The sequence below is a fragment of the Pseudomonas sp. TE12234 genome, from assembly GCF_054061835.1.
In genome coordinates, this window is the sequence record NZ_JBSSEP010000023.1 from 57,672 (window position 1) to 109,202 (window position 51,531).

Consider the following 51,531-nt stretch of genomic DNA (forward strand, 5'->3'; position numbering starts at 1 on the left):
AAAACGCGGGCGGCGTGCATTGCCTGAAATACGGCCTGACCGTGCACAACGTGCTGAAGGTCGACATCCTCACCGTCGACGGCGAATACCTGAGCCTGGGCTCGAACGCGCTGGACTCGCCCGGTCTTGATCTGCTGGCGCTGTTCACCGGTTCCGAAGGCATGCTCGGGGTGATCACCGAAGTCACGGTCAAACTGCTGCCCAAACCCCAAACCGCGAAAGTGCTGCTGGCCGCGTTCGATTCCGTTGAGAAAGCCGGCCGCGCCGTCGGCGACATCATTGCCGCCGGCATCATCCCCGGTGGCCTGGAGATGATGGACAACCTGGCCATCCGCGCCGCCGAGGACTTCATCCACGCCGGCTACCCGGTCGATGCCCAGGCCATCCTGCTGTGCGAACTCGACGGCGTTGAGGCCGACGTCCACGACGACTGCAATCGTGTGCGTGAAGTGCTGGAACAAGCCGGTGCCACCGAAGTACGCCAGGCCAGGGACGAGGCCGAGCGCGTGCGTTTCTGGGCCGGGCGCAAGAATGCCTTCCCGGCGGTGGGTCGCCTGTCGCCGGATTATTACTGCATGGACGGGACGATTCCCCGCCGCGAACTGCCTGGCGTGTTGCACGCCATCGCCGCGCTATCGACGGAGTACGGCCTGCGGGTGGCCAATGTGTTCCATGCCGGCGACGGCAACATGCACCCGCTGATCCTGTTCGATGCCAATCAACCGGGCGAACTCGATCGCGCCGAGGCGCTGGGTGGCAAGATTCTGGAGCTGTGCGTGAAGGTCGGCGGCAGCATCACCGGGGAACACGGTGTCGGTCGCGAGAAAATCAATCAGATGTGCGTGCAGTTCAACAGCGATGAACTGACCCTGTTTCATGCGATCAAAACAGCATTCGACCCCAGCGGCCTGCTCAACCCCGGCAAGAATATTCCGACCCTGCACCGCTGCGCCGAATTCGGTGCCATGCACGTGCATGGCGGACAGCTGCCCTTCCCCGACCTGGAGCGCTTCTGATGCAAGGCACGGGCGATTTCGATGACAGCGGCCTGCTGCTGGAGCAGGTCAATCAGGCGCTGCAAAACACCACGCCCCTGCGCATCCAGGGTTCCAACAGCAAAGCCTTTCTGGGACGGGTGACCGCGGGTGAAATACTCGACACCCGCTCGCACCGGGGCATCGTCAGTTACGACCCGACCGAACTGGTGATCACCGCTCGCGGCGGCACGCCATTGGCCGAACTGTCGCAAGTACTGGATGCCGCGCAGCAGATGCTGCCGTGTGAACCGCCCGCCTTTGGCGATGGCGCCACCGTGGGCGGCATGATTGCTTGTGGCCTGTCGGGGCCACGTCGGCCCTGGTCCGGTTCGGTGAGGGATTTCGTGCTCGGCACCCGGGTGATCACCGGCCACGGCAAGCATTTGCGCTTTGGCGGCGAAGTCATGAAAAACGTCGCCGGTTACGACCTGTCGCGCCTGATGGCCGGCAGCTACGGCACCCTGGGCGTGATCACCGAAGTCTCGCTCAAAGTCCTGCCCAAACCCCGAAAAGCCTTGAGCATCAGCCTGGAAATGGACAGCGACCGCGCCCTGATGCGCCTCGGGGAATGGGGCCAGCAACCGTTGCCGATCAGTGCCGCGTGCCATGACGGCCAGCGCTTGCACTTGCGGCTCGAGGGTGGCGAAGGGTCGGTGGCGGCGGCCCACGACCGCTTGGGCGGGGAGTTGCTGGACGCCTCGTATTGGGCCGACCTCAATGAACAGCGCTTGAGTTTCTTCGATGAAGACCAGCCCCTGTGGCGCCTGTCGCTGCCGAACAACACGCCGAAACTGTCGTTGCCCGGCCGCCAGTTGATCGATTGGGGCGGCGCCCAGCGCTGGCTCAAGTCCGACGCCGACGCGGCGTTCATTCGCCAGGTCGTCGCTGAGGTCGGCGGCCATGTCACCTGCTACAGCCACGGGCTCACCGACAGCCCCTTCCAGCCGCTGCCCGGCGCCTTGATGCGCTTGCATCAGAACCTCAAGCAGCAACTTGATCCCCGGGGCATCTTCAACCCCGGTCGCCTGTACGCGGAGCTTTGAGCCATGCAGACCACGTTGAGCGACAGCGCCCGTCAACTGCCCCGAGCCGAAGAAGCCGACGGCATCCTGCGCACCTGCGTGCACTGCGGCTTCTGCAATGCCACCTGCCCGACCTATCAACTGCTCGGTGATGAACTGGATGGCCCACGCGGGCGCATCTACCTGATCAAACAGGTGCTGGAGGGCAATGAGGTCACGCAAAAGACCCAGCAACACCTGGACCGTTGCCTGTCGTGCCGTAATTGCGAAACCACCTGCCCATCCGGGGTCGACTACCACAACCTGCTGGACATTGGCCGCGCCGTGGTCGACGCGGCGGTGCCGCGTCCGGTCGGCCAGCGCTTGTTGCGCGAGGGTTTGCGCACGCTGGTGCCCCATGCGCACCTGTTCAAGGGCGTGGTCAGCGGCGGCCAGGTGTTTCGCGCGCTGCTGCCCGGCACTCTGCAAAGCAAACTGCCGCGCAGCACTGCGCCGAGCAAACCGCGCCCCATCACCCGTCATACACGGCAGGTGCTGATGCTCGAAGGCTGCGTCCAACCGAGTCTCTCGCCCAACACCAACGTGGCCGCCGCGAGGGTCCTGGATCGCTTGGGAATCAGCGTCACGCCGAGTCGCGAGGCCGGTTGCTGCGGCGCCGTGGACTATCACCTGGACGCGCAGGCCGCGGGCCTGGATCGCGCACGGCACAATATCGACGCCTGGTGGCCGAGCATCGAAAAAGGCGCCGAGGCCATCGTGCAAACCGCCAGCGGCTGCGGTGCGTTTATCAAGGACTACGGCCATCTGCTGCGCAGCGACCCGGTCTATGCCGAGAAGGCCAGAACCGTCAGCGCGCTGGCCAGGGACCTGATCGAAGTGTTGCGTGACGAACCCCTTGAGCAACTGGGGATACACAGCGCCCAGCGCCTGGCCTTCCATTGCCCGTGCACGTTGCAACACGCGCAAAAGCTCGGTGGCGCGGTGGAAGCGCTGCTGATACGCCTGGGTTTCAATTTGACGACCGTGCCCGACGGCCACTTGTGCTGCGGCTCGGCGGGGACGTACTCGCTGACCCAACCGGAACTGGCGCGGCAACTGCGCGATAACAAGATGAATGCATTGGAAAGCGGTTATCCCGAGGTGATCGTCACTGCCAACATCGGCTGTCAGTCGCACCTTGATGGCGCCGGTCGCACCCCTGTCCGGCACTGGATCGAACTGGTCGAAGCCGCCCTGCCTTAACGAGCCCTGGAGAACCCCATGAAAAGCAAAGCCGTGCTGAGTCAGGCCGAAGTCGGCCAAATCCTCGCTGCCGCCCGGCAGGAGGCGCAGAACAACCAATGGCCGGTGACCATTGCGGTAGTCGATGACGGCGGCCATCCGCTGGCCCTCGAACGCCTCGACGGCGCCTCGCCCATCAGCGCCTACATCGCCACCGAAAAAGCCCGCACCTCGGCCTTGGGCCGGCGCGAATCCAAGGGCTATGAAGACATGGTCAACGGCGGGCGCCATGCCTTCCTCTCGGCGCCCTTGCTGACGTCCCTGGAGGGCGGCGTGCCGATCATGGTCGACGGCCAGGTGATTGGCGCCGTCGGGGTGTCCGGGGTCAAGGCCGAGCAGGATGCGCAGGTGGCGAAAGTCGGGGCACAGTGTCTGAAATGAACGCGCCACTTTCGCCGCACGCATTGTGGGCGCGGGCTTGCCCGCGATAGCGGCATGCCTGCCACGTCGATGCCGGATGTGCCGCCATCATCGCGGGCAAGCCCGCTCCCACAGGGTTCGCGTCTCCTGCAAAGGCCATGTTTGCCGCCTCATTAAGTCCGTACCCACCAGCACGCCCCAGCGGGAGCGAGCTCCCTCGCCACAGGTTACTGATTGCTCGCTCTATCTCTTAAATGAACAGCATTACGGCAAGGTCGGGAGTGTGGTGGTGGCGCATGAGAATCGCGGGCTCAATCCCTAACCGCTATCTGGTCCAGGCGTTGTCGCAGCGATAGGGATCAGGGGTAAGTCAGGGTCACCACGTAATTGCCCGAGGTCAGCGCCCGGCCATTGCCGTCCACCAAGGCGTACTGCTGACGGAGCACGCCACCCTCTTCCCTGTTTTCGCCGATCAGCTTGACCTGGGCGGTCGAACCGTCGATTGAGCGCACAGATTGCAGTGGCTGCACCTTGCGTACACTACCGTCCTGGCCTGCGGCCCCGAAAGAACAACCGTGCAAGGCGAACCCTTCGGCCGACGTCGAAATCGGGCAAGGCGGCTCCACAATGGCTCCGCGGAAGGCGATAACCCCTGTCGAGGCGAAACAGGTTCCACTCAGGCTGACCAGCAGCCCCATGGCGATGCAACTACGCAATTGGCTCATCTGCATGCTCCCTTCGAAAAAGCTCATGTCCTTGAGGCTGTATCGACCGGATAGCCGGTTTCTGAAGAGCGTGTCGAGAGAGGTCGTACCGACCATCGGTCACCCCGAAGACCCGCTTCGGGGTGACGCTGCTGCCGAGTCGGTTACTTCGGTTGCGCCACGGTGCGCAAATAAGGCTTCAGGGTTTTGAAACCGTCCGGGTATTTCTTCTTCGCATCCTCGTCGGATACCGATGTGGGGATGATCACGTCTTCACCCGGACGCCAGTTCACCGGGGTGGCCACGGTGTGCTTGGCATTGAGTTGCAGCGCGTCGAGCAGCCGCAGCACTTCGTCGAAATTGCGCCCGGCGCTCATCGGGTAGACCAGCATGGCCTTGACCTTCTTGTCCGGGCCGACAATGAACACCGAACGCACCGTGGCGTTGTCCACCGCCGTGCGCGAACCGCCACTGGCGTTCGGGTGGATCATGTCGTAGAGCTTGGCCACCACCAGGTTTTCGTCACCGATCAACGGATAGTTGACGGCAGTGCCCTGGGTTTCCTCGATGTCACCGACCCACTTGTTGTGGTCGCTCACCGGGTCGATGCTCAGTCCGAGGACCTTGGTGTTGCGCTTGTCGAACTCCGGCTTGAGCTTGGCCAGGTAGCCCAGCTCGGTGGTGCAAACAGGGGTGAAATCCTTCGGATGGGAAAACAGGATGGCCCAGCCATTGCCAATCCATTGGTGGAAGTTGATCGTGCCTTCGGTGGTTTCGGCGGTGAAATCCGGTGCTTCGTCGCCAATGCGGATGGACATTTTCGAACTCCTTGCAGTGTTGGATGGAGAAGCCGTCAGAGGGTCGACTGCGGTTCCAACGGCATGGGGAAGACGGTTGACGCGAACAGTATAGGAGAGGTTCGAGGGCGCGCCGCCCGCTACTCCACCAGGGCTATCAACTGATGACGCTGCGCATCGGTGAGCGTCGGACCGAAACCGGCCCCGGCGTTTTCGGCCATGTAGCGCGGGTTGCCGGTGCCGGGGATGACGCAGGTCACCGCCGAATGGGACAACAGGAACTTCAGCGCCAGTTGCGGCCAGCTCTTGACCCCGACTTGCGCGGCCCAACCAGGCAAGGGTCTGTCTTTGAGCCGGTTGAGCAGGTTCCCGCCACCGAACGGCCGATTGCAGATCACCGCCACCCCGCGTTCGCGACACAGCGGCAGGATGCGTTTCTCGACGCCGCGATCGTCCAGCGCATAGTTGATCTGCAGGAAATCCAGTGGCTCGGCTTTCAGCACGGCCTCCACTTCGTCATACGCCGACGGGGTGTAATGGGTGATGCCGATATAACGAATGCGCCCTTGTTCCTTCCAGTGCCGCAAGGTCGGCAGGTGGATTTGCCAGTCCAGCAGGTTGTGGATCTGCATCAGGTCGATGCGGTCGGTCTGCAACAACGCAAAGGACTGCTCCATCTGCGCGATGCCCTCTTCGCGGCCACGGGTCCACACCTTGGTCGCCAGGAACGCCGGCGAACGGGGTTCGTGAATTGACAGCAACTCGCCCGTGGTCTGTTCAGCGCGACCGTACATCGGCGAGGTGTCGATCAGCGTCCCGCCCTTCTCGAACAGTGCACGCAGCACCGCGGGCAGTTGCTTGTAGGCGGCATCGGCCGGGGCAACGTCAAAGCCGCGATAAGTGCCCAGCCCGACGATGGGCAGTGCTTCGGCGCTCGAAGGAATGGCGCGGGTCTGCATGGTCTTGCCTCCTGTTCCCGTCGACGGCGCTGAGGGTGCGGCGGCCGGACCGAACGTGAAGACCGCCGAGGCTCCGGCAGCCAGCGTGAGTATTTTCCTGCGGGTGAACCCCTCGGGTTGGTGCATTGAGCATGACCTCGGCAGACGGCCGGCGTGCCCCGCTGGTGATTGACTACACTCTGGCAGCGATCCAGCGTAGCCGTGTTCCCCCCCGAGCCATCAATGCCGTCCACTAACGTTAGTCGAATGTCACACAACCTGATGCTGCTTGTTGTCGTCCTGGCCGTGTTGTACCTGATGCTCTGCGCGGCGCTGTATGTGTTTCAACGCGCGCTGATCTACTACCCGCAACCCCGCGCTGTCGGGACCGCCGCCTCACTGCTCACCCTGCCCGTCGACGACGCGCAGTTGCAGGTCTCCGTCCGGCCTCACGACGGCCCCAACGCGCTGATCTATTTTGGCGGCAACGCCGAGGACGTCTCGCGCAGCCTGCCGGAGTTCAGCCAGGCGTTCCCCAATTACGCCCTGTATTTGCTGCATTACCGAGGCTACGGCGGCAGCACCGGCTCGCCCTCGGAAGAGGCCATTGCCCGCGACGCCCTGGCCTTGTTCGACAACGTGCATGCCAGCCATGGGCATGTCGCGGTGGTCGGGCGCAGCCTCGGTTCGGGGGTGGCCGTGCGCCTGGCCAGCCAACGCCCGGCAGCGCGGCTGGTGCTGATCACGCCCTACAACAGCCTTGAGGGCCTCGCCGCCCGCCAGTTCCGCTGGTTTCCGGTGAAGTGGCTGTTGAAGGACAAATTCGAGTCCTGGCGCTATGCCGAACGCATCAAGGTGCCAACGCGACTGATCGCGGCCGAGCACGACGAAGTGGTGCCAGGCCCGAGCACCCGGCGGCTCTACAGCCATTTCGCCCAGGGTGTGGCGTCAATGCAGGTGATTGCCGGCACAGGGCACAATTCGATCAGCGACAGCCCGGAGTACCTCAAGGCGTTGGGAGAGGGTTTGTAGCGACTGAAGGTTTAACGACCGTTGATCCGAGGTTTCACCTTGGTCCAATAAAAACATATTTTTATGTCTATATTGATATTGTCGAACGATCCCACCACACGAGGGTGCCGTCATGAATATCAAAATCCTGGCTCTGATCCTGTTGGCTTTCTGCGCGCCACCGGTCTGGAGCCAAACGCCTGCGACCTCGGCAGCCGCTGCCGAAAGCCCCGCGCTGACCACGCGCCTGGCCCTGCGCGACCTGTGGGTCGAGCATGTTTTCTGGATCAGGAACTACGCGCTCGCCAATCAGGCCGCCGACCACGCACAAGCCAAAATCGCGGCTGACCAGGTCGTCGATAACGCGAGCAAAATCGCCAACAGCATCGCCCCGCTCTATGGCCAGCCAGCCGCCGATCAGCTGCTCAAGTTGCTTGCCGGTCATTGGGGCGCGGTGAAACACTACAGCGACGCCACGGTGGGCAAGGACGCCAAGGGCAAGCAAGCCGCCGTGGCCGAGTTGACCGGCAATGCCAAGGCCATCGCGGCGTTCCTGGCGTCCGCCAACCCCAATCTGCCCGAAGCCACGCTGGTGAATATGCTGTCTGCCCATGGCGGGCACCACATCGCCCAGATCGATGAGTTCGCCGCGCACGATTACGCCGGCGAAGCGCGGACCTGGCAGATGATGCACAGCCATATCCTGGCGTTGGCCGACGCGTTGACCGCCGCACTGGTCAAGCAATTCCCCGACAAGTTCTGATGCCGAACGAGGACGCACCATGCTGGAAGGACTGGGCCGAACACAGCAGGACCTGCTCAATGCGCTGCTGCACCATGGGGACGGCATGAGCATTGACGAGCTGGCTGAGCATCTGGCGGTCACCCGCACAGCGATTCGCCAACACCTGGCGGCGCTGGAGCGTGACGGCCTGGTGCGGCGCGGAGCAACCCGCCCGACGGGACGACGGCCCGAGCAGCTGTATCGGCTCACTGACTATGCCAAAGAGCAATTCCCCCGCCAGTACCAGATGCTGGCCAGCGTGCTGATCGATGAAGTGGCCGACCTCATCGGCCCCGAGGCTCTGGCTGCGTTGATGCGCAGCCTGGGCCGCAAACTGGCCCGGGACCGTGAGCAGCACGTGGTTGATGAATTAACGATCGTGCAGCACATGAACCAGGCGGGTTATGAAGCCGAGGTGTTTTTTCGCTCATCCGGCGAACAGGAAATCGTCGCGCATAACTGCGTATTCCATCGGTTGGCCGCTGCACACCCGGTCGTTTGCGAGCTGGACCTGGCCTTGATCGGAGCGCTGGGCGGAGGCGAAGTTGAGCACAGCGAATGCATGGTCCGAGGCGGTCATGTCTGCCGCTTCAAGCTCAGACCAACCGGAACCGCGCAAAACCCCGACACCCAGGCTGTCTGATCCCCGTGCAGGCAAAAAAACTTCACTCGCTACGACCGTCGGATGCTCCTCCCCCAGCGCAAAAATGCTCTCCAGCCCTGTGAACCAAGGGCGCAGGTCAATGCTGCCCGCGCGAAACCACGCCTCTGCGGGCGCCAGCGCTTTGCCGCTGCAAGGCCGCTGTCGTGGAATGCCAGCCTGGGCGCGGCGGCGCACGGCCACAGCAAGGCCATTGCGCCCACCTGATGAACCCGATGTTCACCCAGGTCGGCGCGGCCTATGCGACGGACGCGCGCAGTGACGAGGGGGTTTACTGGACGATGGTGTTTGGAGCGCCGTAAAGAGGCATGGGAGCCGGCTTGCTCAAGGCTGCCGACTGCTGACCCGCTGCTCGCTGCCCTCGAACATCGCTTCGAAGCGCGGCTTGTTGGCGGCGTAGTAGTCGGCGACGACCTTGTCGGGAGAACTCTGCCGCGACTGCATCATCAGCGCTTCCAGGTCGGCCCGGGGAATCGAGTAGTGAGCGAAGAAGTACGCCACTTCCGGATACTCCTGGCTGAAACCCTTGCGGGCCATGGCGTGGATCTGCTCGGCGCCACCGAAGATCTGCTTGGGGTCATCCAGGTAACGCAGCGACCATTTGGAGAACATCCAGTGCGGGCTCCAGGCATTGACCAATGACCATTTGTCCCGCTTGAGGTTGCGATCGAGCTCGTTGAGCATGCCGGTTTCCGAGGACGCCACCAGTTTGTAGCCGTCGAGCTTGTATTCGTCGATGGCTTTGACCGTGAGCTTGTATTGGCCATTGCCCACCTCTGAGGTGAGGATCTTGCCGTCGAACTTCGCCCTGACTTCGGGCTTGTTCAGGTCCTCGACGCTGGCCACCTCGCTGACCGGTATCGAGGTGGGCACGGCCATGCCGATCCGCCCTTCATAGAGCACGCCGAGGTCTTCGAGTCTGTCCTTGTACTTGTCGTAGAAGGCCTTGTGGGTGCTCGGCAGCCAGACCATCGGGATCAGGTCGATATTGCCGTTGGCCAACGCCTGGAACTGGATGCCGATGTCGGCCATGACCAGTTTCACCGGCTGCTTGAGATGGTCCTCCAGGGCCGTGGTGGCCAGCTTGACGGTGATCTCGGTGTCCGACCAGTTGACCCAGCCAATACGCACCGGCGCAGGTTCCGCGGCTTGCGCCAGCGCAGCGCCGGTGGCGAGCGCAACACTGATCAATCCGGCACAGATTGTTTTTCGATACGGCGAATGAGCGTTCATCAAGCGTCTTCCTGTTTTGGTTGTTATTGGCAGGTTTGTCTTAATTTGAACGGCCTTACGGTCGTGAAAAATGCAGCCTTGCGCGGCAGGTCGGTTTGACCGATCCCTTCTCCTTGTGCGCCGATCTTATCCACGACTTTTATCCCGCGCAAGCAAAATGTACACCTGTGTCATGAAGGATTGACACACATGTACAGTTATCCTAATTTCAAGTCGCCGAGCCTGATGAAGCCCACTTTGGAGCGCACCACCATGTCCAGCGATCCCTTGCTGCAGCCGTACACGATCAAGCACCTGACCCTCAGAAACCGCATCATCACCACCTCCCACGAACCGGCCTATCCGGTGGACGGCATGCCCAAGGACCTGTATCGCGCCTATCACGTCGAACGTGCCAAGGCCGGTGTTGCCCTGACCATGACCGCCGGCTCCGCGGCGGTCTCGCGCGACAGTCCGCCGGTGTTCAACAACGTACTGGCCTACAAGGACGAAGTGGTCGGATGGCTCAAGGACCTGACCGACGAATGCCATGAACACGGCGCGGCGGTGATGATCCAGTTGACGCACCTGGGCCGGCGCACCCGCTGGGACAAGGCCGACTGGCTGCCCGTGGTGTCGCCTTCCCACCACCGCGAGGCCGCGCACCGGTCCTTCCCGAAAAAAATGGAAGACTGGGACATCGAGCGGATCATCAAGGACTACGTGGACGCGGCCGAACGCATGAAGGCGGCCGGCATGGATGGCCTGGAACTGCAGGCCTACGGGCATTTGATGGACCAGTTCTGGTCACCGCTGACCAACGAACTCGACGGTCCCTACGGCGGTTCGCTGGAAAACCGCATGCGTTTTACCTTCGACATCCTGCGGGGCATTCGCCAGCGGGTGGGCGAAGACTTCCTGCTCGGCGTGCGTTACACCGGTGACGAGCAACTGCCAGGGGGCTTCAATGCCAGCGAAGGCATGCAGGTTTCGCACATGCTCAAGGACAGCGGGCTGGTGGACTTCCTCAATGTGGTGCGCGGCCACATCGATACCGACGCCGGTTTGACCGATGTCATCCCGATCCAGGGCATGCGCAATTCACCGCACCTGGATTTCGCCGGCGAAATTCGCTCGGCCACCGGGTTCCCGACCTTCCACGCCGCGAAGATTCCGGACGTGGCCACTGCGCGCTACGCGATTGCCTCGGGCAAGGTCGACATGGTGGGCATGACCCGGGCGCACATGACCGACCCGCACATCGTGCGCAAGATCATCGAAAAGCGTGAGGAAGACATTCGCCCTTGCGTGGGCGCCAACTACTGCCTGGACCGCATCTATCAGGGCGGCGCGGCCTATTGCATCCACAACCCGGCGACCGGCCGGGAAACCACCATGCCTCACGAGATTCCCAAGGCTGCCGTCAAGCGCAAAGTCCTGGTGATCGGCAGCGGCCCTGCGGGCCTGGAAGCGGCGCGGGTCGCGGGTGAACGCGGGCACGACGTGACGGTGCTGGAGGCCGCCGATCAACCCGGTGGGCAAATCCGCCTGACGGCCCTCAATGAGCGACGCCGCGAAATGATCGGCATCATCGACTGGCGCATGGCCCAGTGCGAGCGCCTGGGGGTCAAGTTCCACTTCAACACCTGGGCCGAAGCCGACACGGTATTGGCCCACGAGCCGGATGTGGTGATTGTCGCCACCGGCGGCCTGCCCCACACCGAGGTGCTGACCCAGGGCAACGAGTTGGTGGTGTCGACCTGGGACATCATTTCCGGTGACATCAAGCCCGGCCGCCATGTGTTGATCTTCGACGATGCCGGTGACCATGCCGCGTTGCAGGCGGCCGAAGTCATCGCCAAAAGCGGCGCGACCGTGGAGATCGTGACGCCTGACCGTTCGTTCGCACCGGAAGTCATGGCCATGAACCTGGTGCCCTACATGCGCAGCCTGCAGGATCTGGACGTCACCTTCACCGTGACTTACCGCGTCGAGACGGTCGAGAAACGCGATGGTCGCCTGCTCGCGACCTTCGGCAGCGATTATGGCCAGGTGCACAAGCAGCGGATCGTCGATCAGGTGGTGGTGAACCACGGCACCCTGCCCCTGGACGATCTGTACTTCGAGCTTCGCCCGCATTCGAGCAACGGTGGCGCGGTGGAACAGCACAACCTCATCGCCGGCAAGGCGCAAAACATCGTCACCAATCCCCAGGGGCAATTCCAGCTGTTCCGGATTGGTGACGCCGTGGCCGCGCGCAACACCCATGCGGCGATCTACGATGCGTTGCGGCTGGTGAAAGATCTCTGATCCTGCGATTCACTTGTGGCGAGGGAGCTTGCTCCCGCTGGGTTGCGCAGCGACCCCAGGAATGGGCCTGCTGCGCAGTCCAGCGGGACGGTGCGACGACTCGACAAGCTCCCTCGCCACAGAACCATTATCGGAGTTCGCTACATCCCCCGCCGCGCAACCTCCGCGCCGGCCTGCAAGGCCCGACCGACGATGGCATCAATGCCCTGTTCGCTCATCGACTGCAAGGCCGCCGCCGTCACGCCACGGTAAGCCATCAGTGCTTCGATCATTTGCAGCGGATCACGATTGGCAAGCATCTGCCCGCCTCCGACCACCACGCCTCGGGCGGCACGCTGGGCGATGTGGTGGGGAATACCCGCCGCCTCCGCCTGACTCGCCAGCGCCTGGTGCAGCAAGGCGGGGAACGCCGGCCCGGTGCCGGACAACGCGCTGAGGTAATCAATGCAGTCTTCGTTCGGCACTTCATCCGCCACGCCCACGCATTCGAACAACTGCTGCAGCCACTGACGATCCATGTCGCCAAGCGCGCCGGTGCTGTACCAAGGGGTGTACGACTGCCTGATCTCCACGGCCGCATTCGGCATGGCCCGCACCACCGTTTGCGCACCGGTGGCGGCGCTGATGACGGCGGCCGGGATCCCGGCCATGAGGGAAATCACCTGTTTGCCGCTGGCGTCGATCCGCAGTTCACGAAACTGCTCCGGACGAATCGACAACACCAGCACATCGCTGAGCGCCACCAACTGTTGGTTATCGGCCAGCACCCGCACGTCCGGTCGCAGCGTGCTGCGGCCCGAGCGGTTGGAAATGAGCAGTGCGGCAGGCTCGATGAAACCGCTGTCGAGCAGCGCCTCGGCGATCGCGCGGCCCAGCCAGCCGGTACCGCCAATGATGCCCAGGGTTCTATTGTTCATCGGCTGCCGGCTCCTCGATGGTTTCAACCAGCGGACCGAACACGCCGGGTTCTTTTTCCGCGTAACCGAATTTGCCGAAGAAACGATCCAGTTCACGCCGCTTCGGTGCCTTGCCGGTAAACACGGTGACGTACTGCGGGATGCGGCGAAAACGCACCACGATGTCCTCGCTGGTTTTCATCGAGATGTAGCCGATCTGCGTCAGGTAGATCGTCCTGGCCCTCGCGTCGGCGGCCTCGGCTTCGTAGCCGAACCGGCGAAACATCGCGGTCAGGGCATTGATGCGCGCCTCATCGGCCAGGGCAATTTCGGCGGTGACCTCCGCCGATTGCAGCGCCCAGCTGCGTACGGCGAATTCGAATTGCGAGTCGAACAGCTCGGGGTTCAACCAGCACTCGAAGACGTTGAGGATCGCTTCGCAAATACTCTCGGCATAACTCTCGCACTGCCCGACCAGGCCGCCACTGTTCTTGTCCCGCCAGCGGGCCAGCAGTGCCGCCAGCAACTGCTCGCGATCTTCGTAGAACCAATAGAAGCTGGTGCGCGACAAATTCAGGCGCTTGGCCAGCGGCATCACCCGCACCGCATCGACACCGGATTCCTTCAACGCATCGTAGGCGGCGTCCAGCCAGCCATCGACCGAACCCCGCCATCCTGCATCCTGAGCCTTGGTTTTCCCCTTTCCTGTCTGCGACATCTTGGCTGGCGCCTTTACCTGAGAATTGCGCTCAACTGTACACCTCGGAATCCATGGCGTACACGACCTGTACACAGCCGTACATTTTCAGGACAGCGGGATGCTGAGTGCAGATAGAGGCACTCGGGCTTGATGATCTTTTCCCAGGATCACCAAGCCCGACTCGTAGACGAAAATGTCAGGAAGGCCGGCGCACCACCCTCACCTTCCCGCTCATGCCACCGCCGCAAAAGAACCGCTCGCCACCATCGGACTCAAGCCCCGACACGCCGATACCGGCCGGCATCTTCAGGCTTTCGAGGACTTCGCCCGAATGCGGATCGACGCGGCGCAGTTCGCTCTCTTCGGCTTCCCAGGTGCCATGCCACAGGTCGCCTTCAACCCAGGTCACGCCGGTGACAAACCGGTTGGACTCGATGGTGCGCAGAATCGCGCCGTTCTCGGGGTCGATCTGATGGATTTTCCGCGCCTGATACTGCCCCACCCACAGGGTGCCTTCGGCCCAGGTCAGGCCCGAGTCGTTGCCGCCACCAGGGGCCGGGATGGTGCCGAGTATCCGGCCGGTATGCGGGTCGATTTTCTGGATGCGGTCCTCGGCAATCTGGAACAGGTGCTCACCGTCGTAGGCGGTGCCGGCATGGGCGGCAACGTCGATCGAGCGCAGGGTCTTGCCGGTGTCAGGGTCGAGGGCATTGATTTTCTCTCCGCTGGCAAACCATACCTGCCGGCCGTCCCAGGTCAGGCCGTGCACTTTATCGACATCGGCAAAGGGACCATATTCACGGAGGATTTCGGCGGCTGACTGTTTCATGAGGGTGTTCCTCGCTAGGGGTTGTGGCGTTCATCCTAGCCACCGGGCGGCGGACCGGGGAGTAACAAGGTCGTCGCGAAACCGGGCACCGGCGCAGTCACCCAGCGCCGTGCCCGGCCGTGACCAAACGACTGCACCTTGCCCGCCGTCGCCAGTGTGTCGAGTGCCCGTTGCACGCTGCGCTGGCTGTTGCCCAACGCCAGTGCCAGGGCCGAGCTCGACCAGGCCTCACCGTCGGCGAGCAAGGCGAACACCGCGGCATGTCGCGCTTCGACCGGTGGCATCAGCAACACCACATCGGTTGAAACCTGGGGGAACAGGGCAAATCCGCGTTTGCTGGCGGTCACGCTGGCGAGGGGTTTCAGTGCCGCGCGCAGGCGGCCGATTTCCACGCGCAAACGGGCCCGGTGGGATTCATCGCTGAGCTTCAGGCGAAAGGCCTTGGCGATCAGTGTTTCCCGCGACACGTCCGCCGGCCAGGCTTCGGCGAGGGTTCGCAGCAGGGTGAAGAGGATCGGGCGCGTGGCCAGGGAAACCGACATGCCCGCGCTGCGCACGACAGAGCGGCAGCCGTCGATCACCAACGATGTCGAGGCCAGCAGCGCTTGCACTTCGTCGAGCAACAGGGGTCGTGGTTCGCCTTGGGAGATTAAGCACGCGGCAGGACTGTTGAGTAAAAGTGCCGCGCTGTCGACTTCAGCGCACAGCGCGGGAATGCCGGACTGGCGGGCGGCGAGTTCGGCCCTGACGAGCGCCGCCCGTGCCGCTTGGGAACGCAGACAGCGCATCGCAATTCCCGCCACCACCAGTTCATGGGTGGCCCGCAATGCGGGAGGCAGGATTGCCGGATCGAGGTCCGCGAGCAATGCCTGCGCCTCATCGAGCTGTCCGATCAGCAGCAAGCGGCGGATCTGCAGATAGCGCGCATGGGCCGCGTTGACGGAATCGCCGTGGGCCACCAGCGTGACCCGCGCGGCGTCGAGCGCCTTCACCGGCCAGCCAAGCTCCCGCGAGGCCAGCGCGATCTCGGCCTCAGCGACCACGCAGCGCGCCCGCGCCACCGCCTCTTTCGGCCCGAAGGCCCGCGCCGCCCTGCGCACCAGTGCCCTGGCCCGCGCCAGATCGCCCAGTTGCGCCATGGCGATACCACGCAGCGCCAGCGCCGGTGCATCCTCGCGCAATGCCACGCGGTCCAGCGCACCAAGCGGGTCACCCGCCGCCAGCGCCTGCGCCGCGGCGGTGATCAGCGAATCCATTGCAATCCTGCCACGCGTGTCACTCCTGCCTTCAGAAGACCCGGGGTGAGTCTATCTCACGGCACAGTCCTGTTGGAGCCAGCCTGCTGGCGATGGACTCCAGTACGCCGCGTTTTTCCAGACCACACGCGTTATCGTTACTGACTCGCCCTGTCTATGCTCAATCAAACCGCCGTGTTGCCAGGACAATCGACATGAACGAATACCAGCCCATGAGTTGCGACCTCTATGACTATCTCGAAATCGCCTGTATGCGCGGTTATCGACTGGACATCGAGTTGAAGGACGGCGCACGCCTGGTGGCCAAGGCACTGACCACGCGCACCTCGAGCGAGAAGGAAGAGTTCATCCTGCTGCAGACGGATGACGCTCAACAGGAAATTCGCCTGGATCAATTGCTGGCCATCACCCCCCTGGATGCGAATGCGCAGTTTGGCCGGGTGGTGTTTTCCGATGCTGTCTGCACGTTCTAGGGCCGGGTTGCCGCAAGCGACGGGCCGAGGTGGGAGCGCCCCGCTCCCACCGTGGATCGGCTACTTGTCCGACTTGATGCTGGTCCAGACCCGGGTGCGCACCCGCTCCAGCTTCTGCGGCAACGGCTGCACGACATAGAGGGTCTTCAGGGCGTCGGGGGTCGGTGTCAGGTCGGGGTTGCCGGTGATGTCCTTGTTGATCAGGGCAAGCGAATCCTTGTTGGCGTTCGGATACCCCAGGAAGTCACTGATGGGGGCGATGACTTTCGGGTCCAGCAAGTTGTTGAGAAACGCGTGGGCTTCTTCGACGTTCTTCGCGCTTTTGGGAATGGCGAAGGTATCGAACCAGATTGGCGCCCCCTCCTTCGGCAGGCGCCAATCGACCACCACGCCGTTGCCCGCTTCTTTGGCGCGATTGCCGAACTGGTAGAAGCTGCCGGAGTAACCGATGGCCACGCAAATGTCGCCGTTGGCGATGTCGGTCATGTATTTGGCGGAGTTGAAGTAGGTGACGTAAGGCCGAATCTTCAGCATCAGTGCCTTGGCTTTTTCGTAGTCGTCCGGGTTCTGGCTGTTCGGGTCCAGCCCCAGGTAATGCAGGGCCAGGGGCAGGATTTCCGACGGCGAGTCGAGCATGGCCACGCCGCAGGACTTGAGCTTTTCCATGTTCTCGGGCTTGAACACCAGATCCCAGCTGTCCACCGGTGCGTTCTCACCCAACGCAGCCTTGACCTTGGCCGGGTTGAAGCCGATCAACACGGTGCCGTACATGTAGGGCACGCCGTACTGGTTGCCGGGGTCGTTCTTGTCCAGCAACTTGAGCAGTGCCGGGTCCTGGTGCTTCCAGTTGGGCAGTCTGGACTTGTCCAGCTTCTGGAACACGCCAGCCTTGATCTGGGTTTCGATGAACTGGTTGGATGGCACCACCAGGTCGTACCCGGAGTTGCCGGTCAGCAGCTTGGCTTCCAGGGACTCGTTGGTGTCGAAGGTGTCCCAGGTGACTTTGATGCCGCTTTGCGCGGCGAAGTCCTTGGGCACGGACGGCAGGATGTAGTCCGCCCAGTTGTACACCCTCAACTCGCGCTGTTCGGCGTGCACGGCGCTGGCCAGCAACGTCAGCCCACATACCGTGGCGCCCAAAATGCGTTTCATAGTGTCCATGGATCAGTTCCCCAATGTCAGCTCTGGTTTTTATGTTCTGAGACGGCAGCGGCCCGCAAACAGCCAAGGGCAAGGAAGATCAAAGATTCTGGTTATGGATTCGAGGGGCGCCGGGTCGGCAGCCTGGTTCCGATTTTTGCTGACAGACTGCACGCTTCATAGCGTGGCATTGGCCAAAAGGGGATCGTAATGGCCATTATCGGTGGCCGCGGGAGGGGACGAAGGATGGGCAACGGAGGGTTTTGTAGCGGACAAAAAAAACGCCAGACCGATTCGGACTGGCGTTTTTTCATGATCATTCTCAAGCTGCCGACTGAGTTGCAACTGAATGAACATAAGGAATATGGCAGGGGCGGCTGGATTCGAACCAACGCATGGCAGGATCAAAACCTGCTGCCTTACCGCTTGGCGACGCCCCTGTATCTGCGACTTAAAGCCCTGTGAGGCCCTGTGCGAGAGTGGGCGGAAATTTATCAACTTTCGTTGCACCTGTGAAGCCCAAACAGAAAATATTTGTTTGAAAACAGCCAGTTATTATTAAACAAGGATAAACGCAACACCTTCCGCGGCGTTTTTTGCCGTTCCGCACCGAATGACCCGACGCGTACGTTGCGCTCGCCCGCGGGCAAGCGCAGATTGATACGGCTGTGCTGAATGCCCCCTGGGTCGTCATCAAAGCGTCGATTCCCCCTGCAGATGACTGAACCCGGGCGCACCTGTTCATTTATCAATAGGACCCGATCATGATCCTCAAGCGCGTAGGCTCGCAGCCCTCGATAAAAGCCCCTGAAGCCTGCTTCACCGGCAACGTGCGCATGGACCCGCTCAACGCCCCACCGCCACCCGCCCGGGCTTCCATCGTCAGCGTCACCTTTGAACCCGGCGCCCGCAGCGCCTGGCATACCCATCCGCTGGGGCAAACGCTGATTGTCACCGCAGGCTGCGGCTGGACCCAGTGTGAAGGCGAACCGATCGTGGAAATCCGTGCCGGCGATGTCATCTGGTGCCCGCCTGACCACAAACACTGGCACGGTGCCAGCGCCACCACATCAATGACCCACATCGGCGTCCAGGAAGCGCTGGACGGTGTGAGTGTGGTCTGGATGGAAAAAGTCACGGACGAGGAATACAACGTCGGTCCGCCCGTGGCGTGATGTATCACAGTGTATCCGGATGACATCGCGATACATCCGCATGCATCTGGCCTGCGCACCGGACACAGGCCAGATACATCGCCACGCTCAAATGCAGGCACGGTTTGAAGGGGATCATCCAGAACTCCTGACCAACGGCTTGCAAGGGAGACATCCACATGACGATGGCACTGCAGAACCACGAAACCGGGAAAACCCGTCGGCACCTGCTCGGCGCGTCGCTTCTCGCCCTCAGCCTGTTCGGCGCGCTCGGCACGGCCCACGCGCAATCGACCGCCGCCGCTCAGCCAGCCGCGACCGAGGCCAGCGCTAGCTACGCGGCGCCCTCGCCGTTCGGCCCACTCAAGCATGTCAACGCCGGGCTGTTGAACGTCGCGTACGCCGAAACGGGGCCGGCCGACGGACCGGTGGTGATTCTCCTGCACGGCTGGCCGTACGACATCCACAGCTACGACGCGGTCGCCCCTTTGCTGGCCGCCAAGGGCTACCGTGTGCTGATGCCCTATGCGCGGGGTTATGGCGATACGCATTTCCTGTCCGATAAAACCCTGCGCAATGGTCAACCGGCTGCGCTGGCCAGCGACGTTATCGACTTCATGGATGCGTTGAAGATCAAGCAAGCCGTGCTCGGTGGCTACGATTGGGGTGCGCGCTCGGCTGACATTGTCTCGGCGCTGTGGCCGGAACGGGTCAAGGCGTTGGTGTCAGTCAGTGGCTATCTGATCGGTAACCAGGCGGCCGGCAAGAACCCGCTACCGCCCAAGGCTGAATTGCAGTGGTGGTACCAGTTTTACTTCGCCACCGACCGCGGTCGTGCCGGTTACGAGAAAAACACCCACGATTTCGCCAAGTTGATCTGGCAAACGGCGTCGCCGAAATGGGCATTCGATGACGCCACGTTCGACCGCAGCGCCAAGGCGCTGGAAAACCCCGACCATGTCGACATCACCGTGTTCAACTACCGCTGGCGCCTGGGCCTGGTTCAGGGTGAATCCCGCTACGAAGCCCTGGAGCAGAAGCTGGCCACCGCGCCGTCCATTGGCGTGCCGACCATCACCCTGGAAGGCGATGCCAATGGCGCGCCCCACCCCGCCCCCGAGGATTACGCCAAGCGCTTTACCGGCAAGTACGAGTTCCGTCTGATCAACGGCGGCATCGGCCACAACCTGCCCCAGGAAGATCCGCAGGCGTTCGCCAAGGCAGTGATTGATGCCGATCATCTTTGAGAACGAGCCGGTATAGGGGAGGTTGTGTAACGTGCAGGAGCCAGCTTGCTGGCGCTGGACTCAGGTGCGCCGCGTTTATCCGGGCGGCGTTCCGACAAGCCAGCGCCTGCAACCCCATCAGCGTGTGCGCAGGCGAATCAGACTGGCGGCATCCACAGAAACGGCCACCACGTCATAACCGGCCAAGGTCGGGTGCAGGGTGTCGATCGGTTGTTCATGGGTGGCCGTGATGATCAGCAAATCCGCCCCTGCCGCTTCGGCGGCGAGAATCCCCACCGTGGCATCTTCGAACACCAGGCACTCGGTGATCTCGACCCCCAACCGCCGGGCCGCCAAGCGATAACCCGCCGGATCAGGTTTGCCGGCGCTGACGTCCTCGGCCGTGACCATCACCTGTGGCTCGGGGATCCCGGCTGCGGCCATTCGGCGCAAGGCCAGCGCCCTCGGCGCGGACGTGACAATGGCCCATTGCTGCGCCGGCAAAGACTGGAGAAACACCGCCGCGCCGACCACCTCTTCCACCCCGTCGACATCCTCGAGTTCCGCCTGGGTGATCCACGCCGCTTCGGCTTCGGCATCGACGCCGGGTAATGCCAGGCGCTTGATCGTGTCGATGGCGCGGGCACCGTGGATGGTGGGCAGGAAGGTCTCGACATCGACACCGTGACGCTCGGCCCAGGTCGCCCAGACGCGCTCGGCGGCCGCAATGGAAGTCAGTACGGTGCCGTCCATATCGAACAGAAAGGCGCGGTACGGGTTATGGAAAACAGAGGATTGAGCGGACAAGGCGGTCCTTCCTGTCTAAAGGATCTGGCGGGTGTGACGGCCAATGTACAGGATCAATGCAACGGAGGATTACCCTGCAATGCGTTTTGTACGCAGTCCAGCAACTGTCCCAGCGCCCAGGGTTTCTTGATGAACGAAACCGCATGCCGCACGCCCGAGCTTTCGGGGGTTTCATAGCCGGACATGATCATGATCGGTTTGCCCGGCCAGCGATCGCCGAACAGGTTGGCCAGGTCCGCGCCATTGAGCTTGCCTGGCATGGTGATGTCGGTCAGCAGCATCCGCACATTCTGCGCATGCTGTTCCAGGTACCGGGATGCAGCGTCCGCACTGGTCTGCGGCTGCACCACAAAGCCTTCGTCCTGCAGGACTTCACAGAGAAATTCCAGAATCAGCGGGTCATCCTCAACCACCAGGATCACCCCGCCAGGAAGGTATTCGCCCGCTGTCGGTACTCGACTCATGACCGTGCCGCTCCCTGATTGTCTCAATGAATGTGCGGGCTCAATTCCGCTGCCTACAGGTAGGAGCAGCGGAACCGACGGAAATTCATTTTTGATACAGGTAAAGGCTAAAGTCAGGCGTCCTGCAGGATCAGATCAGCGCCCTTCTCCGCCACCATCAGCACGGCGGCATGGGTGTTGCCGGAGGTCACGTTGGGGAAAATCGACGCATCGACGATCCGCAGGCCATCGAGGCCATGCACTTTCAGGCGCTTGTCCACCACCGACGTCTGAGTGTCCGCCCCCATGGCGCAGGAACCGCACAGGTGATAAATCGAGCCGCTGTTGTCGCGGAAGTACTGCAGCATCTGCTCGTCGGTTTCGACCACCGGGCCTGGCAACACTTCTTCGACCGTGATGCCCTTGAGGGCTGGTGCCTGCATGATCTTGCGCATCAGCCGACTGCCCTGGATCACCTCGTCGATGTCCTTTTGCGTGCTCAGGTAGTTGGGGTCGATCAACGCCGCATCCCGAGGGTTTTTCGAGGCAATCTCGATGTGCCCGCGACTGGTTGGCCGGCACGGATTGAAGCACAACAGGAAGCCGGAATACGGCTCGGGCTTGAGGCTGGCCTTGTTGTTTTTCGGGATCTGGTACGACAGCGGGTTGAAGTACAACTGCAGGTTGGGATTGGCCTGCTGCTCATCGCCACGGAAGAAACCGCCGGCCTGATTGACGCTCATCGCCAGGGCGCCCTTGCGGGTGAACAGGTATTGCAGGCCGAGCTTGAACTGGCCGAACAGCGAACTGAGCTCATCGTTGAGCGTCGGGATATTGGCCTTGTAGTAATAGCTGGCGCACAGGTGGTCTTGCAGGTTCTGCCCGACCGCCGGCAAATGCTTGACCAAGGGGATGTTGTGCCTGGCCAGCAGCGCCTGATCGGCCACACCGGACAATTGCAGAATCTTCGGTGTGTCCACGGCGCCGGCGCAGAGGATCACTTCCTTGTTGGCGGTAAAGGTCCGGGTCACGCCGTGCTGGGTGATGGAAACTCCCGTCGCACGGCCGTTCTCGAACAACACCCGATCCACCAGCGCGTAATGCTCGATGGTCAGGTTCGGCCGGCTCAATGCCGGATGCAGATGCGCAAAGCTGCTGGAGCAACGCTGGCCGTCGCGGGTGTTGACGTCATAGATCCCCGCGCCTTCGAACTTCGGCCCGTTGAAATCGTCGCTGTGCGGGTAACCCAGCTCCTTGCAACCCTCAAGGAACACGTCGCAGATCGGGTGGGTCTGGCCCTTCATCGGGGTGATGCTGATCGGGCCGCTGCCGCCGTGGTACTCGCTGTCGCCCAGCGGGTGGTTCTCCAGTTTGCGGAAGTACGGCAGCACGTCCTTGAAGCCCCAGCCGTCGTTACCGTTGGCCGCCCAATCGTCGAAATCGTGGGCCTGGCCGCGCACGTAGATCATCGCGTTGATCGAGCCCGAACCACCCTGCACTTTGCCGCGCGGGGCGTAGATTTCGCGGTTACCCAACTGTTTTTGCGGCTTGCTGTAGTACATCCAGTTGAAGGTCGGGTTGTAATACATTTTGGCGAAGCCGACCGGGATCTTGAACCACAGGGAACTGTCCTTACCGCCCGCTTCCAGCAGCAGTACCGTGTGTTTCCCGGAGGCCGAGAGGCGATTGGCCAACACGCAGCCTGCGGCGCCAGCGCCAGCGATGATGTAGTCGTATGTCATGCACGGTTACCGCGTAAGTCGTTATACAAAATTGGGATGGACGATGCGATCCCCCTGTGGGAGCCAGCCTGCTGGCGATGGAGATCTGACATTCAACATCGATGTCGACTGATCCACCGCTATCGCCAGCAGGCTGGCTCCCACAAGAACCGCATCAGGCCCGTCAGCCCTTGGCCGGCGATGTGTCCTTGACATCAGCCGGGGTCGGCGCCATCTGCAGGTGCAGGCGCTCGCCGGTGTACGGCGAATGCTTGCGCACCACATCCATGTTCAGCTCCACGCCAAGGCCCGGCTCGGTGGACGGGATGATGTAGCCGTCCTCCCACTGCAACGGTTTGGTCAGGACTTCGGCATGGAAGCCGCCCCAGGTCATGATGCTTTCCTGGATCAGGAAGTTCGGCGTGCAGGTCGCCAGCTGGAAACTCGCGGCGGCGCCAATCGGCCCGTTGTAGAGATGCGGGGCGATCTGTGCGTAATAGGCCTCGGCCATGCTGGCGATCTTCTTCGCTTCCAGCAGACCGCCGCAGCGAGCGACGTTCATCTGCAGGATCGACGCACCGCCCGCCTGCAGCAGCTTGAAGAATTCGTACTTGGTGGTCAGGCGTTCACCGGTGGCAATCGGGATGCTGGTCTTGGCCGCGACTTGCGCCATGGCCTCTTCCTGGCCCGGCGGCACAGGCTCTTCGAACCACAGCGGGTCGTACTTCTCCAGGCGCTTGGCCAGGCGGATCGCCGAAGACGGCACCATTTGCCCGTGGGTGCCGAACAGCAGGTCGCACTTGTCACCCACCGCTTCGCGGATCTTGCGGCAGAAGGTTTCGCAGCGCTCCAGCACTTCCAGGGAAATCTGATGCCCGGAGTACGCGGTGTACGGCCCGGCCGGGTCGAATTTCAAGGCGGTGAAGCCTTGGTTCATGTTCTCGATGGCGCACTCGGCGGCCAGGTCCGGGTCGTCGTAGTCGTACTCGCCCTGGCTGTTGACCGGGTACAGATAGGTGTAGGACCGCAGGCGTTCGTGAACCTTGCCGCCGAGCAACTCGTACACCGGCTTGTTCGCCGCTTTGCCGATGATGTCCCAGCAGGCCATCTCCAGACCGCTGACCACGCCCATCATGGTCAGGTCCGGACGCTGGGTGAAACCGCTGGAGTACGCCTGGCGGAAGAAGCGCTCGATGTGGTGCGGGTCCTGGTTGAGCAGGTAGCGTTCGAACACGTCTTCGATGATGGGCAGCATGGCCTTGGGGCCGAAGGTCGCGGCGTAGATTTCACCCACGCCTTCGATGCCGCAGTCGGTCTTGATCTTGACGAACAGCCAGTACATGCCGCCAACGTGCGGTGGTGGTACGGCAACAATGTGGGTTTCAAGGGCGACGATTTTCATCTCAGGCACCTGTTTTCAAAGATTGACGATGGATACGTGCACGCAGGGTCAGGGCCGCCAGGGTCCCGAGCAGGCCGACGAACGCGATGTAGCCGAAATACAGCTTGTAACCAAAGGCACCGGGGAAATGTTCGGTGAGGTAGCCATTGATCAACGGAATGAAGGCATCCGGCAGGTAACCCACCACCGAGACAATGCCGATGGCCAGGCCGGTGATGCGCAGCGGAATGTTGCAGGTGTCGAGGATCGCCCAGTACAGGCCACGAATGGCGTAGGTCATCAGGCCGATGAAGATCACCGTGCCGATCAGCAGGCCCATGCTGTTGAGCGCCGGGAACACGATCAGGCCGACCATCGCCAGCGTGGCCAGCAACAGCGCCACGACCAGCACCGAAATGTTCGAGAACTTGTCACCCAGCCAGCCCCCGCCGATGCCGCCGATGGGACGCATCCACAGCTTGATGGTGGTGATGGTGCCGGCCATGACCGCGGTCATGCCGCCGCCCTGCAGGTAGTCGGAGAAGCTGTAGGTGGCCCAGAAGATGTGATAACCGCAGAACACGATGGCGGTGACCAGCCACAGCTCGGGGATTTTCACCAGCGTGGCCAGGTCGCTGAGCAGGTTGAACTTGCCCTTCTCCACCGCCGCGGTGTCCTCCATCGACTTCGGGTCCTTGATCAGCACCAGCACACAGCCGATGGCGATACAAGTGAAGGCATAGAGGTAGACCACATGCTTGAAGCCTTCGGCTGCCGACTCGCCACGGGTTTCGGTGGCAAAGGCGAACAAGCCCAGGGCAACGGTTGCCAGCAAGGCTTCCACCAACCCGCGACCGCCGTCGAGGATGCCGAAGAAACGGCCCTGCTCGGAGTGATGGGCAATCATCTTCACCCGCTTGAGCACCGAGGCCCAGAAGGTCAGGCCGGTGGTCAGGCCCCAGCAACCGAAGATGATCATCAGGCCGGTCATCGAAGGCGCCGTGGAGTACCACAGGCCCAAGGCTCCGGTGGCGACCAGCGAGAAGAAAATCAGGAAGCGCGGCGCAACACGGTCGGCCAGCCAGCCACTGGGCAAGTAGCTGAGCAGGAAGATCGTGCCGAGCATCGAGTACAGGTAACCCAGCTCGCTGTGGTTGATGTGGAACACGTCGAGCATGGTGGTCTGGTAGACCTGGCGCAGGTACAGGATCGGGTAGATCGCACCGGCGGCCAGTACCAGCAGCATCAGTTGGAAATAGCGACTTCCCTTGTCACTGTGGCTTTTTGAACCCGCGTTCGAACCCTGAACAGCGGCAGCAGTAGGTGCATGCTTGGACATCGAGTAAACCTCGGGCGCCCGGTGGGTCCGGGCGTCCCTGTTAATTGTTTTTATAGAGACAGCGTGAGGCGTGTTACGGGTGAATCAGTACTTCATTACCACCAGACGGGTCTGGGTGAATTCGAGCATGCCGTGCTTGCCGTCATCACCGCCCAGGCCGGAACGTTTCCAGCCGGCATGGAAGCCCTGGTACGGGTCGGCCGGGGTACGGTTGACGTACAGCTCGCCCGCCTCGATGGCGTTTGCGACTTTCATGGTGGTGCGGTAGTTCTCGGTATAAAGCACCGAGGCCAGGCCAAACTGGTGGTCGTTGGCCATGGCCAGGGCTTCGTCGATGTCGCGGTACTTGAGCACCGGCAGCACCGGACCGAAGATTTCTTCCTGGATGATTTCCATGTCCTGGCGGCAGTGGCTGAGCAGGGTCGGCGGGTAGAAATGGCCCTTGCCTTCAGGCAGTACGCCACCGGTTTCCAGTACCGCACCGTCGGCGATGGCGCGCTGGACCATGGCATGAATGTTCTGTTGCGAACTGGCGTTGACCAGTGGCCCCATGAAACCTGGCTCCTTGGCCCGGTCGCCGAATGCCACGGCACTGATTTTCGCCTTGAGCAGGGCGAGGAATTGGTCGTGGACGCTTTCCTGCACGTAGACCCGCTCTACCGCCGTGCACAACTGGCCGCAGTGGGTGGTCTTGGAGGCGACGATCGCCGTGGCGGCCGCTTCGAGGTCGGCGTCGGCTTCGATGATGGCCGGGGTCTTGCCGCCCAGTTCCAGGGACGGCTTGGCGATATTGGCCTTGCAGTAGTCGAGCACGATGCGACCGGCGTTGACGCTGCCGGTCAAGGTGATCAGCCCCACGGCCTTATGGGTGCAAACCACGGCGGCAGTGGCGTGATCCATGGTCAGGATGTTGACCACTCCGGCCGGCAAACCGGATTGCTGCACCGCCCTGGCGATTTCGAAGGCCGAGATCGGTGTGTTGTTGCTCGGGCGCACGACCACGGTGTTGCCGGCAATCAGCGCCGGGGCGATTTTGCGCAGCAGGGTATAGACCGGGTAGTTGAACGGAATCAGGCACGCGACCACGCCAATCGGTTCGCGGTGCAGGAACAGGTTTTCGTCGGGGGTGTCGCTGGGAATGATCTCGCCTTCGATGCGGCGCGCCCATTCGGCGTGATAGCGGGTGATCTGTGCCGCGTAGCGCGCTTCGTTGCTGGCATCGGCCAGGCTCTTGCCGGACTCGGCGGCCAGGGCTTCGCCGATGCTTTCGGCGCGGGTTTCAAGGGCGTCGGCAAAGGAGCGCAGGTGTTCGGCGCGTTCGATGCTGGTCAGTTGGCCCCAGCTTTTCTGCGCGGCGGCCGCCGCTTCAACGGCAAATGTGGCTTCATCGGCGGTGGCCGCCGAGACCTGACCGACCTGTTCTTCGGTCGCCGGGTCGTAGACCGCGATCAGCGCAGTGCTGGCCGGCTCAATGAATTGACCATTAACAAAGTTTCGCTCGAGTCGCATGTGAATCGCCCATCGTTGTTTTTATCCAGTTCGAGCAGTTTTGGCATACGGCTCGCGTTGAACAAACGATTTATTGAGCGGTGTAACATTCTAAAAATGCAGGTTACTCCACAAACGATGGAGATCCCTTGTAGGAGCGAGCCTGCTCGCGATGAACGTGCAGGCAACGGATTTTTTCAGGCAGCCTGCGTCATCGTTCAGGTCCATCGCGAGCAGGCTCGCTCCCACAAGGGATTGGTGGCGTTTCAAATGGCGGCGGTTGAGGGCTCCAACTGCCGCTGCGCCAACCAGATTTCCTCCTGCAACCACTGGCTGAACGCCTGCAGTTGCGGCATCTGCGTCTGCTCCGGCCGGGTCACCAGCCAATAGGACTGGTGCCCGTCGACATGCACGTTGAGCACCTGGGTCAACTGCCCGGCCGCCAGTTCCGAAGCCACCATGTGCCAGTCGGCAATGGTGATGCCCAGGCCATCGACGGCCGCGCGGATTGCCAGGTCGAGCAAATCGAATTCATAACCGCCCTGGGTGTCGACGCCGGTGATGCGGGCGGCGTCCAGCCAGTGCTTCCAGGTCAGGTAGCGCTGGTCCTCCCGGGCCAGTACGTGCAGCAGCGTCAGGCGGTTGAGGTCGATGCCCTGCTCGGTCCACTCCCGCGCATACAGCGATGGCGTGCACACCGCGATGTGGCGCTCCTGGAACAGCAGCGAACTGTCCAGGCCATCCCACTCGCCATCGCCAAAACGGATCGCGCAATCCAGGGTGCTGGTTTCCGCCAGGCTGTCCTGCAACCGCGTGGTGATGCTCAATTCCAGGTCCGGGTGCTGCTCGCGCAGCCTGCCCAGGCGCGGCATCAGCCAGCGATGGGTGAAGGTCGGCGGCGCATTGATGTGCAGGCGATTGGCATGGGTTTTCTGCTGGATGCTGCGCACCGTCAACTCGATCTTGTCGAAGGACTGATGCAATGCCCGCAGCAGAATCCGCCCGGCGCTGGTCAATTCGAGGTGATGGTGACGACGTTCCAGCAGGTGCTCGCCCAACTGTTCTTCGAGCTGACGCACCTGCCGGCTGACTGCGCTCTGGGTGACATTGAGCAACTCGGCGGCCCGGGTGAAGCTGCCCGTGCTACCGGCCACTTCGAAGGCTTTGAGGGCATTCAGGCCGGGCATTTTGCGTTTCATGAAAAAGGCACTCGTGGAAGGCTGACCAGGGGCAAAGCATCCCATGCCTTGGAGAAAATTTCCCGAGCAACATGCGTTTTTGTGTTGTGTCGGACAATTTCCACATCCCGCAGATGGCTTGTCTGTGGAAGCGAGCCTGCTCGCGAAAGCGGAGTATCTGACACATAAAAGTCGATTGGCACAGCGCCATCGCGAGCAAACTCACTCCCACAGGGGTTGTCTTTCACCCGTCTATTTCAGGCGCTGACATAGCGTTGCGCCAGTAACATGCGTTTATCGAACGTTTGCTCGCTGAATTAATCGTTTGTCGATCTTTTCCCCGGTGACAAAACTGATGGCATCTCTAATAAAAACAACATGAGAGCTGCCCCAATGCCTTACCTCACCTGCTCCCTCCTCCCGCTTGTTCCGCCGGCTTCACGCCCGCCTCGCCTGCGCCTGCCCGGTGCCCGGCGCTGACTCTTTCGCTGACTTGATCCCCCGAGTTCCAGACTGCCCGCCATCGCTGCGGCCAGTCGAAAAACGCACTTTGCTACGTATCGGAGAGGCTTTATGAACGAGCTCAAGACACTGGACGGCGCCGCGCCGCACCCAGCCGTGGAAGACCTGTGCTCACAGGTCACGAATGGCCAGATCAACCGTCGACAATTCCTGCGCACCGCCGTCCTGTTGGGCGTCACCGTCGCCAGCGCCAGCACCTTCGTCGGTTCGGCATTACTGAGCGACCCGGCGTTCGCCGCCGAGCAACAGCCGCCGCGTCAAGGTGGCAGCCTGCGCTTTGCCTGCGCCATCCAGGAAATCCAGGACCCGATGCTGATCACCTGGATCGAAGCCTCGAACCTGCTGCGCAACTCCCTGGAGTTCCTGACCTGGGTCGACGCCGACAACATCACCCATCCTTATCTGGCCGAGAGCTGGAGCCCGTCCGAAGACCTCAAGGTCTGGACCTTCAACCTGCGCCAGGGCGTCAAGTGGAGCAACGGCGACGAGTTCACCAGCGACGATGTCGAACACAACATCCATCGCTGGATCGCCGCCGACTCCAAGTCGGTCAACCGCACGGCCTTCCAGGACATCGATTCCTTCGAGAAAACCGGTCCGTACCAGTTCCGCCTGGTGCTCAAGCGCCCGATCCTGGCCATCCCGGAAATGCTCAGCGCCTTCACCTGTACCCTCGTGCACCGCAGCTTCAAGGCCGGTGACGACTGGACGAAAAACCCGATCGGCACCGGCCCGTTCAAACTGGTGTCGTTTGCTGTCAACAAACAGGCGACCTTCGCCAAACGGGCGGACTACTGGCGCAAACCGGCCAACCTCGACGAACTGCGGTATGTCGACATGGGCACCGACATTTCGACCCATCTGGCGGCCTTGCAGGCCGGTCAGGTCGATGTGCTGTATCGGGTCACAGTGGCCGAGCTGGACCTGGCCAAGCGCTTGCCGGGCGCGCAGTTGCTCAGCTGCAAGTCGGCGCAAACCGTGGTCATGCGCATGGCTTGCGACCAGAAGCCGTTCACCGATGTGCGCATCCGTAAAGCCGTGACGCTGTGCGCCGACAACGCGCAGATGCTGAAAATCGCCTATCGCGGCATGGGCACCCTTGGCGAAAACCACCATGTCGCGCCGTCACACCCGGAATACGCGCCGCTGCCCAAACGCGAACGGGACGTGGCCGGGGCGAAAAAGCTGCTGGCCGACGCCGGTTACCCCAACGGCATCGACATCGACCTGATCGTCGGCAACACCCAGGGCCGCTACGAGCAGGACTGCGCGCAGATCCTGCAACAGAACTGCCTGGAGGCCGGAATCCGCATCAACCTCAAAGTGATCCCGGCCACCCAGTACTGGCCGATCTGGGACAAGGCGGCGTTCAGCCTGACCTATTGGGCACACCGTCCGCTGGGCGTGATGTCCCTGGAGCTGGCCTACCGCAGCGGCGCCGCCTGGAACGAAAGCCATTACAGCGACCCGGCGTTCGACGCCGCGCTGGACAAGGCCATGGGCATCATCGATCCAAAGCAACGCGCCCTCGCCATGCAGGACGTCGAACGCATCCTCCAGGAGGCCAGCGTGATGGTGCAGCCGTTCTGGGCCGACAAGTTCACCGCCACCAGCAAGAAGGTCCAGGGGTTCAAGGTTCACCCTTCGGACTTCTACCCAATGGATGAAGTCTGGTTGAGCGCCTGACGCGCAGCCCCCTACGCGCTCGCCCACCCCAGGGTGCGGCGGGCCGGCATCCCTTGATTAGCTGGAGCCTGCAAGCATGGCTGAATTTCTGTTACGCAAATTACTGGCGTTGATCGCGACCCTTTTGTCGGTGTCGCTGATCGTGTTCGTCGCCCTAGAGTTGAACATCGAGGACGTGGCGATCAACGTCCTCGGTCCCTACTCCGCCGCCGACCAACGCGCCGCGTGGCTGGTGGAACATGGCTACAACCAGCCCTTCCTGTGGCGCTACCTGGTGTGGCTGAAGGATTTTGTCAGTGGCGACTGGGGCACGTCCGTGCACTTTCGCGAGCCGGTGATCAACCTGCTGCTGCCGAACCTGGGGCAGACCCTGACCCTCGCCGGGCTGGCGCTGCTGGTGATGGTGCCGGTGGCCTTGACCCTGGGCATTCTGGCCGGCATCCGCCAGGGCTCTTTCGTCGACCGCCTGGTGTCGTTCCTGTCGATCGTCACCACCTCGATTCCGGACTTCGCCAGTGCGGTGTTCGTCTCGGCGATTTTCGTGTTCTGGCTCAATTGGCTGCCGGGCGTAAGCAGCATGAGCGACGGTTTCAACGCCGCCGAACTGGCCCTGCCGCTGATGGTGCTGTGCCTGTTCGGCATCGGCTACCTGGCCCGCATCACCCGCGCGTCGATGGTCGAAGTGATGCAGGCGCCGTACATCCGCACCGCTCGCCTCAAAGGCGCCTCGACCTCGCGCATCGTGCTGCGCCATGCCCTGCGCAATGTACTCATCGCACCGATCACGGTGATCATGCTGTACATCCCGTGGCTGCTGTCGAACGTGATCGTGGTCGAGGTGTTCTTCGCCTACAAGGGCTTCGGTTCGTTGCTGTACACCGCCTCGCTGAACCACGACGTCTACCTGATCGAAGCCTGCGCGATGATCAGTGGCGCGGTGGTTGGCGCGACCAAAATCTTTTCCGACCTGGCCTACACCTGGCTCAACCCGCGCATCACCTTGCGCAGTCTTGGCGGAGGTGGCCAATGAGCTTCCTGCAATCGTTCAAACATCCCCTGGCCCTGCTCGGTCTGCTGCTGGTCGGTGGCTGGGTGCTGATCGCGGCGTTTGCCCCGTGGCTGGCCCCCCATGATCCGCTGGAAAGCTTCAGCCCGCTGCTGACCCCAATGACCGCCGACGGCACGGGGCAAAGCTTCCTGCTGGGCACCGACCTGATAGGCCGGGACATTCTTTCGCGGCTGATCTGGGGGACGCGCACCGTACTGTTCTGGTCGATCCTGGCGACGCTGACGGCCTTCGCCGTGGGCATCGCCATGGGCCTGTGCGCCGGCTACTTCAATGGCAAGGTCGACGGGTTCCTGTCCTACGTCGCCGACACCGTGCTGTCGTTCCCGGTTTTGGTGCTGTACATCGTGATCATCATCGCCCTCGGTGCTTCGGCACTGAACATCCTGATCGCGGTGACCTTCACCAGCGCCCCGGCGATCTTCCGCATCATGCGCGCCCTGACCATCGATATCCGTTCCCGGGACTACGTACTCAGTGCGATCACCCAGGGCGAGGGTTCGCTGCGCATCATGCTGGTGGAAATCCTGCCCAACTGCGGCGGCCCGCTGATCGTCGATTTCTGCCTGCGCATCGGCTACACCGCGATCATGATCGGCGCCCTCGGCTTCCTCGGCCTCGGCCTGCCACCGCCCACCCCGGACTGGGGCGGCATGATCAACGAAGGTCGCAGCATGGCCATCGCGTTCCCGCACCTGGTGATCTTCCCGTGCATTGCCATCTCCACCCTGATGCTGGGCCTGAGCCTGCTGGCGGACGGTCTGGATGAACACGCCCAGAAAGGCACAAGGAGCTGAGCATGAGCCCACATCAAAATCTGCAACAAGTGCTGCGGGTGGAGAACCTCTCCATCGAACTGCCTGCCGGCGCCGACCGCACCCACGCCGTGCAAGGCATCAACCTGGATGTGCGCAAAGGCGAAATCCTCTGCGTGATCGGCGAGTCCGGTTCAGGCAAATCGGTGCTCTCGGCCGCCATCATGGGCGACTACGCCAAAGGCTTGAGGCACAGCGAAGGGGTCATCGATTTTCTCGGCGGCGACATCTGCCGCATGGACGAACACTCCTTGCGCCGGTTGCGCGGCAATCGCATCGCGATGATTTTCCAGGAGCCCATGGCGGCGTTGAACCCGGCCATCCGCATCGGCCAGCAAGTCGAGGAAATCTTCGACATTCATGCACCGCAGATGCCTGCCGCCGAGCGCCGCGAACGCATGCTCGCCCTGCTCGATTCGACGCATTTGCCCGACCCGCCACGGATCGCCAACAGCTTTCCCCACCAGTTGTCCGGCGGCCAATGCCAACGCGTGGTGATTGCCATGGCCCTGGCGATGAGCCCGGACCTGCTGATCGCCGACGAGCCGACCACGGCCCTCGACGTCACCACCCAGGCACAAGTGCTGAAACTGGTGCGTGAACTGCGTGGACGCGGTCAGCACGGGATTCTGTTCATCACCCACGACTTTGGCGTGGTCGCGGAAATCGCCGACCGCATCGCGGTGATGGAAGGTGGCCGCCTGGTGGAAATCGGTGAGCGCGATCAGGTGCTCAACGCCCCCGTGCATCCGTACACGCGCAAATTGATCGCCGCCGTCCCGGCGCTGCACCCGGAACTGCACGTGCCCAGCGCCGACGGAGAGCTGGCACTGCGCATCGAACACCTGACCAAGACCTACAACGTCGGCGGTCGATCGGTGGCGGCCCTGCGGGATGTCTCGCTGCAACTGCCACGGGGCAAGACCCTGGCCATCGTCGGCGAGTCCGGTTCGGGCAAGAGCACCCTGGTCAAGGCGGCCATTCGCCTGGTGGACAGCGACAGCGGTCACGTCTGGGTCGGTGACACCGATTTCCTGGCCCTGCGCGGCTCGGCATTGGCCGCCAACCGACGACGCATCCAGATGATTTTCCAGGACCCTTACGGCTCGCTCAATCCACGCCACCGGGTCGGCGACATCATCGCCCGTGCCGCACAACTGCGCGGCTTGTCGGCCGGGGATGCGTGGGCCGAGGCCGGTGATTTGCTGGAACAGGTGGGGCTCAAGCGTGACGCCCTCAAACGCAAACCCCGGCAGTTTTCCGGTGGCCAGCGCCAACGCATCGGCATCGCCCGGGCACTGGCCATGCGCCCCGAAGTGCTGATCGCCGATGAAAGCGTCTCGGCGCTGGATGTCTCGGTGCAGAAGCAGGTGCTGGAGTTGCTGGCCGAGCTGCAACAGCGACTGAACCTGAGCATTTTGTTCATCACCCACGACCTGCGGGTGGCCGCGCAGATCAGCGATTACATCGCGGTGATGCGCCAGGGTGAAGTCGTCGAGTACGGCACCGCCGAACAGGTGCTGCTGCGACCGCAAAACAGCTACACCCAGACACTGCTCGCGGCGGCGCCCGGTGCATCGGCGATACCCGCCGTGCCGGTGGATGGCCCGGCGTTGAGATTGATCCGGCCTTAGGCCCGGCGAAGCCAAAACCCTTTGCCCCGTGCTGCGGCGCTCGCCGCGGCCGGGGTTGCTGTTGCCCATAAAAATCAGAAATCGGGAGTAAGACCGTGCGCACAATCACCCCACGCGCTATCCGTTCCATTGCTTTAATTCCTGTCCTCGGCGCTTTGGCGGCACCGGCCATGGCCGTGCAAGTCACCGACAACCTCGACCTCGGCGGCGCGGTGCGTGCCCGCTGGGACTATGACCCGGATCGCGACATTCAGAAGTTCGGCCTGGACACGGTGTTCCTCAGCGCCAAGTACAACTCCGACACCTGGATCGGTGAAGCCCAGTACCGCTTCTACGGGCGTTCCTATCCTTACCAGTACACCAAGAACTACGGCGACATCCAATTCGCCAAGTACGCCTGGGCCGGCTACAAGTTCAACCCCGACCAGCAGGTGCAAGTGGGCCTGAACACCGTGCCGTTCGGATTGCAGCCGTATTTCGGCAGTACCTTCTACGAAACCCTGGGCAACGTCATCGGCCTGGAAGACGTGCAACAGGTCGGCGCCAAGTACATCCAGCAATCGGGTGACTGGAACGTCCAGGCCGGTTACTACCTGCGTCCCGCGTGGCAAGGCAAAGGCACCAGCAATGGGGTCACCTACTCCAGCGTGGTGTCCGAAGCCGACAGCTACGTCGCCGATGGCAGCCACAACCAGGAACGCAACACCGTGGTGCTGCGGGTGGCCAAGGCCCTGGACCTGGGGCCATGGAAATCCGAAGTCGGCCTCTCCGGCCTGACCTCGACACTGGAGAACAAGGACACCGACAACAACGGCCGACGCAACGTCGTGGGCGTGCACTACATGGGCAAGAATGGTCCGTGGGGCGTGCAATTGCAGGCGGCGCGCCAGCAGATGTCACCCCGCAACCCCGGCTCCGATGAACTGGTGACCCTCGGTGGTTACGACGGCACCTACAACGTTGCCAGCCGCGGCAATCTGTACGTGGCGGACGTCAGCTACGACGTGGCCGGCAAGTACCTGTTCGACCAGATCAGCGGGGTCAAGCTCTACGCCAACTACAGCGCCTTCGACAAATCCGCCAGCGACTTCAAGACCTCGCAACGGATGATCCTTGGTACGTCGTTTTCCCTGAACAAACTGTGGATCGCCACCGAATGGCTGTTCGGCAAGAACGATCCATACATTGGCGGCAGCAGCTACACCCAGAGCCTGGGTGCCGGGGGCACGAACCAGTGGGAGAATCAGCTGTACATGAACATCGGGTATTACTTCTGATCCGGCGTATTTGGCGTTCGTGAGAACGCCTTCGCGGCGATGCGGCGCCCCGACAAGCCCGTTCCCACAGGTCAGGTGATCCCTGTGGGAGCGGGCTTGCCCGCGATGGCGTCAGCCCAATCAACACTTGCATCGGCCCCTTGCTAACCGTCATATAGGCACCCAGAACATCAGCCATGTCGGCGTCAGGTACGGAGCCCCTTCTTCCATGCGTCAACTGCCCTCGCTCAACATGCTGCGCGTCTTCGAAGAGGTCGCGCGGCATCGCAGTTTCAGCCAGGCCGCCCTGGGCCTGAATGTTACCCAGGGCGCGGTCAGCCGGCAGATCAAGCAGCTTGAAGACTACCTCGGGGTGGCGTTGTTCATTCGCACGCCCCAGGGCCTGTCCCTGACCGAAGCCGGCATCGCCCTCTCGCCGCACCTGAGCGACGCCTTCGACCACATCGAGCGTGCCCTGCAGGCGGTGCGCGTGCCCAACCTGCGTCAGCGCCTGCGCATCGTCGCCCCGCCGACCTGGGCCACTCGCTGGCTATCGGCGCACTTGCGCGCCTTCTGCCAGCGCTACCCGGACATCAGCCTGAGCGTCACCCATCAGGCCAGTCACGACAGCCTCGCCGAAATCGACTGCCACATCCGCTTCGGCCTCGAAGCCGCCCCCCAATGCCACAGCCAGTTGCTGGTGATGGAACGGCACATCGCCGTGGCCAGCCCGGAGCTGTTCATCGATGGCCAGGCACCGGACCTGCAGCAATTTGCGCTGCTGCACATCCTGCACAACGGCAAGCGCTTGAAGGTCTGGGAGAACTGGTTGGCGGCGATGGGCCGGGAAGATGTCGATGCCGGGCAAGGCCTGGAATTCAGCACCCTGGATCAGGTGATCCATACCGCACTGGCCGGTGGCGGCCTGGCGGTGATCGACCGGCAGATGATCGAAAAGGAACTGGCCAACGGCAGCCTGTTGCCCATCACCCCGGTGGAAGTGGTCGGGCCGTACGGCTATTGGCTGGACGTGGCGAACGACAAACGGGGCTTGTCGAAGGTGCGGTTGTTTACCGAGTGGCTGGAACTGGTCAGTAATCCCTAGGGCAACGATGCCCCCCTTGTGGGAGCCAGCCTGCTCGCGATGATCGTTAACGATAACGCGGGGAGCCTGGCACCCCGCGGTGTTCTCCAGTCCATCGCGAGCAGGCTCGCTCCTACAGGGGGTGTGCGTCCTTAGAGACCGCCCATCAACAGGTATTTGATTTCCAGGTAGTCATCCAGACCATACCTGGAACCCTCGCGACCCAGGCCCGATTCCTTGATGCCACCGAACGGCGCCACTTCCGTGGAGATGATCCCCTCGTTGATCCCGACCATGCCCGCTTCCAGGCCTTCGGCCATGCGCCACACGCGGCCGATGTCGCGGCTGTAGAAGTAGGCCGACAAACCGTACGGCGTGTCGTTGGCCCGTTGCAGCACTTCGGCCTCGTCCTTGAAGCGGAAGCAGGCGGCCACCGGGCCGAAGGTTTCGTCCTGGGCGATCAGCATGTCGCTGTTGGCTTCGGCAAGGATGGTCGGTTCGTAGAACGTGCCACCCAAGGCATGTCGACGGCCGCCGCACAAGACCTTGGCGCCCTTCTCCAGCGCGTCGCTGACGTGCAGTTCGACCTTGGCCAGCGCTGCGCTGTTGATCAACGGACCTTGTTCGGTTTCACCTTCCAGGGCGTTGCCGACACGCATGGCGGCCACGGCTTCGGCGAGCTTGCCGGTGAAGGCTTCGTAGACACCGTCCTGAATGAAGAAGCGGTTCACGCAGACGCAGGTTTGCCCGGTGTTGCGGAATTTCGAGGCCATCGCGCCTTTGACCGCCGCGTCGATATCGGCGTCGTCGAAGACGATGAACGGCGCGTTGCCGCCCAGTTCCAGCGAGACCTTTTTCAAGGTGTCGGCGGCCTGGCGCATCAGCAATTTGCCGGTGCGGGTGGAGCCGGTGAACGACAGTTTGCGCACAATGCCGGAGGCTTGCAGCGCGCCGCCAATGGCGACGGCATCACCGGACACCACGTTGAACACACCGGCCGGAATGCCCGCCTGCTCGGCCAATACCGCCAACGCGAACGCCGACAACGGGGTTTCTTCCGACGGCTTGAGAATCATCGTGCAACCGGCCGCCAGCGCCGGGCCGACCTTGCGGGTGACCATGGCCAACGGGAAATTCCACGGGGTGATCGCGGCGACCACACCGATGGCTTCCTTGACCACGATGATCCGCGCATCGGCCTTGTGGCTTGGGATCACGTCGCCGTAGGCACGCTTGGCTTCCTCGGCGAACCACTCGAGGAAACTCGCGGCGTAGACCACTTCGCCCATGGCTTCGGCCAATGGCTTGCCCTGTTCGCGGCTGAGCAGTGTCGCCAGCTCCTTCTGGTTGCTCAACATCAATTCGCCCCAGCGCTTGATGCGCTGGCTGCGTTCCTTGGCGGTCAGCTTGCGCCACGCTGGCAGCGCGCGGTTGGCGGCGGCAATGGCCAGGTTGGTTTCTTCGGTACCGGCCTTTTGTACGTCGGCAATCAACTCGCCCGTGGCCGGGTTCAATACCGGGTAGGTCGGGCCACCGCTGGACCATTGGCCATCGATGAAGTTGCCGTGACGGATCAATGCGCTCATGCCACCGCCTCGGTCAGGTTGAAGCGTTCCAGGCCCGGACGGGCGGTACGCAGGATACGTTTGCCGGCGGTGTAATCGTTGATCACGTCGCACGGCGTGTAGTTGCGCTCCAGCTCATGCAGTTCTTCGGCGTCGAGTTTGGTCTCCAGGGCCGCCAGGGCACTGTCGAATTGCTCGGTGGTGTCGGCGCCGACGAGCATGCAATCCACGCCCGGGTGGTTGGCGACCCAGGCCTGGGCGATCTGCGCGTTGGACACACCGCGAGCACGGGCTACGCGCTGCACCGAACGGGCGATCTCGAACGAGGCTTCGTCGCTGTACATCTGCTGGGTGAAGAAGTCGGTCTGGTTGCGGGTCGACTGCACGTCACCGGTCAACAAGCCACGGGCCAGCGGACTGAACACCGAAACGCCCAGGCCCTGGTCGCGGCAGAACGGGATCATCTCGCGTTCTTCTTCGCGGTAGGCGCAGTTCAGTTGCAGCTGCATGTTGATCGGCTTGACCCAACCGTTACGCTCGCAGGCCATGAGGATTTTCGCCAACTGCCCGGTGAGCATGGTCGACACGCCGATGTAACGGGCCTTGCCGGAACGCACGATGTCGTTGAGGGCGCCCATGGTCTCTTCGACCGGGGTGTTCACGTCGAAGTAATGCAGCATGAAGACGTCGACGTAATCCATGTCCAGGCGTTTGAGCGAGGCATCGATGCTGTCCATGATGTGCTTGCGCGAATGGCCGCTGGCGTTGATCCCGGTGCGGGTGCCGTAGCCGACCTTGGTGGTGATCACCAGGTCGTCGCGACGGGCCAGACGCTTGACGATGCGCCCTACCACTTCTTCGCCGACGCCGGCGGAATAGAAGTCCGCCAGGTCGATGAAGTTCACGCCGTTGTCCAGGGCGTGCTTGACGATCGGCTCGCTTTTCTTCTCATCGAAGATCCACGGTTTCCAGTCCGGGGTACCCATGTTCATGGTGCCCAGGCACAGGCGGGAGACTTGCAGGCCGGAGTTGCCCAAACGGATGTATTGCATGGCGCGGACCTCAGGCTTTTGGCGTGTAGAAAGGGTTGCTGATGTGATTGACCACGTCGGCCAGTTGCGCGGTTTCCGGCTGGCCGGTCAGCGCGGCACGGATCGCCGTGCGGCAGGCGTTGTAGTTGTTCAGGTACACCGCATCAAGGTCATCGCAGGCCGGGTTGACCCAGTTGGCGGTGACGATGGCCCACTCGTCTTCGGCCTCCGGCGGCAGGGTGCCGTCGAGCAACGCTTCGAGCACGGCCTTGGCGATACCGGCCTGGGACGCGCCCCAGGTGGCGTTGCCGTGCAGATCGCTGCCGATCGCGGCTTTGTTGACGTACAGGGTCATCGGCTTAACCGGGATGTTCGGCTGGGCGATCACCATGAACGGGCAATGACCCTGGCTTGGGGATGCCAGGCTATTGGCGAACGCTTGCCCTGCCGGGCCATTGCGCGGGCCGATCAGGATGTTGATGTGCGCGGCGTTCACGCCAGGGCCTTCGAAACCTTCACCGATGTACAGGTCGAGTTCTTTCATGGGTCGATTCTCTATTCAGGACGCAGAGGGATTTGTTTGGGGGTGGTCAGCAGCGCACGCCGGCGTGGGCCATGGCGTGGCAAAGGGTCGGGATCGAAGAGCGCAGCAGGTCGCTGGCGAAGACGCGGCAGTGATGATGAGTCATGGTTGCAAACGCTCTTTTTTGTTGTTGATGAGCTGGTTTGCGATTTTTTAACACTGGGGGTTTGCGGGGCTGTAACCATTAAAAATCATGGGGGCATGACTTCAAGTCATACCCCCGGCAAGACAAGCGAAAGACTTGTAGGAGCGAGCCTGCTCGCGATGGATTTGAGAGCACCGCGGGGTGTCAGGCGCCCCGCGTTTTCGTTGACGTCCATCGCGAGCAGGCTCGCTCCTACAGGGTCTATAGCTATCCGGGATTACTGCGACATGTTGTCTTTTTTCATCGTGTCCTTGCTCATGCTGTCCTTGGACATGTTGTCTTTTTTCATCGTGTCCTTGGACATGGCGTCCTTGGACATCGAGTCTTTTTTCATCGTGTCCTTGGACATCGCGTCTTTTTTCATCGTGTCCTTGGACATGGCGTCCTTGGACATCGAGTCTTTGCTCATGCTGTCATTGCTCATCGTATCGGCAGCAAACACGCTGGCAGCGCCGACAGCCAGGCACATGGACAGAACAACGGTGGTCAGCTTTTTCATGATGAAACTCCTTGATGCGTGGGGTGTGTACAAAGGAAATGGCCGGGCGCCGGTCAGCTGCCACCGAACCAGTTGTAGCCCTGGTCTTCCCAGTAGCCACCGCTGTAGGTGTTGCTGACGAAAATCGCCTGGATGTGTTTGGGGTTCTTGTAGCCGAGCTTGGTGGGCATGCGCAGCTTCATCGGGAAGCCGTACTCGCGTGGCAACACCGCGCCGTCGTAAGTCAGCGTCAGCAAGGTTTGTGCATGCAGCGCCGTGGCCATGTCGATGCTGGTGTAGTAGTCGTCGGCGCATTTGAAGCCGACGTATTTGGCATCGGTGTCGGCGCCCACGCGCTTGAGGAAATCACTGAAGCGCACACCACCCCAGCGGCCGATCGCGCTCCAGCCTTCGACGCATATGTGCCGGGTGATCTGGTCGGTCTGCGCCATCGCGCGCAGCTCTTCGAGGCGCCAGCTGCGCTTGTCGGCAACCAGGCCGGTCACTTCCAGGCGATAACTCTCCTCGTCCACCGTTGGGGCCTCGTCGATGCCATAGAAGGCATTGAAGGGAAACGGCCGGGTAATCATCGATTCCGGATAGGTCGGCGCCATGGCGTTGGGGTTGAACAGCCAGCCCTGCACCCGATCGTTGAAGCGCGACATCGACGACAAGGCGGTGTCGACGCTTTCGTTGTCGGTTAGGTTGCAGCCGGACAACATGGCCACGCCACCGAGGGTCAGGCCGCGCAGCAGGAACGAACGGCGCGAGCGGTCTTCGATCTGCGGGGCGAGGATCTTACGGGCGTCGGTCAGGATGGACGACTCATCCAGTCCCGATCCTTGAATGCGCTTGTTCATACGTGCTCCTTACGTCCAACGATCATGGCCACCAGCGTTTTGGGCACCAGTGCGACCATCACCAGATGCACCGCCACGAACGCGACCAACAGCGCCATGGCGAAGAAGTGCACGCGGCGCGCGCCTTCGTAGCCCCACAGCAACTCACGCAACAGCGGGAACTGCACGGATTTCCACAGCACCAGCCCGGAGAGCACCAGCAGCGTGATGTCGACCATCACGAACAGGTAGGCCACGCGCTGCACCTGGTTGTAATGACTGAGGTCGGCATGACCGAGTTTGCCCCGCAACGCGGCCCACAGGTCCTGCAACACGCCTTTGGGCGAGACCGGGAAAAACCGTCGTTTCAGACGACCGCTGAACAGGTTGAACGCCAGGTAGACAAGGCCGTTGATCGCCAGGAACCACATGGCGGCGAAGTGCCATTGCAGCGCACCACCGAGCCAGCCGCCGAGGGTGATCGACTTGGGAAAGCTGAAATCGAAGATCGGCGAGGCGTTGTAGATGCGCCAACCGCTGGTGACCATGACCAGCACCGCCAGGGCGTTGAGCCAGTGGGTCAGCCTTAGCCATCGTGGATGGCTGGCTCTGGGTGAGGCAGGTAGCGGCGACATGACGGGCTCCCGGCTGTTGTTGTTCGTTGGGGCCGAGTATGGGAGGCACAAGGTCGCCAAATCCTCACGTAAAGTTAAATAAATCGTGATAACTGCCTACCCGATCCCTTGTAGGAGCGAGCCGGCTCGCGATGGACTTGAGAACGCCGCGGGGTGTCAGACTCCCCGCGTTTTCGTTAACAACCATCGTCGGAACGCCGCCCGGAGCCGGCTCGCTCCTACAGGGGGTTTGGGTGAGCCGCCCGTGCCGCAACTATGGTTAAATGCCGCCCCCTTCAAATGACCGACCCGACCCGATGAACCCTGAAGCCCTCGCCACCCTCCGCGAACATTTGCTGACCGCCCTGGCGGCTGCCCCCGCCGAAACCCGCCGCCTGTTCCACGGCCGTGGCCGCTGCTGGCCGGGGCTGGAGCAGTTGACCGTCGACTGGCTGCAGGGCGTGGTGCTGGTGGCGTTGTTCAAGGAGCCGGAAGCGGCGCAGTTGGAGGCGTTGAAACAGCTTCTGCTGGCACTCACGCAGTCGGACGCCTGGGCGCAATCCGGCGCGCACACCCTGCTGCTGCAACATCGCTACCTGCTGCAAAGCACCACCGAATGGTTGCTCGGGGAAGAAATCGACGAGCTGACGATTATCGAGGGCGGTCTGAAGTACCGGGTGGACCTGGGACGCAAACAGAACACCGGCCTGTTTCTGGACATGCGCTACGGCCGCGACTGGGTACGGGCCAACGCCGAGGGCAAACGGGTGCTGAACCTGTTCGCCTACACCTGCGGTTTCTCTGTCGCAGCCATCGAAGGCGGCGCGACCCACGTGGTCAACCTCGACATGTCCAGCCCGGCCCTGAGCCGTGGTCGCGACAATCACCGGCTCAACGGCCATGACCTGGGCAAAGTGACGTTTCTCGGCCACGACCTGTTCAAATCCTGGGGCAAAGTCATCGGCAAAGGCCCGTACGACCTGGTGATCATCGACCCGCCGTCGTTCCAGAAAGGCAGCTTCCTGCTGACCAAGGACTACCAGCGCGTGCTGCGTCGCCTGCCGGAATTGCTCGCTGAAAACGGCACTGTTCTGGCCTGCATGAACGACCCGGCCTTCGGTGCCGACTTCCTGATCGACGGCGTGACCCGCGAAGCGCCGAGCCTGCAATTCATAGAGCGGCTGGAAAACCCGCCGGAGTTTCCGGATGCCGACATCGAATGCGGGTTGAAGGCGTTGGTGTTCAAACTGCAAAACTGAAACACCACCGCCCCATGGTTGTACGCGGCCCCTGCAAAAACTAACGCGTCAGCGCGGCCGCAACACCAGCGCAAACAGCTCGCCATGGCCGTTCACATTGAGCTTGTGATAGAGGTTGCGCCGATGCACTTTCACCGTCTCCGGCGAGATGCCCATTTGCTGGGCGATGGCCTTGCTGGAGAAGCCCTGGAGAATCAGGCGCGCGGTTTCGATTTCCCGTGCCGACAGGCGTGCGTCGAAGCGGTCCAGCAAGGTCGCCAGATCGCCGGCCACCGCCTCGGCCGCCGGCCCTTGCGGCGGCAGCAATTGCGAATGTCGACGCATCGCGGCCAGCACCCAATCGCGCACGCACAGCAGGCGGCCCTGCTCTTCAAGGCTGAAGCGTGTCGAACGCCCCAGTGATAAACCGAGTACGGCACCGTCGACATTGAGCATGAACTGCAATTCGTCGCCGCCGACCACGGAGCGGAAATAACTCAGGTAGTACTCGCTCTGCTGGAACTGGTCGGGCGCCACCGATTCGAGGCTGTGCAAGCCATCGGCGATGCCCGCGCACACCGCCAGGTAAAACGGATCGAGCAGGTACATCCCGGCGCAGTAATCCGCCAGCTCTTCATGCTCGTCGGCAGCGCCCCGCGAGTCGAAATCGATCAGCAGGCCGGGCACCCTTCCCGCCTGCATCACCGCGACCAGCGCGTTGTCCAGCGGCACCAGCAAACGCAGGGTGTCCACCAGCGCCCGCCAGAACCCATCCTGGCCCACCGAACCAAATACCCGCGCCAACCCCTGGTGCAGCGGTAACTCTTTCAACAACGCGTCCACGCACTACCCCTTTCGAGTAACCCATGATGGGAATGGGTAACGGCCACCCCGGTCGATACGCTGCAGACTCCTGATTATCACCGGCCTGCAGCAGGCCAGGAGTGCCGCATCATGAGTGGTCACCGCTCGTATTTCAATCTGGGGTTTAGCGCCTGTCTGGCGATCTCGTTGTCGGCGGTTGCCGCCGATGGCGAGACCGTGCACGTGTACAACTGGTACGACTACATCGGCCCGAACACGCTGCATGACTTCAAGCGTGACACCGGTATCCAGCCGGTCTACGACACCTTTGACAGCGCTGAAGTCCTGGAAGGAAAACTGCTGACCAGCCGCAGCGGCTACGACGTGGTGGTGGCCAGTAACTTCAGCCTGCCGACCCTGATCAAGGCCGGCGCCCTCGCGCCGCTGCCTCACGCCCAGATGCCGGATTTCACCAACATGGACGCGGATCTGATGGCGAAACTGGCCCACAACGATCCGGGCAACCAGTACGCCGTGCCGTACCTGTGGGGCACCAACGGCATCGGCTACAACGTCGACAAGGTCCGCGCTGCCCTGGGTGACAAGGCGCCGGTGGATTCCTGGGACCTGGTGTTCAAGGAGGAGAACCTGGCCAAGCTCGGCCAGTGCGGCGTGGCGATGCTTGATTCGCCCTCGGAAATGCTGCCGGTCGCCTTGCACTACCTGGGCCTGCCGCCCAACAGCACCAACCCCGAGGACTACAAGAAGGCCGAAGCGCTGCTACTCAAGCTGCGGCCGCATATCGCCTACTTCAACTCGTCGAAATTCATCAGCGATCTGTCCAACGGCAATATCTGCGTCGCGGTGGGCTGGTCCGGCGCGATGCTGGAAGCCAAGGCCACCGCCGAGCAGGCCGGCAATGGCGTGAAGATCGCCTACAGCCTGCCCAAGGAAGGCGCGCCGGTGTGGTTCGACACCCTGGTATTGCTCAAGGATGCACCGCATCCGCAACAAGGGCTGGCCTTTATCGACTACCTGATGCGTGCCGATGTCATTGCCCCGGTCAGCAATCACCTCAACTACCCCAACGGCAACCGCAACGCGACGGCCCTGGTGGCCGAGGCGACCCGCAACAACCCTGCGGTCTACCCGTCGGCCGAAGCCCTGGCCACCCTGTTCACCCTGCAACCCTTGCCGCCGGCTACCGAACGGGTGCGGACGCGGATCTGGAGCAAGGTCAAGAACGGCCAGTAACCACATCACTAATCCTGTGGGAGCGAGCCTGCTCGCGAAGGCGTCGGGTCAGACGACATCACTTCGCCTGCGACACCGCATTCGCGAGCAAGCTCGCTCCCCCAAGTGGATCAGCGCTGTTAGTCAGACACTTTCAACCCACGAATTCGAAGATGAGTAAACCGATGAAACCACGTGCCCGCGACCTCAATATCCAGATTGGCCAACTGCAACCCGGCCCGCTCAATGCCATCACCGATGTCCCCGGTGTGCGCGTCGGCCACAGCAATGTACGCGGCCGCAGCGCCAAGGGTCGTGACATCCTCACCGGTGTCACCGTGATCGAACCCCGTGCCGGTTCGACCAGCCTGCAACCGTGCTTTGCCGGCGTCCATGTGCTCAATGGCAATGGCGACGCGACCGGTCTGGAATGGATTCGCGAAGCGGGTCTGTTGACCAGTCCGATCGCCTTTACCAACACCCACAGCCTGGGGGTGGTGCGTGATGCGCTGATCGTGCTGGACCGTGAACAGCAACCGGACGACGGCCGGCTCTACTGGAACATGCCGGTGGTGCTGGAAACCTTCGACGGTTTGCTCAATGACATCAACGGCTTCCATGTGCAGGTCGAGCACGTCGCCCAAGCCCTGCGCACGGCAGAAAGCGGCCCGGTGGCCGAGGGTAATGTCGGCGGTGGCAGCGGCATGATCTGCCATGAATTCAAGGGCGGCATCGGCACCGCTTCGCGACGGCTGAACAGTGCTCAGGGCGGCTGGACGGTCGGCGCCATCGTCCAGGCCAACCACGGCATTCGCGGTGAGTTGCGCGTCGATGGCTACCCGGTCGGGCGCTACATGGAACAAGTGGATTCGCCGTTCCTCAAGGCGTCGCTGCCGCATCCGGGCATGGGTTCGATCGTGGTGTGCCTGGCCACCGACGCGCCGTTGCTGCCACACCAATGCACACGCCTGGCGCAACGAGCCAGCCTCGGCCTGGCCCGCACCGGCGGCGGCAACGAAGACCACAGCGGTGACATCTTTATCGCCTTTTCCACCGGCAACGCGCACGTGCCGCCCGCCGCCTACGAGAGCAAACGCGCGCCCACCACGGGCAACCTGAGCATGGTCAATAACGATCACATCAGCGAATTGTTCCTGGCGGCTACCGAAGCGGTGGAGGAAGCCATCATCAACGCCCTGCTGGCCGCCGACAGCGCCGAAGGCAATGGGCATGCGGTACCGGGACTGGATGCCCCGACGCTGCTCGACGCCTTGCAGCAGGCCGGTTGGCCGGGTGCCCGCCAGGGTAAAAGCTGACAATTATGGGGGTGATTCGACTAGCGGTACTTGAGGTCGAACCCCCAACTTTCTACGATGATTGTGCGCAGCCGCTTGCTTGCTCAAGCCGTTGCGCAGGTGGTGAGTGTACTGAACCCCTATCAAGCTCACCGCCTGCTTCACGCGCATCTTGAGCCTCAATGGCTCCACTTCCTCCCCATCAAAGAGCTTTGAGGCTCTTTTTTAACTGCGCGACGTCCAGACCAGAAAAAGCCCGGCATATGGCCGCAATACTGTTCAGTTAAGAGATAGAGCGAGCAATCAATAACCTGTGGCGAGGGAGCTTGCTCCCGCTGGACTGCGCAGCAGTCCCATTTTGGGGGGCGCTTCGCGCCCCAACGCGAGCAAGCTCGCTCGCCACAGATGCAGTATTCGTCCTTAACTGAACAGCATTGCGGCATATGACCGGGTTTTGTGCTGCCTGACATCCGCACCCTGTAGGAGCGGCCTGCCCGCGATGGACGTCAACGATAACGCCGGCTGTCTGAATGCCCGTGGTGTCCACGCGTTTTTCGCGAGCAGGCTCGCTCCTGCAGTTTAGATCGGGTTATCAGACCAGGCGCAAGCGCGGGCCGGTGGCTGGCACGGCGTCTTCCCCCAACCGATCGCGCACAAACTCGCTGGCCTTGCGCGTCAATTGGTCCAGATGCCGGTCACGCTGTTTTTCCGCGTCGAGCATGGCGCGCTTGCCGTGCTTTTGCAGCAGATAGGTATGAATCTGCCGCACCTCCAGGGAGCTGTAGATCGACGCCACATCCAGCAGCGCCATCAGGCCGTCGCTGCCGTGGTCGCGGGTGTTCATCAGCACCTGGGTCGCGCGCGTACCCACGACCTGAAAGCCCATCGCTTCGAAGTACGGCACCTTGGCCACCGCGCAGGTCAGCTCGGCATGGGGATAGCGACCGACCATCTCCCGCAGCATTTTGCGCGCAACGCCCTGGCGCCGATGGCTGGCATCCACCGCCATATAGGCGACGCCGCAAGCCTCGGGATCGTCCTTGAGCGGCAGGTACAGCAAAAAGCCGATGACCTTGTCCGGATCGTCCAGATCGGTGGCGACCAGCAACTCCACATCGATCCCTTTCGCCCCGTTCAACGCCTCCAGATACAGGTGCACCTCATAGCCGATCGCATACTGGTAGACGTTGTACAACAGGTTGCTGGGCGGGATCGCGACCATGCTGATGTCGGTCAGGTTATCGACCACCATCTGCAGGATCTGGCTGTTGATGTGCTCGGGGCACGGGGTTTTGAAGTGGCTGATCTGGGGCATTGCGCGGGCTGACTCCGGGGGCTGGGGTGAAGCGTTGATCGCGGGGCTGCCTATCATAACGTGCCCGGGCGCATTACTGGCCTGCGTTGATCGATCCACGGGAGGCGTTGCGGTATGGGGCTGACATGCTCAGTCAGCCGCACGCCGCCCCCCGGTTCCATCGCCACCCTGGATCAACTGATCTTGTTCACCGGCCGGTAATCGCCTGATAAAAACACACCCACCGGGTTTTTCGGGCGGTACGTGCCAACGGTGGTTACGCGCTGCTGCACGCTGTCATCGATGCATTCCTGACCGAACGTTTTGGTGCCGACGGGCCGGAAATACCGGGCATTGAGCAAACGGTAGGTTCCACCGAGAAAATCACTGTAGGAATCCGTGATATCAGGCAACGTTTTGGGTTGCCGGGGAATTTTCATCGGGTCCAGCTCCAACCCGCAGTCCATGGCTTTATCGGCCATCCAGCGCAGGGGGATGTCCGACAGGTTGTTATCGGTATAGCCGCCTCCGACATTGGCATGGGCCCCACAGAACCAAAGCTGTTCCATGACTTGATTGGGCTTGGCAATCGGGTCCCACAGTGTGCATTCATAATTTTCCCGATGCTCATCGATGGCCACGGCATGGAAGGCGTTGCGCACAATCCCGCTGAGCTCGGTATCGTGAAACTCGTAATATTTGTGGTTGAACCACTCGGCCGATTTGAACGGAACACCCAACGCGCCAACCGTGTCCCAGACGCCCAGGAAGTGGATCTCGATTTCCCGCGAGTAGCTTTGCCGAAAGTACTGGGCGTTTTCGGTGTCGGCGCTGGAATCCCGGGTGCGGTACAGGCTGTAGGCTTCGTCGATACGATTGAGGTGTTTTTTGGTCAGCAGCCCGACGTTTCGAATCAGCCCCACCAGGCTGCGCGCCGAATAGGCGCCGCGACTGAAGCCGATGATGTACACCTGATCGCCGTCTTCGTAGCTCTTGGCCAGGGCCAGGTAACCCTCCTTGATCTTCTTGGACAGGCCCACCCCGAAGGCGCCGCCTTCCAGTTTGTCGTACCAATCGGTGCCCACACCGGGGATATACACCGCCAGTTGGACCGTGCCGTCCTTGTGCGCGGGCAGGATCGCGTCATGTAACTTAACGACGTTGGTGCTGGAATCGCCGTCGATTTCCGGCGCCTGATCCGGCAGGTTCCAGGTGCCATCAAATGCGATGATGATTTTTTTTGGCATGACTATCTCCCTTCAGTAACGGGCAATGCATGATCGCTGCGTTGGGGCGCGACCATGCGAAACCGGATGTTGATGTCGTCGGAAACCATACCGCTGGCGAACTCCCCTTCGCCGATGCTGAAGTCGCTGCGTTTAAGCGTTAACTGACCGTCGAAAATGCCGATGGCGTTCTCCGCCTTCAGCAGAACCGGCACCACCACCTCCCGTGTTTTGCCCCTGAGCGTGAGGTTACCGGTGATCTGATAGCGGTTATTGCCAAGGTCCTTGACACCGGTCGACTCGAAAATCGCCTGCGGATAAGCCGCGGTATCAAACCAGGCGGTCTTCTTCAATTCACTGTTCGCGTCGCTGCTGCCAGCGTCGATGCTGTCGAGTTCGATGATCAACCTGGCGTGGGCCGACTCGGGCCTGACCGTGTCGAAATAGAGGCTGCCCTGGAACCTGGAGAAAGTGCCATACACACTCGACCCCATCTGGTCATAGGTAAAGCTGATGGTACTGGCCGTGGTATTCACATCGGCGTATTCCACCGCCTGGGCGACGGGCAGGATACCCGCCGCGAAAAGGGCCGCCACAGCGGTGAGACGAGTGAATCGAACGTTCATGGAGCTCTCCGGGCCAGGGCTTCCTCAGGGGTTGAGGTGTCAATCGCATGCCAGCCGGCAGTAGAAGGACTAAAGCAAAGAACGGCGGCTAAATCCACCTGAAACCCGTTGCAGCGGATCGCCCTCATTCGCGCCGCAACACCCCCCAGGCGGATTCCGACAGAACTACACCAACCGCTCAATTTTCTGATGCTTCCACACCAGGTTGTAATACAGCGTCTGCAACGCCAGCATCCCCAAGTATGACAGCGGAAACGCCATCCATACCCCTTGCAGCCCGAACCGCGCATCCAGCAGGTACGCCGCCGGCAACTGCACGCCGACCACGCACACAATGGAAATCGCCACCGGCACCATCACCGTGCCGCTGGCGCGCATGATACCGCCGATGATCGCCTGGAAGCCGAACACCAGCAGGCTCCAGAGCATGATGTGCAACAGGTGTTCAGCCATGCTTCGCGTCGCCTCTTCGGTGAGGAACAAGCCCAGCAACCAGTGCGACAGCCCGTAACCCAACACCACCAGGCCACCGGTCAGGCACAGGTTGATCATCAGCCCGGTACGCAAGATCGAGCCGATGCGCTCGATGCGCCCTGCCCCGATCGCCTGCGCGCCGAGGATCGATGCCGTGATCGCAATCGACAGCGCCGGGAACTGCACGTAATTGACGATCTGCGTCACCGCGCCATAAGCCGCCGTCGCCTGGGAACCGTGCTGGTTGACCAGCGCCAGAATCACCAGCTCCGAGAGCGACAACACCACCATCTGCAAGCCGGTCGGCAAACCGATGCGCAGCACCTTGCCGAGAATCGCCATGTCCAGCTTCATGGCCGCGAAAAACTCCCGGTCCGGCGCCAGCGGATGCCCGTTGCGAATCAAGCGCCACGCCAGCCAGCCCATCGCCGCCAGGTTGCCGGCCAACCCGGCAAACGCCGCACTCTGAATCCCCATCGGCGGCAACCCCAGCCAGCCACGAATCAACGCCGGCGTCAGCGCCAGCCCGATACAGGTCGAGACCACCAGCGCCAGCAGCGGCGACAAGGTATCGCTCACCCCGCGCAGCAACTGGGTGAACAACACGAACACCAGCAGCGTCGGCATGAACCACAACATCACATGGGCATACGCCACCGCATCGTCCAGCACATCCCCAGGTGTCCCCAGCCCCACCAGCGACGACCGCGCAAACACACTCCCCACCACCGCCGCCACCAAACCGATCAACAGGCCCAACAACAGCGTCGAGCCGGCGATGGCCTTCACCAGATGCGTCTGCCGCGCACCCCAGGCCTGCCCGATCAAGACCCCTGCCCCCGCGCCCAGGCCGATGACCAGGGCGATGAAGAAGAACACGATGGGGAACATGCCGGACACGGCCGCCAGGGCCTGGGTGCCGAGCATTTGGCCGATGTAGATGCTGTTGACGGTGCCGGACATGGACTGAAGGAAGTTCGACAGGACCATGGGGGCGAGGAACAGGAGGTAGGTTTTCCAGAGCGGGCGCAGGGGTTGGGTGGGGGTTTGCATGGGGTGGAGGTCCATCTCGACGGCGTGAGGGCTGATGAGGATAGCTTCGGTGAGTTATGCGTAAGGGGCAATGAACATTTCGGGGTTGGGTCGGGATTTCTGGCGTAAGGAAGATAAATGTCCGAGATCACATCATCACGGCTCCTACACTTTTCTCGGAAGCGCTCACCTTGCCCGTCGATTCGATGAAGCTTATAGTCCGCCCCGTCGCCCACATGGCGACCAGGTTTGGCGACCTGTTTGATCGGTGCAAAAGCTCTGTGCTTTCTTGCAGACGCTGTTGCACGCATGAAAAGCTGTCTTTATGGCAGCTGTGCGCGGGAGACCTTCGGGTCTGCCGGTTTTCCGATCCCGGTTCGCCAACCTGCGTACAGCTGCCACCCATTCGTTTGGCGACGTTTGAGGGGCAGTCAATGTTGCTTTGATCGGAGTTTTACCTATGGATAGATACATGCCTCTCACCGGAATCGACCTGGTTCCCGCCTCGCTGCTCATTGATACCCAAGCCCCACTCGACGTTCTGCACGCCATGGCCGATTACCGTATTCGTACGGTGACGCAGGTGCTGGAGAACATTGCCTTTCGCGCCGAGATCGGTTGCGACACGGTGGTGTTGTCGGATTTTTCCAGGTTACTGGCCATTCCGCTGCGGGATGGGTGTGACTTGATGGATGTGATCGGGCGGCGACTGCGGGCGCAGGGGGCGCAGTGAGTGAAAACGGGCGCTGAACAGACTGTGTGAAAACCTAGCAATCTGCGCAGCGCTCAAAGAAAATGCTCCGTATCGAAAGATACGGAGCATTTTTCGTTATGGCCTACATC

48 protein-coding genes, 1 tRNA gene and 1 pseudogene (1 of these 50 cut by a window edge) are annotated in these 51,531 nt (G+C 62.1%); 22 read left to right on the top strand and 28 right to left on the bottom strand.

Features of this window, described 5'->3' with window-relative positions:
• The 4 genes in view from glcD to ACVWYU_RS27000 are tightly spaced (at most 18 nt apart) and all read left to right on the top strand, a layout consistent with a single transcriptional unit that may run on beyond the window.
• On the top strand, positions 1-1,016 hold the 3' portion of the coding sequence (gene glcD / locus ACVWYU_RS26985; protein ID WP_457374136.1) for a glycolate oxidase subunit GlcD. The gene continues 484 nt to the left of window position 1, outside the view; 1,016 of the gene's 1,500 nt are visible here — the last part of the coding sequence; its start codon lies off the left edge, out of view; it ends in the stop codon at positions 1,014-1,016.
• Positions 1,016-2,080 (top strand): glycolate oxidase subunit GlcE, encoded by a 1,065-nt coding sequence (gene glcE, locus ACVWYU_RS26990; RefSeq protein ID WP_457374137.1) that lies wholly within the window; start codon positions 1,016-1,018, stop codon positions 2,078-2,080. Before glcD ends, glcE begins: the two co-directional genes overlap by 1 nt.
• Positions 2,081-2,083: 3 nt before the next feature.
• The gene (gene glcF, locus ACVWYU_RS26995) at positions 2,084-3,301 is read left to right on the top strand and encodes a glycolate oxidase subunit GlcF (protein ID WP_248915177.1); all 1,218 of its coding nucleotides are present in this window, start codon (positions 2,084-2,086) and stop codon (positions 3,299-3,301) included.
• A gap of 18 nt (positions 3,302-3,319) precedes the next feature.
• On the top strand, positions 3,320-3,721 hold the full coding sequence (locus tag ACVWYU_RS27000) for a heme-binding protein (protein WP_390956506.1): 402 nt from the start codon (positions 3,320-3,322) through the stop codon (positions 3,719-3,721).
• A 338-nt stretch (positions 3,722-4,059) separates the two neighbouring features.
• Here the strand turns inward: ACVWYU_RS27000 and ACVWYU_RS27005 are convergent, their stop codons facing one another.
• The 3 genes from ACVWYU_RS27005 to ACVWYU_RS27015 form a co-directional block, all read right to left on the bottom strand.
• Positions 4,060-4,425, bottom strand: coding sequence for a type 1 fimbrial protein (locus ACVWYU_RS27005; protein WP_457374138.1), 366 nt, complete (start codon positions 4,423-4,425; stop codon positions 4,060-4,062).
• Positions 4,426-4,568: 143 nt separating this feature from the next.
• Positions 4,569-5,222 (bottom strand): peroxiredoxin, encoded by a 654-nt coding sequence (locus ACVWYU_RS27010; protein ID WP_090320045.1) that lies wholly within the window; start codon positions 5,220-5,222, stop codon positions 4,569-4,571.
• 119 nt (positions 5,223-5,341) lie between these two features.
• Positions 5,342-6,286, bottom strand: a complete 945-nt coding sequence (locus ACVWYU_RS27015; RefSeq protein WP_090320043.1) for an aldo/keto reductase — start codon at positions 6,284-6,286, stop codon at positions 5,342-5,344.
• 96 nt (positions 6,287-6,382) lie between these two features.
• Here ACVWYU_RS27015 and ACVWYU_RS27020 point away from each other — a divergent pair, with 96 nt between their 5' ends.
• The 4 genes and pseudogenes from ACVWYU_RS27020 to ACVWYU_RS27035 all read left to right on the top strand — a co-directional run.
• Positions 6,383-7,171 (top strand): alpha/beta hydrolase, encoded by a 789-nt coding sequence (locus ACVWYU_RS27020; RefSeq protein WP_457374139.1) that lies wholly within the window; start codon positions 6,383-6,385, stop codon positions 7,169-7,171.
• Between the two features lie 112 nt (positions 7,172-7,283).
• A complete protein-coding gene (locus tag ACVWYU_RS27025; RefSeq protein WP_457374140.1) occupies positions 7,284-7,913 on the top strand; it encodes a hypothetical protein in 630 nt (209 codons plus the stop codon).
• A gap of 19 nt (positions 7,914-7,932) precedes the next feature.
• The gene (locus tag ACVWYU_RS27030) at positions 7,933-8,577 is read left to right on the top strand and encodes a helix-turn-helix transcriptional regulator (RefSeq protein ID WP_457374141.1); all 645 of its coding nucleotides are present in this window, start codon (positions 7,933-7,935) and stop codon (positions 8,575-8,577) included.
• 90 nt (positions 8,578-8,667) lie between these two features.
• Positions 8,668-8,897: pseudogene (locus ACVWYU_RS27035) on the top strand (CAP domain-containing protein); the annotation flags it as partial.
• A 22-nt stretch (positions 8,898-8,919) separates the two neighbouring features.
• Here ACVWYU_RS27035 and ACVWYU_RS27040 read toward each other — a convergent pair.
• Positions 8,920-9,828: a glycine betaine ABC transporter substrate-binding protein gene (locus tag ACVWYU_RS27040; protein ID WP_457374142.1), complete on the bottom strand. Its 909-nt coding sequence runs from the start codon at positions 9,826-9,828 to the stop codon at positions 8,920-8,922.
• Positions 9,829-10,080: 252 nt separating this feature from the next.
• Between ACVWYU_RS27040 and ACVWYU_RS27045 the strand changes: the two genes are divergently transcribed.
• Positions 10,081-12,117: an oxidoreductase gene (locus ACVWYU_RS27045; RefSeq protein ID WP_457374158.1), complete on the top strand. Its 2,037-nt coding sequence runs from the start codon at positions 10,081-10,083 to the stop codon at positions 12,115-12,117.
• 140 nt (positions 12,118-12,257) lie between these two features.
• Here ACVWYU_RS27045 and ACVWYU_RS27050 read toward each other — a convergent pair whose 3' ends face one another.
• The 4 genes from ACVWYU_RS27050 to ACVWYU_RS27065 all read right to left on the bottom strand — a co-directional run bounded on the left by ACVWYU_RS27050 (position 12,258) and on the right by ACVWYU_RS27065 (position 15,798).
• On the bottom strand, positions 12,258-13,034 hold the full coding sequence (locus ACVWYU_RS27050) for a pyrroline-5-carboxylate reductase family protein (protein WP_457374143.1): 777 nt from the start codon (positions 13,032-13,034) through the stop codon (positions 12,258-12,260).
• Entirely contained in the window at positions 13,024-13,731 is a 708-nt protein-coding gene (locus ACVWYU_RS27055; RefSeq protein ID WP_090323324.1) for a TetR/AcrR family transcriptional regulator, read from the bottom strand. The genes ACVWYU_RS27050 and ACVWYU_RS27055 overlap by 11 nt, the downstream gene beginning before the upstream one ends.
• 178 nt (positions 13,732-13,909) lie before the next feature.
• Positions 13,910-14,542: a Vgb family protein gene (locus ACVWYU_RS27060; RefSeq protein WP_248915184.1), complete on the bottom strand. Its 633-nt coding sequence runs from the start codon at positions 14,540-14,542 to the stop codon at positions 13,910-13,912.
• A gap of 35 nt (positions 14,543-14,577) precedes the next feature.
• Positions 14,578-15,798 (bottom strand): helix-turn-helix domain-containing protein, encoded by a 1,221-nt coding sequence (locus tag ACVWYU_RS27065; protein WP_457374144.1) that lies wholly within the window; start codon positions 15,796-15,798, stop codon positions 14,578-14,580.
• 194 nt (positions 15,799-15,992) lie between these two features.
• Here ACVWYU_RS27065 and ACVWYU_RS27070 point away from each other — a divergent pair, with 194 nt between their 5' ends.
• Complete coding sequence (locus ACVWYU_RS27070) at positions 15,993-16,271, top strand: Rho-binding antiterminator (RefSeq protein ID WP_090323329.1); 279 nt, start codon at positions 15,993-15,995, stop codon at positions 16,269-16,271.
• Positions 16,272-16,331: 60 nt separating this feature from the next.
• On the opposite strand, the gene ACVWYU_RS27075 is transcribed toward ACVWYU_RS27070, so the two are convergent.
• Both ACVWYU_RS27075 and ACVWYU_RS27080 read right to left on the bottom strand, forming a co-directional pair.
• Complete coding sequence (locus ACVWYU_RS27075; protein ID WP_090323331.1) at positions 16,332-17,432, bottom strand: polyamine ABC transporter substrate-binding protein; 1,101 nt, start codon at positions 17,430-17,432, stop codon at positions 16,332-16,334.
• Between the two features lie 344 nt (positions 17,433-17,776).
• Positions 17,777-17,851 (bottom strand) — tRNA-Gln (locus ACVWYU_RS27080).
• Positions 17,852-18,175: 324 nt separating this feature from the next.
• Here ACVWYU_RS27080 and ACVWYU_RS27085 point away from each other — a divergent pair.
• Together ACVWYU_RS27085 and ACVWYU_RS27090 are read left to right on the top strand one after the other, a co-directional pair.
• Positions 18,176-18,586, top strand: a complete 411-nt coding sequence (locus ACVWYU_RS27085) for a (R)-mandelonitrile lyase (RefSeq protein ID WP_457374145.1) — start codon at positions 18,176-18,178, stop codon at positions 18,584-18,586.
• A gap of 158 nt (positions 18,587-18,744) precedes the next feature.
• Positions 18,745-19,812, top strand: a complete 1,068-nt coding sequence (locus ACVWYU_RS27090) for an alpha/beta fold hydrolase (protein WP_457374146.1) — start codon at positions 18,745-18,747, stop codon at positions 19,810-19,812.
• Between the two features lie 117 nt (positions 19,813-19,929).
• Here ACVWYU_RS27090 and ACVWYU_RS27095 read toward each other — a convergent pair whose 3' ends face one another.
• The 7 genes from ACVWYU_RS27095 to ACVWYU_RS27125 all read right to left on the bottom strand — a co-directional run bounded on the left by ACVWYU_RS27095 (position 19,930) and on the right by ACVWYU_RS27125 (position 28,169).
• Positions 19,930-20,598: an HAD-IA family hydrolase gene (locus ACVWYU_RS27095; RefSeq protein ID WP_248915187.1), complete on the bottom strand. Its 669-nt coding sequence runs from the start codon at positions 20,596-20,598 to the stop codon at positions 19,930-19,932.
• 53 nt (positions 20,599-20,651) lie between these two features.
• Complete coding sequence (locus ACVWYU_RS27100; protein WP_247257266.1) at positions 20,652-21,062, bottom strand: response regulator; 411 nt, start codon at positions 21,060-21,062, stop codon at positions 20,652-20,654.
• A 113-nt stretch (positions 21,063-21,175) separates the two neighbouring features.
• A complete protein-coding gene (locus tag ACVWYU_RS27105) occupies positions 21,176-22,783 on the bottom strand; it encodes a GMC family oxidoreductase (protein ID WP_457374147.1) in 1,608 nt (535 codons plus the stop codon).
• 163 nt (positions 22,784-22,946) lie between these two features.
• Positions 22,947-24,164, bottom strand: a complete 1,218-nt coding sequence (locus ACVWYU_RS27110; protein ID WP_390956523.1) for a mandelate racemase/muconate lactonizing enzyme family protein — start codon at positions 24,162-24,164, stop codon at positions 22,947-22,949.
• Position 24,165: 1 nt separating this feature from the next.
• The gene (locus ACVWYU_RS27115) at positions 24,166-25,482 is read right to left on the bottom strand and encodes an MFS transporter (protein ID WP_247257263.1); all 1,317 of its coding nucleotides are present in this window, start codon (positions 25,480-25,482) and stop codon (positions 24,166-24,168) included.
• 84 nt (positions 25,483-25,566) lie between these two features.
• Positions 25,567-26,991, bottom strand: a complete 1,425-nt coding sequence (aldA, locus tag ACVWYU_RS27120) for an aldehyde dehydrogenase (RefSeq protein ID WP_390956524.1) — start codon at positions 26,989-26,991, stop codon at positions 25,567-25,569.
• Positions 26,992-27,236: 245 nt separating this feature from the next.
• Complete coding sequence (locus ACVWYU_RS27125; RefSeq protein WP_090323344.1) at positions 27,237-28,169, bottom strand: LysR substrate-binding domain-containing protein; 933 nt, start codon at positions 28,167-28,169, stop codon at positions 27,237-27,239.
• 552 nt (positions 28,170-28,721) lie between these two features.
• On the opposite strand from ACVWYU_RS27125, the gene ACVWYU_RS27130 reads away from it, so the two are divergent.
• The 6 genes from ACVWYU_RS27130 to ACVWYU_RS27155 all read left to right on the top strand — a co-directional run bounded on the left by ACVWYU_RS27130 (position 28,722) and on the right by ACVWYU_RS27155 (position 36,232).
• Positions 28,722-30,356: an ABC transporter substrate-binding protein gene (locus ACVWYU_RS27130; RefSeq protein ID WP_247257261.1), complete on the top strand. Its 1,635-nt coding sequence runs from the start codon at positions 28,722-28,724 to the stop codon at positions 30,354-30,356.
• A gap of 76 nt (positions 30,357-30,432) precedes the next feature.
• Positions 30,433-31,386, top strand: a complete 954-nt coding sequence (locus ACVWYU_RS27135) for an ABC transporter permease (protein ID WP_090323348.1) — start codon at positions 30,433-30,435, stop codon at positions 31,384-31,386.
• Positions 31,383-32,219, top strand: a complete 837-nt coding sequence (locus ACVWYU_RS27140; RefSeq protein WP_247257260.1) for an ABC transporter permease — start codon at positions 31,383-31,385, stop codon at positions 32,217-32,219. Before ACVWYU_RS27135 ends, ACVWYU_RS27140 begins: the two co-directional genes overlap by 4 nt.
• Before the next feature lie 2 nt (positions 32,220-32,221).
• The gene (locus tag ACVWYU_RS27145) at positions 32,222-33,871 is read left to right on the top strand and encodes a dipeptide ABC transporter ATP-binding protein (RefSeq protein ID WP_090323351.1); all 1,650 of its coding nucleotides are present in this window, start codon (positions 32,222-32,224) and stop codon (positions 33,869-33,871) included.
• Positions 33,872-33,966: 95 nt separating this feature from the next.
• Positions 33,967-35,148, top strand: a complete 1,182-nt coding sequence (locus tag ACVWYU_RS27150) for a hypothetical protein (protein ID WP_457374148.1) — start codon at positions 33,967-33,969, stop codon at positions 35,146-35,148.
• A 208-nt stretch (positions 35,149-35,356) separates the two neighbouring features.
• A complete protein-coding gene (locus ACVWYU_RS27155; protein WP_247257257.1) occupies positions 35,357-36,232 on the top strand; it encodes a LysR substrate-binding domain-containing protein in 876 nt (291 codons plus the stop codon).
• Positions 36,233-36,363: 131 nt separating this feature from the next.
• On the opposite strand, the gene ACVWYU_RS27160 is transcribed toward ACVWYU_RS27155, so the two are convergent.
• The 6 genes from ACVWYU_RS27160 to ACVWYU_RS27185 all read right to left on the bottom strand — a co-directional run bounded on the left by ACVWYU_RS27160 (position 36,364) and on the right by ACVWYU_RS27185 (position 41,487).
• Positions 36,364-37,797 carry an NAD-dependent succinate-semialdehyde dehydrogenase gene (locus ACVWYU_RS27160; protein WP_457374149.1) on the bottom strand — a complete coding sequence of 478 codons (1,434 nt, stop codon included), beginning with the start codon at positions 37,795-37,797 and terminating at the stop codon, positions 36,364-36,366.
• On the bottom strand, positions 37,794-38,828 hold the full coding sequence (locus ACVWYU_RS27165) for an aldo/keto reductase (protein WP_090323357.1): 1,035 nt from the start codon (positions 38,826-38,828) through the stop codon (positions 37,794-37,796). Before ACVWYU_RS27165 ends, ACVWYU_RS27160 begins: the two co-directional genes overlap by 4 nt.
• 10 nt (positions 38,829-38,838) lie before the next feature.
• The gene (gene fae / locus ACVWYU_RS27170; RefSeq protein ID WP_090323359.1) at positions 38,839-39,351 is read right to left on the bottom strand and encodes a formaldehyde-activating enzyme; all 513 of its coding nucleotides are present in this window, start codon (positions 39,349-39,351) and stop codon (positions 38,839-38,841) included.
• 401 nt (positions 39,352-39,752) lie between these two features.
• Positions 39,753-40,034 (bottom strand): pentapeptide MXKDX repeat protein, encoded by a 282-nt coding sequence (locus ACVWYU_RS27175; protein WP_457374150.1) that lies wholly within the window; start codon positions 40,032-40,034, stop codon positions 39,753-39,755.
• A gap of 53 nt (positions 40,035-40,087) precedes the next feature.
• Entirely contained in the window at positions 40,088-40,873 is a 786-nt protein-coding gene (locus ACVWYU_RS27180; protein WP_247257253.1) for a molybdopterin-dependent oxidoreductase, read from the bottom strand.
• Positions 40,870-41,487, bottom strand: a complete 618-nt coding sequence (locus ACVWYU_RS27185) for a cytochrome b/b6 domain-containing protein (protein WP_248915195.1) — start codon at positions 41,485-41,487, stop codon at positions 40,870-40,872. Before ACVWYU_RS27185 ends, ACVWYU_RS27180 begins: the two co-directional genes overlap by 4 nt.
• 296 nt (positions 41,488-41,783) lie before the next feature.
• Between ACVWYU_RS27185 and ACVWYU_RS27190 the strand changes: the two genes are divergently transcribed.
• Positions 41,784-42,725 carry a class I SAM-dependent methyltransferase gene (locus ACVWYU_RS27190; protein ID WP_457374151.1) on the top strand — a complete coding sequence of 314 codons (942 nt, stop codon included), beginning with the start codon at positions 41,784-41,786 and terminating at the stop codon, positions 42,723-42,725.
• Between the two features lie 48 nt (positions 42,726-42,773).
• On the opposite strand, the gene ACVWYU_RS27195 is transcribed toward ACVWYU_RS27190, so the two are convergent.
• Complete coding sequence (locus ACVWYU_RS27195; RefSeq protein WP_390956546.1) at positions 42,774-43,547, bottom strand: helix-turn-helix transcriptional regulator; 774 nt, start codon at positions 43,545-43,547, stop codon at positions 42,774-42,776.
• Positions 43,548-43,658: 111 nt separating this feature from the next.
• Here ACVWYU_RS27195 and ACVWYU_RS27200 point away from each other — a divergent pair, with 111 nt between their 5' ends.
• On the top strand, positions 43,659-44,762 hold the full coding sequence (locus ACVWYU_RS27200) for a polyamine ABC transporter substrate-binding protein (protein WP_457374152.1): 1,104 nt from the start codon (positions 43,659-43,661) through the stop codon (positions 44,760-44,762).
• A 164-nt stretch (positions 44,763-44,926) separates the two neighbouring features.
• Entirely contained in the window at positions 44,927-46,057 is a 1,131-nt protein-coding gene (locus tag ACVWYU_RS27205; RefSeq protein WP_457374153.1) for a DmpA family aminopeptidase, read from the top strand.
• A gap of 571 nt (positions 46,058-46,628) precedes the next feature.
• Here the strand turns inward: ACVWYU_RS27205 and ACVWYU_RS27210 are convergent.
• The 4 genes from ACVWYU_RS27210 to ACVWYU_RS27225 all read right to left on the bottom strand — a co-directional run bounded on the left by ACVWYU_RS27210 (position 46,629) and on the right by ACVWYU_RS27225 (position 50,709).
• Complete coding sequence (locus ACVWYU_RS27210; RefSeq protein WP_247257249.1) at positions 46,629-47,351, bottom strand: GNAT family N-acetyltransferase; 723 nt, start codon at positions 47,349-47,351, stop codon at positions 46,629-46,631.
• A gap of 173 nt (positions 47,352-47,524) precedes the next feature.
• Complete coding sequence (locus ACVWYU_RS27215; protein ID WP_090323376.1) at positions 47,525-48,577, bottom strand: DUF2235 domain-containing protein; 1,053 nt, start codon at positions 48,575-48,577, stop codon at positions 47,525-47,527.
• Between the two features lie 2 nt (positions 48,578-48,579).
• Positions 48,580-49,182 carry a YceI family protein gene (locus ACVWYU_RS27220; RefSeq protein WP_457374154.1) on the bottom strand — a complete coding sequence of 201 codons (603 nt, stop codon included), beginning with the start codon at positions 49,180-49,182 and terminating at the stop codon, positions 48,580-48,582.
• 165 nt (positions 49,183-49,347) lie between these two features.
• Positions 49,348-50,709 carry an MATE family efflux transporter gene (locus ACVWYU_RS27225; RefSeq protein WP_457374155.1) on the bottom strand — a complete coding sequence of 454 codons (1,362 nt, stop codon included), beginning with the start codon at positions 50,707-50,709 and terminating at the stop codon, positions 49,348-49,350.
• Positions 50,710-51,148: 439 nt separating this feature from the next.
• Between ACVWYU_RS27225 and ACVWYU_RS27230 the strand changes: the two genes are divergently transcribed.
• Positions 51,149-51,421 carry a hypothetical protein gene (locus ACVWYU_RS27230; protein WP_457374156.1) on the top strand — a complete coding sequence of 91 codons (273 nt, stop codon included), beginning with the start codon at positions 51,149-51,151 and terminating at the stop codon, positions 51,419-51,421.
• Positions 51,422-51,531: the final 110 nt, after the last annotated feature.

Bases quoted from the DNA above. Each gene is read 5' to 3' on its own strand.
- ACVWYU_RS27105 (WP_457374147.1), bottom strand. From the start codon at position 22,783: ATGACATACGACTACATCATCGCTGGCGCTGGCGCCGCAGGCTGCGTG.
- glcF (WP_248915177.1), top strand. From the start codon at position 2,084: ATGCAGACCACGTTGAGCGACAGCGCCCGTCAACTGCCCCGAGCCGAA.
- ACVWYU_RS27220 (WP_457374154.1), bottom strand. From the start codon at position 49,182: ATGAACGTTCGATTCACTCGTCTCACCGCTGTGGCGGCCCTTTTCGCG.
- ACVWYU_RS27005 (WP_457374138.1), bottom strand. From the start codon at position 4,425: ATGAGCCAATTGCGTAGTTGCATCGCCATGGGGCTGCTGGTCAGCCTG.
- ACVWYU_RS27200 (WP_457374152.1), top strand. From the start codon at position 43,659: ATGAGTGGTCACCGCTCGTATTTCAATCTGGGGTTTAGCGCCTGTCTG.
- ACVWYU_RS27230 (WP_457374156.1), top strand. From the start codon at position 51,149: ATGGATAGATACATGCCTCTCACCGGAATCGACCTGGTTCCCGCCTCG.
- ACVWYU_RS27015 (WP_090320043.1), bottom strand. From the start codon at position 6,286: ATGCACCAACCCGAGGGGTTCACCCGCAGGAAAATACTCACGCTGGCT.
- ACVWYU_RS27160 (WP_457374149.1), bottom strand. From the start codon at position 37,797: ATGAGCGCATTGATCCGTCACGGCAACTTCATCGATGGCCAATGGTCC.
- fae (WP_090323359.1), bottom strand. From the start codon at position 39,351: ATGAAAGAACTCGACCTGTACATCGGTGAAGGTTTCGAAGGCCCTGGC.
- ACVWYU_RS27090 (WP_457374146.1), top strand. From the start codon at position 18,745: ATGACGATGGCACTGCAGAACCACGAAACCGGGAAAACCCGTCGGCAC.
- ACVWYU_RS27055 (WP_090323324.1), bottom strand. From the start codon at position 13,731: ATGTCGCAGACAGGAAAGGGGAAAACCAAGGCTCAGGATGCAGGATGG.
- ACVWYU_RS27060 (WP_248915184.1), bottom strand. From the start codon at position 14,542: ATGAAACAGTCAGCCGCCGAAATCCTCCGTGAATATGGTCCCTTTGCC.
- ACVWYU_RS27145 (WP_090323351.1), top strand. From the start codon at position 32,222: ATGAGCCCACATCAAAATCTGCAACAAGTGCTGCGGGTGGAGAACCTC.
- ACVWYU_RS27070 (WP_090323329.1), top strand. From the start codon at position 15,993: ATGAACGAATACCAGCCCATGAGTTGCGACCTCTATGACTATCTCGAA.
- ACVWYU_RS27175 (WP_457374150.1), bottom strand. From the start codon at position 40,034: ATGAAAAAGCTGACCACCGTTGTTCTGTCCATGTGCCTGGCTGTCGGC.
- ACVWYU_RS27215 (WP_090323376.1), bottom strand. From the start codon at position 48,577: ATGCCAAAAAAAATCATCATCGCATTTGATGGCACCTGGAACCTGCCG.
- ACVWYU_RS27125 (WP_090323344.1), bottom strand. From the start codon at position 28,169: ATGAAACGCAAAATGCCCGGCCTGAATGCCCTCAAAGCCTTCGAAGTG.
- ACVWYU_RS27040 (WP_457374142.1), bottom strand. From the start codon at position 9,828: ATGAACGCTCATTCGCCGTATCGAAAAACAATCTGTGCCGGATTGATC.
- ACVWYU_RS27165 (WP_090323357.1), bottom strand. From the start codon at position 38,828: ATGCAATACATCCGTTTGGGCAACTCCGGCCTGCAAGTCTCCCGCCTG.
- ACVWYU_RS27190 (WP_457374151.1), top strand. From the start codon at position 41,784: ATGAACCCTGAAGCCCTCGCCACCCTCCGCGAACATTTGCTGACCGCC.
- ACVWYU_RS27110 (WP_390956523.1), bottom strand. From the start codon at position 24,164: ATGAAAATCGTCGCCCTTGAAACCCACATTGTTGCCGTACCACCACCG.
- ACVWYU_RS27030 (WP_457374141.1), top strand. From the start codon at position 7,933: ATGCTGGAAGGACTGGGCCGAACACAGCAGGACCTGCTCAATGCGCTG.
- ACVWYU_RS27135 (WP_090323348.1), top strand. From the start codon at position 30,433: ATGGCTGAATTTCTGTTACGCAAATTACTGGCGTTGATCGCGACCCTT.
- ACVWYU_RS27085 (WP_457374145.1), top strand. From the start codon at position 18,176: ATGATCCTCAAGCGCGTAGGCTCGCAGCCCTCGATAAAAGCCCCTGAA.
- ACVWYU_RS27010 (WP_090320045.1), bottom strand. From the start codon at position 5,222: ATGTCCATCCGCATTGGCGACGAAGCACCGGATTTCACCGCCGAAACC.
- ACVWYU_RS27225 (WP_457374155.1), bottom strand. From the start codon at position 50,709: ATGCAAACCCCCACCCAACCCCTGCGCCCGCTCTGGAAAACCTACCTC.
- ACVWYU_RS27100 (WP_247257266.1), bottom strand. From the start codon at position 21,062: ATGAGTCGAGTACCGACAGCGGGCGAATACCTTCCTGGCGGGGTGATC.
- ACVWYU_RS27185 (WP_248915195.1), bottom strand. From the start codon at position 41,487: ATGTCGCCGCTACCTGCCTCACCCAGAGCCAGCCATCCACGATGGCTA.
- ACVWYU_RS27140 (WP_247257260.1), top strand. From the start codon at position 31,383: ATGAGCTTCCTGCAATCGTTCAAACATCCCCTGGCCCTGCTCGGTCTG.
- ACVWYU_RS27115 (WP_247257263.1), bottom strand. From the start codon at position 25,482: ATGTCCAAGCATGCACCTACTGCTGCCGCTGTTCAGGGTTCGAACGCG.
- ACVWYU_RS27210 (WP_247257249.1), bottom strand. From the start codon at position 47,351: ATGCCCCAGATCAGCCACTTCAAAACCCCGTGCCCCGAGCACATCAAC.
- ACVWYU_RS27065 (WP_457374144.1), bottom strand. From the start codon at position 15,798: ATGGATTCGCTGATCACCGCCGCGGCGCAGGCGCTGGCGGCGGGTGAC.
- ACVWYU_RS27180 (WP_247257253.1), bottom strand. From the start codon at position 40,873: ATGAACAAGCGCATTCAAGGATCGGGACTGGATGAGTCGTCCATCCTG.
- aldA (WP_390956524.1), bottom strand. From the start codon at position 26,991: ATGCGACTCGAGCGAAACTTTGTTAATGGTCAATTCATTGAGCCGGCC.
- ACVWYU_RS27205 (WP_457374153.1), top strand. From the start codon at position 44,927: ATGAAACCACGTGCCCGCGACCTCAATATCCAGATTGGCCAACTGCAA.
- ACVWYU_RS27155 (WP_247257257.1), top strand. From the start codon at position 35,357: ATGCGTCAACTGCCCTCGCTCAACATGCTGCGCGTCTTCGAAGAGGTC.
- ACVWYU_RS27020 (WP_457374139.1), top strand. From the start codon at position 6,383: ATGCCGTCCACTAACGTTAGTCGAATGTCACACAACCTGATGCTGCTT.
- ACVWYU_RS27050 (WP_457374143.1), bottom strand. From the start codon at position 13,034: ATGAACAATAGAACCCTGGGCATCATTGGCGGTACCGGCTGGCTGGGC.
- ACVWYU_RS27130 (WP_247257261.1), top strand. From the start codon at position 28,722: ATGAACGAGCTCAAGACACTGGACGGCGCCGCGCCGCACCCAGCCGTG.
- ACVWYU_RS27045 (WP_457374158.1), top strand. From the start codon at position 10,081: ATGTCCAGCGATCCCTTGCTGCAGCCGTACACGATCAAGCACCTGACC.
- ACVWYU_RS27000 (WP_390956506.1), top strand. From the start codon at position 3,320: ATGAAAAGCAAAGCCGTGCTGAGTCAGGCCGAAGTCGGCCAAATCCTC.
- glcE (WP_457374137.1), top strand. From the start codon at position 1,016: ATGCAAGGCACGGGCGATTTCGATGACAGCGGCCTGCTGCTGGAGCAG.
- ACVWYU_RS27075 (WP_090323331.1), bottom strand. From the start codon at position 17,432: ATGGACACTATGAAACGCATTTTGGGCGCCACGGTATGTGGGCTGACG.
- ACVWYU_RS27025 (WP_457374140.1), top strand. From the start codon at position 7,284: ATGAATATCAAAATCCTGGCTCTGATCCTGTTGGCTTTCTGCGCGCCA.